Below are 57671 nucleotides of genomic sequence, written 5' to 3' on the forward strand. Positions count from 1 at the left end.
ATCAGGAACCGCATGGCGGACAAGGCAGCGCTGGTGCGGCGTGGCGTCTCTGAGCTCTTGTTCGCGACGCGCACGTTCTTCGCATTGGTGCGGGAACTGGGGCGAGGGGACGTCGTGCTCACGGTCACTGCGCCGTTCATGCTGCCCTATGCGGTGGCAGCGGCAGCCAGATTGAGGGGCGCGCGCTCGGCGCTGATCATGCACGACCTCTTTCCCGACGTGCTGGTAATGGCGGGCTTGCTGAAGCCTGGCTCGTTGGTGACGCGGACGATGCGCGCCGCCAACAGCCTGATGTTCCGCGCGCTCAATGCCGTCATCACCATCGGCCGCGACGCGGAGCGGCCGCTGCTGAGCTATCCCGGAATGACGCGGAGCAAGATCCGCTTCATCCCGAACTGGGCAACGCTCGAGCCCGCTCCGCGGCCGCTCATGCCGGACAACCCATTCCGCAAAGCGCTCTCCGCGCGCTTCATCGTCGGTCTGTCGGGCAATCTCGGCTTCACTCATGATCCGGAGATCGTGTTCGAGGCGGCGCGGCTTCTGGAGAACGAGGCGGACATTCACTTCCTGCTGTCCGGCTGGGGCATCGGCTTCGAACGGCTGAAGCAGTTGCAGGCGGCCGCGAACCTGTCCAATGTCTCCTTCGTGGGGCGTGTTGAGGATGCCGAGCTCGAGGCATTTCTGGCGTCCGCCAATCTCTGGATCATTCCGTACCGGAAGGACGTTGCGGGGGTGTCGGTGCCAAGCCGGTTCTACAATCTGCTTGCGGTCGGCCGTCCCGTGGTGCTGGTCTCCGAGCCGGAGGCCGAGGCCGCATTGACGGTAGTGGAGAACGGACTCGGCTGGGTCGTGACGCCGGGCCGCGCCGATCGGCTGATTGAAGCGATCCGTGCGGCGTCCCGCTCCGATACGTCGGCAATCGCGGAGCGCGCGGTGAACGTGGCATCGCGATTCGACCGGACCATCGCGATGAACGCATATGCCAATCTGATCGACGAACTGTTGTACAATCCGGAGCTGGCGGAATAACGATGAGCGAGCGCAAACCGGTCGTGCTGGTGACGGGAGCGAGCGGCTTCGTCGGCCGTCATGTGGCCCCCGCGCTGGCGAGCGAGGGATGGTCGGTCCGACGGGCGGTCCGCAGCCCGGAGGGCATCGGCAACGAAGTCATCATCGAATCGATCGGTCCGGATACCAATTGGCAGGCTGCGCTCGAAGGAGTAGACGCCGTCGTCCATCTCGCCGCCCGGGTTCATCACAAGCGCGAGGAGCACGCAGCCGAGCTGTATCGCAACGTCAACATCGCCGGCACACTGCGCTTGGCTCGAAGTGCGTCGAAGGCCGGCGCGCGCCAGTTCATCTTCGTCAGCACCGTTCTCGTCCATGGTCGCAGCAACGAAGGACGTGCTCCATTCTGCGAGGACGATATCCTTACGCCGCGCGGCATCTACGGTATGTCCAAGGTCGAGGCCGAGGCGGGGTTGAGGGTGTTGGCGTCCGATGGCGACATGAAGATCTCGGCGATCAGACCGCCGTTGGTCTACGGCGCGGGGGCCAAGGGTAATTTCGCGCTGCTGACTCGTGCGGTGAATCTAGGGCTTCCGCTGCCTTTTGCCGCGATCCGCAATCAGCGTGCCTTTCTTGCCGTGCAGAATCTTACCTCATTCATTCTGCATCGGCTCGCTCATCCCGATCGTGCGAGCAATTTCGAGGTATTTCTCGTGGCTGACAGGGAGCAAGTCTCAACACCCGAATTTATTGAGCGTCTCGCCAGGGCATCCGGCAAACGCCCGCGGCTCTTCCGCATGTCGCCTGCGCTGCTCAGCACGCTTCTCGGCGTGATCGGCGGGCGGGACATGCATGATAGCCTGCTCGGCTCGCTCGAACTCAACGTCTCCAAGGCGATCGCAACAGGTTGGCAGCCGCGGGTCTCCCTCGATGAGGGTCTGCGGCTCGCGCTGTCAGCTCAGGACATCTGAGGGCGGGAGAAGCGCCGCAGGACCAATCCGATCGCGATCGCGCCAGTGACAAGCGCAAATGACGTGATCGCCATTGATTCGGCGCGAACGGTGGCAATGGCGAGCAATGATAGCAGGAAATTGAGCGCGAATGCCTCGCCGACCACCCGCTTCACCGTGAACCCATTGTCGATTGCACGCTGATAAAAATGCGTGCGGTGCGCCGACCAGAACGGCTCGCGCCGCGCGATCCGTCGAAACAGCGTGATGGTGGAATCGGCGAGATAGTAGGCGGGCAACAGCAGCGCCGCGGCCGGCTGCCCGCGAAAGGCGAGCTCCAGCAAGCACCAGCCGAGCAATAGACCGATCGGCAGACTGCCGACATCGCCCAGGAAGACTTTTGCGACCGGGCGGTTGAACGGCGCGAAGCCGAGCATGGCGCCGCACAGCGCCGTCGCGATCAGCGCGGCCGGCCACGGCAGCTCGCCGAGCCATCCCAGCAGCAGCAGCGCCGCGGTCACCGGCACCACTTCCGCTGCCGTCATCAGGTCGAGCCCGTCCATGAAGTTGACGAGGTTCACGAACCAGACTCCTGCGAGCAGGATGAGACCGCGCTCCAGCGCAAGCGGCAGCACCGGAACGATGCGCGCAGTCTCGGGCGCAGTGAATACCACGGCGCCGACGGCTGCCGCTTGCAGCACCAGCCGCAACAGCACCGGCAGCGACACGATGTCGTCGGCGAATCCGACCAGCGCGATCAAGACCGTCGCACCAACCAGCGCCGGCGGGATCGCGACGTTTACGACAATCGCAAAGAGCGAGGCGACGATCAGCGTCGCGGCGATCACGGCGATGCCCGCACCCTGCGGGGTCGGGATGCGATGCGAGGACCGCGCGTTCGGCCGCGCCAGTGCGTAGCGCTGGAGCAGGGGACGGCTGGTCCAGGTTATGAGCGCCGACATCAGCGCGGCGATTGCGACGGCAAGCAGCGATGGCATGGCGGCGAGGGCGTCGGCGGACGGGCTCACTCGGGCACCCCGATCGGCGCCGATCCTTGCGCGGCCTTCTCCGCGCTTAGGATCCAGACCAGGCCGCCGATCGCCCCGACGATGAAGAACACCGCGCCGAACAGCAGCGAGACGTTGACGCCCTCGTTTGCGGCGAGTCCGGCGAAGCCGAACGCGAGGCCCATCGTGGCTTCACGCACGCCCCAGCCTGCGATCGAGATCGGCATCATGGTGATCAGCATCACCGGCGGGACGAGCAGGAAGATCTGGCCGAAGCTGATCGGTGCCGCGATCGACTGTACCACGCACCAGGCGATGACGACGGCGAGCACGTGAACGAGGATCGACAGGATCGCGACGATCGGTCCGCGGCTGCGGTTGAAGATCACGCGATTGGCGACCACGGCACAGGCGTGAATGTGATGCGTGGCCCACCAGGTCTTCAGCCAGCGCCATTTCAACGCGCCGAAGACCAGAAAGCCGAGGCCGCCCGCCAGCGCCGCGAAGTCGACGAGCAGCAGCGCCGAGCGCCCGTTCGGATCGGTGATGAGGGTGTAGCTCCAGGGCAGGCTCGCGACGATGAGAACCGCGAGCGCGATCAAGCCGATCGCGCGATCGACGAAGATCGAGTAGGTCGCCGCGCGCCAGCCGGCGCCGGCGCGCGCGACCAGCCACAGCCGGACCGCATCGCCGCCGATCGCCGACGGCAGGGTCTGGTTGAAGAAGGCGCCGATCACGTTGTAGCGCATGGCCCGGCCGAGCTCGAGCGGCGCGCCGCATTCGGCACTGATCTCGCGCCAGCGCAGCACGCCGACGAAGATTTGCAGGAACGTGACCGCGATCGCCACGCCGATCCAGACCAGGCTGGTCACCGTGAAGCGCGAGAACAGTTCGGATAGGTCCACCTTGCGCAGCGCCAGATAGAGCAGCGCCGCGGAAATCAAGATCTTGGACGCAGAAAGCAGGATTCGGCGCATCTCGCCCGCTTGAACAGGGTTTGCGAAGATTAGAGGCAACCCGACGCGAGGCGCCGAATTCAGCCGCTTTGGTATGGTTTTGGCGTCAATCTTGCAATAGCCCTGTGTAGTCAGCCGTGTGTAAGCCGTGGTGCAGCGGCGTCTTGAGGGGTCCTCATGAGGAGCGGCAGGCCTATTGCGACCTCCACGATGCGGCGGCTAAACAGGTTCTGCGGGCAAGGGATCTCTGGGGAACAGAATGACGGATCAGGCGATTTTGGTCACGGGCACTGCCGGCTTCATCGGCTTTCATGTCGCCCGGCAGCTCCTGGCCGAGGGCCGGTCTGTCGTCGGGCTCGACAATCTCAACAGCTATTACGATCCCGCGCTGAAGCGAGCACGCCTTGCATGGCTCAAGAAGGAGTCCGGCTTCTCCTTCGTCGAGGCCGACCTCGCCGACCGCGGGACGATCGCGGCGCTGTTTGCGCGACATCAATTTGCCAAGGTCGTGCATCTCGCGGCCCAGGCCGGCGTGCGCTACTCGATCGAGCAGCCGCACGCCTACGCCGATTCCAATCTCCAGGGCTTTCTCAACGTGCTCGAAGGCTGCCGCAACAATGGCTGCCGCCATCTCGTCTATGCATCCTCCGTTTATGGCGCCAACACAAAAATGCCATTTGCCGTGCAGGATCGCACCGACCATCCCGTGAGCTTCTACGCCGCGACCAAGAAGGCGAATGAATTGATGGCGTAGTCCTACAGCCATCTCTACCGGCTGCCGGTCACGGGCCTGCGCTTCTTTACCATTTACGGCCCGTAGGGACGGCCTGATATAGCCATGTTTCTCTTTGTAGATGCCATCATGGCGGGCAGGCCGATCCGGCTCTTTAACCATGGCAGGATGCGGCGTGACTTCACCTATATTGATGACGTGACGCGTGTAGTATCCAAGCTCATCGATCTTGTACCTGCGGACGATCCGGCTGTCGCAAATGCGCCGTCAAAGCTCTACAATGTCGGCAACCACCATCCGGAGGAACTGATGCACGTCGTCGGTCTTCTGGAGCGGGAGCTGGTCCGGACGGCGATCAAAGAATTGCTGCCGATGCAGCCGGGAGATGTGCTGGAAACGTTCGCGGATGTCGAGGATCTGATGCGCGACACCGGCTTTGCACCGTCAACGCCGATCGAGCATGGGGTCCGCAACTTTGTCACCTGGTATCGGGACTACTTCAAGGTTTGAGATGGCGATGGACAAACGCATAATCCCCCTGATCATGTGCGGCGGTGCCGGCACGCGGCTGTGGCCAGCTTCGCGTGAGGTGCGCCCCAAGCAGTTCCTGCCGCTGTTCGGCACGCGCTCGACCTTCCAGGACACGCTGCTGCGCGTCTGCGATCCCTCGCTGTTCGACCGGCCGATCGTCATCACCAATGCGGCCTATCGCTTCATGGTGTTGGAGCAGCTCGCCGAGATCGGGATAGAGGCCGATGTGATCCTCGAGCCGATGCGGCGCGATTCAGGACCTGCGATCGCCGCTGGCGCGGTGTTCGCGCAGAACCGCGCCAATGAGGCGATTGTGCTCGCGCTCGCTGCCGACCACGTGGTGCGGGACAATGCCGCTTTCGTCGCCGCGTGCCGCGAAGGCCTTGCGGCCGCGAATGCCGGGCGCATCGTCACCTTCGGCGTCAAGCCGGAGCGGCCAGCGACCGAATACGGCTATATCAACCCGGGCGAGGTGATCACCGGCGAGGTGCACGCGGTCGAGCGCTTCGTCGAGAAGCCGGATGCGGTGAAGGCATCGGACTACGTCAATTCCGGCTATCTCTGGAACAGCGGCAACTTCATGTTCCCGGCCGCCGTGCTGCTCGATGAATATCGCAAGGTGGATGCGGCAAGCATCGAGGCGGTCACGAGCGCCGTCACCAATGCCGGCCGCGATCTCGGCTTCGTCACGCTGGAGCCCCAGGCCTTCGGCTCGGCGAAGGCGATCTCGATCGACTATGCGGTGATGGAAAAGACTGCGCGCGCAGCCGTCGTGCCGGTGTCGTGCGGCTGGTCCGACGTCGGCTCCTGGCTCGCGGTGTGGGAGTTGTCGGAGAAGGACGCGCAAGGCAACGCCGCGCACGGCACCGCGGTGTTCGAAGACTCCCGCAACTGCAACGTCACCACCGATTCCGCGCTGGTTGCGCTCGAAGGTGTCGACGATCTCGTGGTGGTCGCGACCGCGGATGCGGTGCTGGTCTCGCGCCAGAAGGATGCCAACGGCTTGAAGCGTCTCGTGACCAAGCTCAAGGCGGTGGCGCCGAAGGTCACCGAGGAACACCTCAAGGTGCACCGGCCCTGGGGCAGCTATCAGTCCGTCGACAATGGCGAGCGGCACCAGGTCAAGCGCATCGTGGTGAAGCCGGGTGGGCGGCTGTCGCTGCAGAAGCATCACCATCGTGCCGAGCACTGGATCGTGGTGCGGGGCACGGCACAGGTGACTGTCAACGACACCGTGAAGGCGGTGCATGAGAACGAGTCCATCTACATCCCGATGGGCGCCGTTCACCGGATGGAGAACCCCGGTAAAATCATGCTGGAGCTGATCGAGGTCCAGACTGGAAGCTATCTCGGGGAAGACGACATCATCCGGATTGAAGACGACTATCAAAGGTCGTAACCAGCGAACTCCGAATCACGCGCCCCGGGCCGAAAGCGCGGTATCTTTTCCGGCTTAAGGCCTGGGGAACGTGTAACTTTTTGAATCAAATCGTGTCCGGCCCGCTAGCGCGTCATTCGCCACAAATGTGGCGCCCGTGCTAGAAGCGGCGCCGGGGATTTGGGTGAATCGGGGTTCCATCAGATGAGTTCCAAAGGATCTGCACCGGCAAAGGCCGGCCTGCGCCTCGGCGTCATTGGCGCGGGTGTGATGGGCAGCAACCACGCGCGCGTGCTCGCAGGTCTTCCCGGCGTCAGTCTGGTCGGCATCGTCGATCCTTCGCCGACGCACCGGACGCGCACCACCGAGCTTGCGAGCTGCCAGGGTTTTGAGACGCTCAACCAGCTCTTCGCCGAGGGTGTCGATGCCGTCACCATCGCAGCGCCTACCCATCTTCATCACGAGGTCGCGCTCGCCTGCATCGCCAAGAACATCCACGTCCTGGTCGAGAAGCCGATCGCGTCCTCGGTCGAAGAGGGCCGCGAGATCGTCGCCGCCGCGCAAAAGGCCGGCGTCACGCTGATGGTCGGTCATGTCGAGCGCTTCAATCCGGCGGTCGCCGCGGTCAAGCAGGCGATCGCGGGCGAGGACATCTTGTCGATCGCGATCACCCGCGTCGGCCCGTTCCCGCCGCGCATGTCCAATGTCGGCGTCGTCATTGACCTCGCCGTGCACGATATCGATTTGATCCGCTGGTTCACCGAATCCGACATCGTCGAAGTGCAGCCGCAATTGTCGAGCGCGGTTGCTGAGCGCGAGGACATCGCGCTGTTGCAGTTCCGCACCGCGAATGGCGTACTCGCCCACATCAACACCAACTGGCTGACGCCATTCAAGGCACGCAGCGTCACGGTCGCGACGCGCGACAAATACGTGATGGGCGATCTGTTGACGCGCCAGGTCACCGAATGTTTCGGCTTCAAGCCTGATGGCAGCTATTCGATGCGGCATCTGCCTGTCGGCCACGATGAGCCGCTGCGCGCCGAGCTGATTGCGTTCCTGAAAGCAGTGCGCAACGGCGAGACGCCGGCGGTGACCGGTGACGAAGGCGTCGCCAGCCTCGAGATCGCGACGCAGTGCCTGGAAGCGCCGTCGCGGCCCGCCGCCACGGCGCCCGCCCGCAAGGGCCCGCGCCGCGTCGCCGGCTGATTCCTCATGTCGGCTTCTCAAACTTCGCGAAAAAATCAGCAAGGCGCCATGAACCAGCATCTGCGTTCCGATCCCATTCCTTTCATCGATGTCGGCGCGCAGCGCCGCCGGCTCGGCGCCTCGCTCGATGCGGCCGTGAAGCGGGTTCTCGACCATTGCCAGTTCGTCAACGGCCCTGAGGTCTTTGAGCTGGAGAAGCAGCTTGCGGCCTACAGTGGTGCCAAGCACGTCATCGGCTGCGCCAGCGGCACCGACGCGATCCTGATGGTCATGATGGCGAAGAATGTCGGGCCCGGCGATGCCGTGCTGTGTCCGTCCTTCACCTTCATTGCGACCGCCTCGCCAGTGGCGCGGACCGGTGCGACGCCGGTCTATGTCGACGTGGACGAAGCGACCTTCAACATGAGCCCGGAGTCGCTGAAGCGCGGCATCGCGACCGCCCGCAAGGCCGGGCTCAAGCCTGTCGCGGTCATTCCGGTCGACCTGTTCGGCCAGCCCGCCGATCACGACATTATTGCCGAGATCGCCAGGGACGAAGGCCTGTTCGTGCTCGACGACGCCGCGCAAGGCTTTGGCGCGAGCTACAAGGGCCGCAAGCTCGGCACGCTCGGGCACGCCACCGCAACCAGCTTCTTTCCCGCCAAGCCGCTCGGCTGCTTCGGCGACGGCGGCGCGATCTTCACCGACGATGACGAGCTCGCGGCCACGCTGCGCAGCATCCGCGTGCACGGCCAGGGCGTCGACAAATACGACAACGTCCGCCTCGGACTGACCGGCCGGCTCGACACCATGCAGGCCGCAATCCTGCTCGAGAAGCTGAAGATCTTTGACGACGAGATCGCCGCCCGCAACAAGGTTGCGGAACGCTACGCGCGTGGCCTGTCCAACATCGTTACCGTGCCGCGTCTTAGCCCCGGCAACACGTCGGTCTGGGCGCAGTACACCATCCGCCTGCCTGAGGGCACCGACCGCGACGGCTTTGCCGCCGCGCTGAAGGCCCAGGGCGTGCCGACCGCGATCTATTACGGCAAGTCGATGCATCAGCAGACCGCCTACAAGCAATATCCGGTCGCTGAAGGCGGCTTGCCGGGATGTGAAAGCCTGTCGCAGGACGTCATCAGCCTGCCGATGCACGCTTATCTGACCGAAGCCGACCAGGAACGGGTCATCGCCGCCGTCCGCGGCGCGCTTCCAGCCTGATTGCGCGGTGCTGGCTTGAGGTTAACCTCTCCCGCTTGCGGAGAGGTCGCGCCGAAGGCGCGGGTGAGAGCTCTCTCCTCTTGGGGAGCTTTTTTGTGGAAGCAGCCCTCTCCCCAACCCTCCCCCGCAAGCGGGGAAGGGGCGCACCTTCGTCGCGGCGTGCACCTAGACCTAATCGCGCGATGCTCTACAAGTGACGCATGCTCGGACGCATCTTCACGGTTGGCGGATATACGCTGCTCTCGCGGGTGACGGGATTTGCCCGCGACATCATGCTCGCGGCGATTCTCGGCGCCGGCCCGGTGGCCGACGCCTTCTTCGTGGCGCTGCGGCTGCCCAATCATTTCCGCGCGATCTTCGCCGAGGGCGCTTTCAACGCGGCCTGGGTGCCGGCCTATGCGCATGTCCATGGCGAGAAGGGGGGGGGAGCGGCAAGCCTGTTCGCCGATCGCATCTTCACGCTGCTGCTGGCCTCGCAAGTCGTGCTGCTGATCGTCGCCTGGCTGTTCATGCCGCAGGCCATGAGCATTTTGGCGCCAGGCTTTTCCGAGGACGCCGAGCAACGCAAGCTCGCGATCGAGCTCACGCGAATCACCTTTCCTTATCTGCTGCTGATCACGCTGGTGACGCTCTATGGCGGCATGCTCAACGTGATGCAGCGCTTCGCCAGCGCCGCGGCCGCCTCGATCTTCCTCAACGTCGCGATGATGATGACGCTGGCGCTGGCCGTCTGGTTTCCAACCGCCGGCCACGCCGCGGCCTGGGGCGTGCTGATCTCCGGCTTCCTGCAATATTTCCTGCTCGCCGGCGATCTGGGGCGTCATGGCGGCCTGCCGCGCTTTGCGCCCTTGAGGCTCGATGAAGACGTCCGCGGCTTCTTCAAGGCGTTAGGGCCTGCGACGCTGGGCTCAATGGGGACACAGGTCGCGCTGTTCGCTGATACCATCATTGCGACGTTCCTGCCTGCCGGTGCGCTGTCGGCGCTCTATTACGCCGACCGCCTCAACCAGCTCCCGATCGGCGTGATCGGCATCGCCATCGGCACCGTGCTGTTGCCGGAAATGTCGCGGCGGATCACCGCCAACGACCACGACGGTGCGATGAAGGCGCAACGCCGTGCCTTCGATTTCACGCTGCTGTTCTCGGTGCCGTTCGTCGCAGCCTTCATCACCGTGCCCGAGGCGATCATGCGCGCGCTGTTCGCCCGCGGCGCGTTCTCGAAGGCCGATGCGGCCGCGGCAGGTGCAACGCTCGCCGCCTATGCCATCGGCCTGATCCCCTTCGTGCTGATCCGCAGCGCGGTCGCGACTTTCTATGCGCGCAAGGATACGGCAACGCCGGTCCGGGCATCGTTGACCGGCATCGCAGTCAACGTCGCCCTGAAAGTCGCGTTAATGGGATCGCTCGCCCAGATCGGCCTCGCGCTCGCAACAGCCGTCGGTGTCTGGACCAACCTCTTGCTGGTGCTCTTCTTCGCCGTGCGGCGAGGCTTTCTCGTGCTGGACCGCAGCTGGCTGATGTCGCTGGCCAAATTCCTGCTGACCGGATTGATCCTGTCTGCCGCCTTCTGGCTGATTGCGCACTTCAGCGCGGCCATTTTGGCCTCCATGCAGGCCTTCCGGGACGAAGTGACGCTGGCCCTCTTGGCCATCGGGGGCACGATCGTCTATGCGCTCGCGATCCTCATCCTGTTCGGCCGCAACTGGCTGATCTCGCTGGTGCGAGGCTAGGCGTTACCCGGCCGTCACCGCGTCGTGCGATGCCCCCGCCGGGGCCTTTCATGCGGTTCGCCGATCATGATACGATCTTTGCATATTCGGGTGCCGTCCTCAGGCAACAAAGCGATGAGGCAGTGACCATGACATTATTCCGCTCTCCCTGGCCCACATCTCAAATTGACAAGTTCGCCACCAGCAATGCCGACCTGCTGATCCTGATCGGCCGCGTCCTGCTTGCATGGGTCTTCGTTGGAAGCGCGTACGGGGCACTTACGAACTTCAGCGGCTCAGTGGGCTATTTTCGGTCGCTGAACCTTCCAATGCCCCAGCTGTTCACGGCAATAACCGTCCTGCTGGAAATACTGATATCGGTTGGTTTGATACTCGGCATTGGAACGCGCTACTGCGCAATTTTGGTTTTGCTATTTGTAGTCGCGGCTACCGCAATCGCACATCGTTACTGGGAATATCCCGCCGGTCCGCAACAGATTGGACAGTACAATAATTTCTTGAAAAACATCTCCATATTGGGAGGCGCTCTGTTGATCTTGGTTACCGGAGGGGGACGGTTCTCGCTCGATCGGAGGCTGGCAGGCTAGCAGCGTTGTTCGTTTCTCAGCGTCAATAGCCAATAATTTTCCTGAACTGCCTGGAGGCGCAAAGCATCGTCGCTCCCTCGCAGAGCTGGGAGAGTGCGGCCGCACGATGTGCGCGCTTTGGTTCGTTCGCCCTTGCGTCATCAAGGCGACGCGCAGCCCTGCCAGTTTGGCAGCTGCCAAGCCGCGCCTTAAGGCCACTGCCTTAAGCCCACTATTGCGTCACTTCGCCCTCAGCCTGAACGTAACCTCGAGCAGATGGCTGAGGAGTTTTGAGAGAGGCTTCAAGCGCTCTGCGGTGATTCCGAAGAAAAGCATCAGCCACGTCGCCAGTGCGGCACACCACAATAGACTTTCCAATGTTTCGGGCATGAGGACACCCCTTCAAAACAAGTACTTGAAATGCGAGCAGTGTTGCCGAACGAAACCCGCGTGGCAAGTCCTCCAATAAGTGGCAAGACGCCGAAATACTCGGAAGAGCGTTAGCTCACCATGACATTCGCCAAAGCACTGCACCTCGGTGTGCGCTGGGGAAGCAAAACCAATCTGCTGCTGGTGCTCTTCTTCGCGGTGCGGCCAGGCGAATTTCCAGAGACGAATGCGCCCGAGCGAAGGGCTCGCTTCTAGGATGCAACCGACATTCGCACATCCCTTGATTTTACACGATCGTTGTGGTACGAGCGCCTCATGATCAAATCCGTGCGCACCGTCAACTTCATGCACATGATGACCCGCTTCGGCTGGGCCATGGGAGGAGTCGCGCGCTAGGAATTCGACGACGACATCTTTTCCATCAGGTCCCGCCGGCATCGGACGGGGCCTTTTCTTTGGCCACGCTCCCTGCCGGCTCAACAGCAGGAGCATCCGATGCCACCCCATCAGACGATCATTACATCCGAGACCGAGCGCGATGCCGCGGCGCTCCGTCTCGACCTCCCCATTGCACTGGAAAAGGATATTGCTGGACCAGCGGCCACTTCGGCGCAAAGCGTCTTAGGCCTGCTCAAGCAGTGTTGGCGAGCGTTTCAGCGGCGGCGCCAGCGCCAGGGCTTACGGGTCACTTTGCAGGAGCTCAGTGACAGGGAGCTGATGGACATCGGCTTGACGCGTAGCGAGATCGACTACATCACATCTCAACGAGCCATCGAGACGCTTAGAGACAGGGCGACGCATCTATGGAGCCGTGGTGTGATGTGACTGATAGGCATCAGACGCGGACATGCGCTTTGCGAGCAAGCGGCGGTCAGCGCGGCCGCTTGTTCATGGGAGTGTGCGGGTTAGTTCGGCAACTATCATGCCAATAGCCGGACCGATCTTCACGGGGAAATGACCGAGCTGCGACCTTTCGCGCCCATCCGCTCTAACAGGCGAGGGCAGCGAACAACTTTCGCGGACTCCGGGTGCCTAAACCCGTTTGCCTTGCAAGTTTTTCCACGGCAATATGCCGCCAAAACAACCATGAGAACGGAAGACAAAATGGCGGCTCCCATCAAATTCGGCGTTGGCCAAAGCGTGCTGCGCAAGGAGGATGACGCACTCATCCGCGGCAAGGGTCGCTATACCGACGATTACACGCCGCAGGCCGCGCTCCGCTGCTTGATGCTGCGCTCGCCGCATGCGCATGCCAAATATACCATCGATGTGAGCCGCGCCCGCGGCTTGCCCGGCGTCGCGCTGATCCTGACTGCCGAGGACGTCAAGGATCTCGGCAATCTGCCGTGCCTGTTCAACCTCGAGACCGATCCGTTCACCGGACCGCCATACCCAATCCTCGCCAAGGATGAGGTGCGCCATGTCGGCGACGCCGTCGCCTTCGTGGTCGCCGAGACCATCGATCAGGCCCGTGACGCGATCGAGGCAATCGACGTCAAATGGAGCCCGCTGCCGGCGGTGACCGGCGTCGTCAACGCAGTCAAGAAAGACGCGCCGCAGGTCTGGCCGGACAAGCCGGGTAACGTGCTGTTCGACGTCTCGATCGGCGACAAGGCCGCGACCGAAGCCGCCTTCGCCAAGGCGCATGCGGTCGCCGAAATCTCCATCGTCAATCCGCGCGTGGTCGCGAGCTTCATGGAGACGCGCGCGGCGGTCTGCGAATACGACGCCAAGCGCGACCATCTGACGCTGACCGTCGGCAGCCAGGGCAGCCATCGCCTGCGCGACATCCTCTGCCAGAACGTGCTCAACATCCCCACCGACAAGATGCGGGTGATCTGCCCAGACGTCGGCGGCGGTTTCGGCACAAAGCTGTTTCCGTACCGGGAATACGCCCTGATGGCGGTCGCGGCGCGACAGCTGAAGAAGGCGGTAAAGTGGGCGGCCGATCGCTCCGAGCATTTCATGGGCGACGCGCAGGGCCGCGACAACGTCACCACCGCCAAGATGGCGCTGGCCGAGGACGGCAAGTTCCTCGCGATGGATTGCGACCTGATGGGCGACATGGGCGCGTATCTGTCGACCTTCGGGCCCTATATCCCGCACGGCGGCGCCGGCATGCTGCCGGGCCTCTACGACATCCAAGCCTTCCACTGCCGGGTGCGCACCATCTTCACCCACAGCGTGCCGGTCGATGCCTATCGCGGTGCCGGACGGCCGGAGGCGGCCTACGTCATCGAACGCCTCGTCGACGCCTGCGCGCGCAAACTCGAGATGACGCCGGATGCCATCCGTCGCAAGAATTTCATCCCGCTGAAGGCGCTGCCTTATAAGACCGCGACCGGCAAGGTCTACGATTCCGGCGACTTCGCCGCGCATCTGAAGCGCGCGATGGAGATCGCGGAATGGAAGGAGTTTGGAAAGCGCGCCAAGGCAGCCAAGAAGCAGGGGCTGATCCGCGGCATCGGCCTTGCGAGCTACGTCGAGATTTGCGGCGTGATGGGTGAGGAGACGGCCAACGTCCGCCTCGATCCCAATGGCGACGTCACCGTCCTGATCGGCACGCAATCGAGCGGACAGGGTCATCAGACCGCCTATGCGCAGATCGTCGCCGAACAGTTCGGCCTGCCGCCGGAGCGTGTGCATATCCACCAGGGCGACACCGACGAGATTGCGACGGGTCTCGGCACCGGCGGTTCGGCCTCGATTCCCACCGGCGGCGTCTGCGTGGAGCGTGCTGCGGGCGATCTCGGCAAGAAGCTGAAGGAGTTCGCAGCGCAGGCGCTAGAAGCGAGTGCGGGCGACCTCGAGATCACCGACGGCGTGATCCGGATCGCCGGCACCGACCGCTCGATCTCCTTTGCCGACCTCGCCAAGCGGCCCGGCGCCGATCCGTCGAAACTCAACGGCAGCGCCACCTTCGCCAGCGCCGACGGCACCTATCCCAACGGCACGCATCTGGCGGAGGTCGAGCTCGATCCGGCCACCGGCATCATCAAGATCGTCAACTATGTGATCGTCGACGATTTCGGCAAGACGCTCAATCCGCTGCTGCTGGCGGGGCAGGTGCATGGCGGCGCCATGCAGGGCATCGGCCAGGCCTTGATGGAGCAGGTGGTCTATGGCGCGAGCGACGGCCAGCTCATCACCGCGACCTACATGGACTACGCGCTGCCGCGCGCGGCGGACGGGCCGGCCTTCGTGTTCGAGACCAACAACGTTCCCTGCAAGACCAATCCGCTGGGGGTGAAGGGGGCGGGTGAGGCCGGCGCGATCGGCTCCTGTCCGGCCGTCGTCAACGCCATCGTCGATGCGCTCTGGCGCGAATACAAGATCGACCACATCGACATGCCGGCAACGCCCGAGCGGGTGTGGATCGCGATCAACGAGCATCACCGCCGTCACAGTCTCTAGGCCCAGAACCTCCGCGCGGGAATAAACGCCCTGCGCGGGGTTCTATTCATGATGGCCGAATTCCCCCAACCGCCTCGGAGACACATGCCGATGAGACGAACGATGATTGTCGCGGGTACCCTGCTGCTGGGTGTGGGCGCCGTGATGGCGCAGCAGGAGATCGCCGTTCAGCAGGACAATCTGATGCGCTCGATCGCCAAGAACCAGTATGGCATCATCCAGAAGATGACCAAGGGCGACATCCCCTACGACCAGAAAGCGGTCGATCAGGCCATCGCCAGCATGGAGGCGGATGTCGCCAAGATCGCCAAGACCTTCCAGGTCAATCCCAAGCAGGACGTGGTGAACGCGACGTACGGCGCCTCGCAAAAGGTCTGGCAGAACAAGGCCGATTTCGATTCCAAGATCCCGCCGGTGCAGAAGGCGATCGCCGACGTCAAAGGCAAGATCACCAATGTCGCGAGCCTGAAAGCGGCCTATACCGCGATCAACGATCGCTGCACCGATTGCCACGAGACGTATCGGGTGAAGCTGAAATAACAGGGCCAAGTCCGTAGCCCGGATGGAGTGAAGCGAAATCCGGGAGGTCTATCCAAGAATGATAGTCCGTCCCGGATTGCGCTGCGCTCCATCCGGGCCACTAGGACTCACGAAAGGGCGGTTGCGAAAGCAGCCGCCCTTTTTGCGCGACCATGGGCCGCGAGTCGCGGCGCAGCACGGTAGGAAATTCCTCCGCGAGGCCTGACGGATCGCCGTGAGAGCGGTTATGTTTGCTTCAGCCGCCGCGGCATTGATGTGAGCTGTTGGATGCCGGCGCATCTCGCGCCTGACTGCCTCATGACAGCAGGAGTTCCAACGCCCGGCGAGGAACTGAATCAACAGCGAGATAGGCCATGGCAAAACCGTTCCCGTCGAAGACCCACATCGGCAACCATATGCTGCATCCGGAAACGCTGATGCTGACCTATGGCTATGACCCGCAACTGTCGGAAGGCGCCATCAAGCCGCCGGTGTTCCTGACCTCGACCTTCGTGTTCAAGACGGCCGACGACGGCCAGGATTTCTTCGACTACGTCGCCGGGCGGCGCGAGCCGCCGGAAGGGATGGGCGCGGGCCTAGTCTATTCGCGCTTCAATCATCCCAACAGCGAGATCGTCGAGGATCGGCTCTCGATCTACGAGCGCACCGAGAGCTGCGCCCTGTTCTCGTCCGGCATGGCAGCCATCGCAACCACGATCCTGGCTTTCGTTCGCCCCGGCGACGTCATTCTGCACTCCCAGCCGCTCTATGGCGGGACGGAAACCCTGCTGACGAATACGCTTGCGCGTCTGTCGATCGGCGCCGTCGGCTTCGCCGACGGCATCGACGAGGCCGCAGTCAAGCAGGCTGCGGAGGAGGCCATGGGCAAGGGCCGGGTGTCGATGATCCTGATCGAAACTCCCGCCAACCCGACCAACGGGCTGGTCGACATCGCGATGATGCGCCGTGTCGCCGAAGTCATCGGAAAGGCTCAGGGACACACACCGATCATCGCCTGCGACAATACGCTGCTCGGACCGGTGTTTCAGCGACCGATCGAGCACGGCGCAGATATTTCCTTGTACTCGCTCACGAAGTATGTCGGCGGTCATTCCGACCTGATCGCGGGCGCCGCGCTCGGCTCGAAGGCGCTCATGAAGGGGATCAAGGCGCTGCGCGGCGCCATCGGCACCCAGCTCGATCCGCATTCCTGCTGGATGATCAACCGGTCGCTCGAGACGCTGAGCCTGCGCATGGAAAAGGCCGATGTGAATGCGCGCCTCGTCGCAGACTATTTGCGCGATCACCCCAAGGTGGCGAAAGTCCACTATCTCGGTCATCACGAGGACGCATCGCCAGCCGGACGGGTGTTCGCGGAGCAATGCTCAGGCGCCGGCTCCACCTTCTCGTTCGATATCGTCGGCGGCAAGGAAGCGGCCGTCAAATTCCTCAACGCGCTCCAGATCTTCAAGCTCGCCGTGAGTCTCGGCGGAACGGAATCGCTGGCCAGCCTGCCGGCGACGATGACCCATTCCGGCGTTCCCGCCGACATCCGCCGGAAAATCGGTGTCCTCGATTCCACGATCCGACTGTCGATCGGAATCGAAAATCCGTCGGACCTGATCGCCGACCTAGCGCAGGCGCTGAACGCGGCTTGAGCGTGGCGAGAATCGAAAAGGCCGGACGCTCCCTCCCAGCATCCGGCCCTTCCGCGACGAAGCAGCGTTTGCGCTTACTTCGTCACCTGGCCGCGGATCTCGCCGCCCGGGTTCGCCGCCGTGTGGATGTTGATGTAGTACTTGCCGCCGAGCAGATCGGCCGCCTGCGCGTCGGTGAGCGTCGCTTCGCCCTTGACCGGGCTTGAGGCCGCGTTCGGGATCGCGACCGCAACGCCGGCGTTCTTGCCCGCCTCGGCCGGGCCATGGAAATGAGCCGCGGTGGCAGGGCCAGAGAGCCCGGAATAGTTGACAGTCCAGGACAATTTCTTGCTGGCTGCATCGTAGTTCAGGTCGGCCGTTCCGCTGCCGCTGCTGGTCGTTGCGGGCACCTCGGACTTGGGGTCGAGCGTTGCTTTCAGCTTTTCGGCGCAGGCCGGGCCTGCAAAAGCGACGGCACCGAGCGCGCACATGGCGATGACGGTCTTGTTCATGACATTCTCCCTGCAAAACCCGTTCGGGCTGGCTAACTTTCAACAGTCGGCATTTCAGTTTATTCCCGTTTCCGGCCAGGGCGGGCTAAATTCTTTGTGGTTGGAGCCACACGGAGATCGGTCATAGGTTCGCCGCAACAAATGAATGGATCAGCATGTTGCAACGAACAATTTTCGTGGCGTTGCTCGTCGCGATCGCCGCTACGGGCATCTATTGGTGGCTCAGCGCGCCGGTGGTGGCGGCTGCGAGCACCACGCCGCCGCCCCATGCGCCTGATCTTGCCAATGGCGAGGTGATGTTCAACGTCGGCGGCTGCGCGTCCTGCCATGCCGTTCCCAATCAGCCCGATCGTCTCAGGCTCGGTGGCGGCGTCGCGATCAAGTCGCCGTTCGGAACGTTCTACGCGCCGAACATCTCGCCCGATCCGGCCGACGGCATCGGCAAATGGACGGATGCCGATTTCGTCAATGCGGTGATGCACGGGGTCTCGCCGTCCGGGCAGCATTACTTTCCGGCGTTTCCCTACACCTCCTATCAGCACGCCAGGCGTGAGGACGTGCTCGATCTCTTTGCGTATCTGAAAACGCTGCCGGCCGTTGCAGGCAAAGTGCGTGACCACGACGTCGGCTTTCCCTTCGACATCCGGCGCAACATCGGTATCTGGAAGTTCTTATTTCTGGACGACAAGCCCTTCGTCGCCGACGCCGCGAAGTCGCCGGAATTCAATCGCGGCGCCTATCTCGTGAACAGCTTCGGCCATTGCGTCGAATGCCACAGCCCGCGCAACGCGCTTGGCGGCATCATCTCCGGTGAGCGGTTTGCCGGCGGGCCCAATCCGGAAGGCGAGGGGTGGGTCCCCAACATCACCCAGAAGCGCCTCGGTGACTGGAGCGCGAAGGATATCGCCTATTTCCTCAAGACCGGCGAATTGCCCGACGGCGACAGCGCCGGCGGTGCGATGACGCGCGTCATCAAGAACACCTCGCAATTGCCGGATGCCGCTCTCGCGGCGATGGCGGACTACGTCAAATCGCTGCCGCCGGTGGACGGGCCGACGCCGCCCAAGCGCAAGCAGGGCAGCTAGTGCAGCTCGATCGGATGTCCGTGGTTCACCTCTCCCCAACGGGGAGAGGTCGGATTGCGCCTGGCGATGCGAAGCATCGTTTAACCAAACTCATCCCGCACTACTGACGCGGCGCTAGCCCGTGCCGAACGCCTTGAACGTGATGATGGTGAGGGTGTCCTGGATGCCCGGCAGCACCTGCACCTTCTCGTTCACGAAGTGGCCGATGTCGGTGTCCTTGTCGACGTAGAACTTCACCAAGAGGTCGTATTGACCGGCGGTGGAGTAGATCTCGGAGGCGATTTCGGCTTCGGCGAGCGCATTGGCGACCACATAGGACTGGCCGAGCTTGCATTTGATCTGGACGAAAAAGGGAACCATCGCGGTCACTCCGAAAGCACATCTGGCCGGCTAATAGGCCAAAACGGGCCGAATTTAGCAAGCGAGCTTGCCGGCCGCCAGATGCCGGCCCAGCGCTCAGGAGGCGACGGCCGCCGCGGCGAACGCATCCCTGAGCCGCTGCGCGAGCTCGACCTTGCGATAGGGCTTGGTCAGCACGATCGCCTGCGCATGCGCGCGGCCCTGCTCCACCAGGGTCTCCAGCGCGTAGCCCGAGGTGAACAGGACCGGCAGGCCCGGGCGAATCCGCCGCGCCTGATCGGCGAGCTCCCAACCGCTCATGCCGCCGGGCATCACGATGTCGGTGAACAGCATGTCGATGCTGGGGTCGGTGCGCAGCTGCTGCAGGGCCTCCTTGCCGTTGAACGCGGCGACGACGCGGTATCCGAGAGCTTCCACCCTGCGAATCGCGGAGGAGCGGACGAACGGATCGTCCTCGGCGATCAGAATGGTCTCGTAGCCTCTGGGTGCTGTGTCCTCGCCGTCCACGAGGTCGGCCTGTGTTTGCCCTGCATCAGCGCGCGGCAGGTAGATCCGGACCGTGGTCCCAAGGCCTGCCTCGCTGTAGATCGAGACATGGCCATTGGATTGCTTGGCAAAGCCATAGACCATGCTGAGGCCGAGGCCGGAGCCCTTGCCGACCTCCTTGGTGGTGAAGAACGGCTCGAAGGCGCGCGCGGTGACATCAGGCGTCATGCCTTCGCCGTCGTCGGTGACCGAGATCAACGCGTAAGTGCCGGATGCGACTTCCGGGTGAAGGACACGATAGTCGTCGTCGATCGCAACCAGCTCCGTGCTCAGCGCCAGATGTCCTCCTGATGGCATGGCATCCTGTGCGTTGAGCGCAAGGTTCAGCACCGCGGATTCGAGCTGGGTGCGGTCTGCAAAGGCCATGATCGTGCCGGGCCCGGAGCTCGTCCTGATCTCGACATTTTCGCGCAAGGTGCGCTTGAGCAGCTTGAACATGGAATCGAGCAGGCCGCGGCAATCGATCATCTGAGGCTGGAGCAACTGGCGGCGGCTGAACGCGAGCAGGCGCTGCGTCAGCTCGGCGCCCCGTTCGCCCGATTGGCAGATGTCGTCGGCAAACCGCTTGAGGTCGGGCCTCGCCTTGAGCTGCTCGCTGAGGTGCTCGGCGTTGCCGATGATGACGGTCAAGAGATTGTTGAAATCGTGCGCGATGCCGCCGGAGAGCTGGCCGACCGTCTCCATCTTCTGCGCCTGCTGGAGCTGCTGCTCGGTCAACTTGCGCGTGGTGAGGTCATGGATGATGCCGACGAAGATCAATTCGCCGTCCTGCCGCGCCTGGCCCACCGACAGGTCCATCGGAAAGCTCGATTCATCCTTGCGCAGGCCGATGGCCTCGCCGCCGGTCGCGAAATGCCCCCTGCGGCTGTCGGACGCAGCAGCTGCCTCGGGCATCAGCATGCCGATGTGCCGGCCCATCACCTCGTCAGCCCGGTAGCCGAACAAGCGCTCGCAGGCCGGATTGAACAACAGGATTCGATCCTGCGCATCGAACAGGATGACCCCGTCGACCGCGGTCTCGACGATTGCGGTGAGGCGCGCCATGCTGTCGCGCATCGCGCGCTGGGCTTCCCCGACCTGCTGGAGCAGGAGCGTCGCGTCCCGGCTCTTGATTTCCTCCTCCTCGAGCGCGGCCTGGACCTGCCGCAGCTCGAACGGAGAGGGAATCGTCAGGATCTTCGGCAGCAGCGGCCAGAGCGCAGCGGCGGTCACCACGGACGCGACCGCTGTGGTCGCCTTCACGAGGCCTTCGATGCCATAGATCGGGACCCAAAGCGTGTAGATCGACAGCACATGGGTCAGGCCGCACGCCATGATGAAGATCGCGAACAACCGAATTTGAGGTCGCGCCGCTTGGTGACGAGGATCGCGAGCGCGAACGGGATCGAAAAATAAGCGGCGGCGATGCAGGCGTCGGAAACGACATGGAGCCAGATCAGTTCGGGTTCCCACAACAGGCAAATGCCGTGCGGCGACAGCATCGAGGAGTCGAGGAGACGTTCAAAATAGGCCCACATAATTCCACCCCGGGAAGACGTGCGAGCCGGGGGCGGCTCGCGCGAATGGTGTCGCTGGACGATTCTACCACCTAACGTCTCACTCATCGGTGTGCACGCCAAGGGGCAGGTTATCAAGGCTATGGCGAGGCTCGATTTTTCAGGCCGGCACGATTGCGGGGGCATGCCGCGCCGGTTGCGGGCGCGACGGGCCGCCACGAATCATGGCAGCGGGCCGCCGCGCTTGCTGCTGTTCCACGGTCGCGCTAGGACAGGCCATGGCGGTGTCCTCCAGCACATGCATCCCGCGATGACGACCCCGGTCGCACTCACCATCGCCGGCTCCGATTCGAGCGGCGGCGCCGGCATCCAGGCGGACCTGAAGACTTTTGCCGCGCTCGGCGTCTATGGCGCCTCCGCCATCACGGCGCTGACGGCGCAGAACACGCGCGGCGTCACCGGCATTCACGCGGTGCCGGCGGAGTTCGTCACCGCACAGATCGATGCGGTGTTTTCCGATCTCGATGTCGGCGCGGTGAAGATCGGCATGGTGGCCCAGGCCGCCAGCATCGAGGCGATCGCGGCCGCGCTGTCGCGCTGGGCGCCGCGCCACGTGGTGCTCGATCCCGTGATGGTGGCAACATCGGGCGACCGCCTGCTGGCCTCCGAGGCCGTCGCAGCGTTGCGCACGAGACTGATACCGCTGGCCTCGGTGATCACGCCGAACCTGCCCGAGGCGGCCGCGCTGCTCGAGGAGCCCGTGGCGGAAAGCAAGGCCGAGATCGAAAGCCAGGGGCGCCGCCTGCTGGCGCTCGGCTGCCGCGCAGTCCTGGTCAAGGGCGGGCACGGCGAGGGCGCCGAGAGCATCGACTATCTGGTCGATGCCGACAGCACCATCGCGCTCGCTGCGCCGCGCCTCGCCACCAATAACACCCATGGCACCGGCTGCTCGCTGTCCTCGGCCGTCGCGGCGGGGCTTGCCAGGGGCGAGGATCTCGAGCAAGCAGTGCGCAATGCCAAATCCTGGATCAGCGCCGCGATCGGAGCCGCCGACCGCTTCAGCGTCGGGCATGGCCACGGGCCGATCCATCATTTCCACAAGTTTTACTGACGCGGGCTCGCGCGACCTCTCCCGCTTGCGGGAGAGGTCGCGCCGAAAGGCGCGGGTGAGGGCTCTCTCCACTCGGGGTCATCGCTTGAGGAGGCACCCTCATCCCAACCCTCTCCCGCAAGCGGGAGAGGGAGCGCACTTGCCTCGTGGGTTCCAGCGGCAATCTGGTCTTGCGGGGGGTCGCTGCGGCGCCATGTCGCCTGATTGTCGCATGCGACTGATATTCGCGGGGAGGGCGAGGCAAGGCGTGATTCGTATTTGAAGGTGCCTCGAAGGTTCAATCGGTCATCCCCCTGTCACGGGACATTGTTACAGGCTGGCGCATGGGAAGCTACGATGTGAGTGATGAAAGCCCGGAGCGGCGCTTTCGCACGTTGTTCATCTCCGACGTCCATCTCGGAGCCCGCGGTTCTCAAGCCGACCTTCTGCTCGACTTTCTGCGCTACCACGATGCCGACACCATCTATCTCGTCGGCGACATCGTCGACGGCTGGGCGCTGAAATCGAGCTGGCACTGGCCGCAATCGCACAACGACCTGGTCCAGAAGCTGCTGCGCAAGGCGCGCAAGGGCGCCAAAATCATCTACATTCCCGGCAATCACGACGAGTTCCTGCGCAATTATTACGGCACGCATTTCGGCGGCATCGATGTGGTCGAGAACACCGTCCATACCGGCGTGGACGGCAAGCGCTATCTCGTCATCCACGGCGACATCTTCGACCTCGTGGTGCAGAACGCGCGCTGGCTCGCCCATCTCGGCGACAAGGCCTACGACTTCGCGATCCAGATGAATCGCTTGGTCAATTTCTTCCGCCGCCTTTTCGGCGTGCCCTATTGGTCGCTGTCGCAATGGGCCAAGCAGAAGGTCAAGAATGCCGTCAACTATATCGGCGCGTTCGAGCAGGCGCTCGCCGCCGAGGCGCGGCGCCATGAGGCCGACGGCGTGATCTGCGGCCACATACACTATGCCGTGATCCGCGACGAGGCCGGCATCCGTTACATGAATTGCGGCGACTGGGTCGAGAGCTGCACGGCCCTCGTCGAGCACGACGACGGCCATTTCGAGATCATCACCTGGGCGGATCATTTGCAGAAGCCCGCACAAGTCCCGCAGGTCGCGGCAAGAGCTGCCTGATGAGAGCTGCCTGATGCGCATCCTGGTCGCGACCGACGCCTGGCACCCGCAAGTCAACGGTGTGGTTCGGACGCTGACCAAGCTTGCTGACGCCGCCGAGGGGCTCGGCGTCGCGTTCACGTTCCTGACGCCGCAATCGTTCCGCACCTTCGCGATGCCGAGCTATCGCGACGTGCGCCTCGCGATGCCGCGTCCGGCGCGAATTGCAAAGCTGATCGAGGAGGCGCGCCCGGACAGCATCCACATTGCGACGGAGGGGCCGATCGGCCTGATGGTCCGCCGCTATTGCCGCCAGCGCAAGCTGCCGTTCACGACCAGCTTCCACACCCGCTTTCCCGAATATGTCCGTGCCCGCGTGCCGGTGCCGGGCTCGCTGATCTGGCGCGCGCTGCGCCGCTTCCATGCGCCCAGCCGTGCCGTGATGGCGGCAACGCCTGCGCTCGCCCGCGAGCTCGGCGATCGCGGCTTCGACAATGTCGTGCTGTGGCCGCGCGGCGTCGACACCGATTTGTTCCACCCGCGCGCGATCGACCTCTGTCTGCCGGCGCCGGTGTTCCTGTCGGTCGGCCGGATTGCGGTGGAGAAGAATCTCAAGGCCTTTCTCGATCTCGATCTGCCCGGTACCAAGGTGATCGTCGGTCACGGTCCGGCGCGCGCCTCGCTCGAAGAGGCCTATCCCGATGCGATCTTCCTTGGCGAGAAGCACGGCGAGGCGCTGGCGGAAATCTATGCTGCGGCCGACGTCTTCGTGTTCCCGAGCAAGACCGACACGTTCGGTCTGGTCCTACTGGAAGCGCTCGCGAGCGGCCTGCCGGTGGCGGCCTTCCCGGTGAAGGGTCCCCGCGACGTGATCGGCAATGCGCCGGTCGGCGTTCTCGATCACGATCTGCGCAGCGCCTGTTTCGCCGCGCTCGACATCTCCCGGCAGGACTGCGTCGCGTTCGCCGCCAATTACACCTGGGAGGCTTCGGCCAGGGCTTTCGTGGCTAGCATCGAGGCGGTCGGCGCGGTACTGCCCGGCCGGAACAGGGCGGAACAGCCACGCTTCGTCGCCTGACGGGGAAAATCCTCGCGGGGAGGTGTCTTGCCCGCAGCTCGTCGGCCGCGATAAAGTCGGCCATGACCGAACAGCTCCTCCCGGTCGGCCCCGCCGACATCGACGCCGCAGCGCGCGTGATCGCGCCTTACGCCATCCGCACCCCGCTGTTGTCTTTTCCCGTGCTCAACGAGCGCGTCGGCGCAAAGGTCTTCCTGAAGCCGGAAATGTTCCAGCGCACCGGCTCCTTCAAGTTCCGCGGCGCTTTCAACAAGGTGTTCTCGATTCCGCAGGACAAGCGCGCCGGCGGCGTCGTCGCGTTCTCCTCGGGCAACCACGCCCAGGGCGTGGCGGCCGCGGCGAAAATCCTCGACATGCAGGCGACGATCGTGATGCCGGCGGATGCGCCGCTGTCCAAGCGCGACCGCACCAAATCCTACGGCGCAGAGGTCGTGCTGTACGATCGCGATCGCGACGACCGCGAGGCGATCTCGCGCGGCATCGCCGAGAAGCGCGGTGCGACGCTGGTCAAGCCATATGACGATCCCTTCGTGATTGCGGGGCAGGGCACTGCCGGCCGCGAGATTGCGGAGGACATGGCGGGCCTCGGCCTTGCCCCCGACATCGTGGTGGCGCCGGCCTCCGGCGGCGGCCTGATCGCGGGCGTCGCGACCGCCGTGAAGGCGCGCTATCCGCTAGCCGAAATCGTGGTCGCCGAGCCCGAGGCGTTCGACGATCACGGCATTTCGCTGACCGCCGGCCATCGCGAGCCGCATCCGCCCGCGGCCCGCACCATCTGCGATGCGCTGATGGCCCTGATGCCCGGCGAGATGACCTTTGCGATCAACAGCAAGCTGCTCGCGCGCGGCGTCACGGCCTCGGATGCCGAGGTCGGCGCCGCCGTCGCGTTCGCCTATCGCGAGCTGAAGCTCGTGGTGGAGCCGGGCGGCGCCGTGGGCCTTGCCGCGCTGCTGGCGGGACGTCTCGACGTCGCTGGCAAGAACGTCGTCATCGTGCTCTCCGGCGGCAATGTCGATGCGGAGTTGTTCGCAGAGCTGGTGGCTTAGGCGTCATTCCGGGCGCGCGCGAGCGCGAACCCGGAATCCATTTCCTCACCGACCTGCTGCACAATGGATTCCGGGCCTGCGCCTCTCGGCGCATCTCGGAATGACAATGTTCAGAGCTGACATGAAGAAAGGGGCAGAGCGTTGCCGCTCTGCCCCCCTGTCGTGTGCGCTTCTTGCGCGATCAGTGCATGAAGCTCCGGCGATTGTTGCCGCCGCCCGTGCTCGGCGCCTGGTTCATCGACTGCCGGAAGTTGTTGCTGCTGTTGACCATGCGGTTCGGCATCGTGTTGAGCTGCGGACGATTGGTCTGCACGTTATTCTGCACCTGCACCTTGTTCACCGGATTGTTGTTGAGCTTCACGATACCGGTGTTGCCGTTGTTGATGCGGATCGGGTGGTTCTGGGTCTGAACGGGCTTCACATCGATAGTCGAGTCACCCATACCGACATTCACCGGCATGCTCACGATCTTGCCCGGCTTGCCGTTGGCGTTGCTGGCATTCGGCTTGGTGTTGGTCACCGGCAGCGTCACGATCTTGCCGGTGCCGCCAGTGTTGTTGCTCGTGTTGGTCGGCGCGGGCAGGGTGACGATCTTGCCCGGGGTCTGCGACGGCGTGCCGTTCGGCTGGTTGTTGCCTGAGGGCAGGTTGATGATCTGGCCACCATTGCCGAGCTTGCCGATGACGTTACCGTCGATCGGCTTCTGCACGACCGGCAGATTGCCGTTCACTTGCGCGCCGCCATTGCCCTGCTGCATCAGCGGCATGTATTTGGGCTGGCCGAGATTGCCGATCTTCAGCGTCGGGGCGATGTTCTGTGGCGCCAGGAACTTGGTCGCTTGCATCAACGGGATCTGCTTCGGCTGCGCCTGCAGTTTCAGCGCGACTTGCGCATAGGGGCTGTTGCTGTAGCTGTCATAGAAGCTCTTGTAGCCGAGCGGCGAGTTCGCGAGCACGGCCTTGTGCCAGGCCTGCGAGACCAGGAGATTGTTGAGCAGCCAGCGGATGTGGTCGCACAGCGGATCGTGCGGGTACATCTGGATGAACTCCTGATAATATTCCGGCCGGCCCTCGGACACGACGTAATCATAGGCCTGGCGGGTCGAGCGGCTCGGCAGGTTGGAGGCCATCTGCACCACCGGCGCTTTCACCGGCGCGCGGTTGGCGGCAACGGCGGTGTCGCCGAAGAAGGTGAAGTCGCTCGTCAACGACGAGCTCTCCCACGGAATCTGCGCGCCGCTGGTGGTCTGGTTCACCTGCAGGCGCACGCGCTTGAACAGCTGCTCGATTGGCACATTGGGCTCGCGTGCGACGTTGAGGAAGGCTTGCGTGTAGGGGCTGTGGCCGCTGGTGCCGTCGAGCGCTTCGGCGCCCGGCGCGGTCGAGTAGCCGACGATCGAGCCGTTCGGCGCATCGACGATGGCTAGGCCGCGGCCGGCGTCGTTGACTTGGGGGAACGGGTTGTTGCGGCAGGCATCGAGGATGACGATGCGCATGCGGCTCGGGATCGTCTCCAGCGTCGACATCACGTCGACCAGACGCACCGAATTGTTGACGAGCTCGGTCGGGCTCGACACCTTGGCGTCGACGGGAACGAGATAGTTCTCGCCGGCGAGCTGCACGCCGTGACCGGCGTAATAGACCATCGCCACCGTGTTGGGGCCGCGCGAAGCGACCTTGGCGGAAAAGTCCTGCACCACGCGCAGCATGTCGTTCTGGGTCAGGTCAGTCGCGGCGACCACCTCGAAGCCTGCCGAGTTCAGGAATTGCGCCATCGATTGCGCGTCATCGTCGGGGTTCGCAAGTTGCGGCGCGTTCTGGTAGTTCGCATTGCCGATCACCAGCGCCACCCGCTGCTCCGGGCCTTGCAGCGCGGTGGGAGCCGGCTGGGCCGGGGCGACTTGCGCGGAAACGGGCCCGCAGGTGAAGCCGAACAGGCTTCCCAAGAGGCTAGCCGTCATCAGGAAAGGCTTTAGGCGGAACATGGCGTGCTCCTTTGCCACTCATCTCGATGCGAGATTGGTTGCGAGCAAGCCTGGGCGCGTTCAAGTCCGGCGTCCGTGATCCCTATCACGATGGTAAGTTGCGTGATCTGAATCACGCTTAGAACCCGCTATGGTTGGGGATCGATTGGGAGGATGGCCTCCGCGCAGTCGATCGACTATTGTCGATTCATGTCGCGCCTTATGTGTCTATTCGTTGCGGTCATCCTGTCTCTGCTGCCCGCAGTCGCACCCGCCGAGCCCGTTCAGAAGCGTCCCAAGCCGGTCTGGCGCGGCTACGGCTTCCTGCCAGGCTATCGCCAGCCGCTAAGCAACAGCATTCCGCTCTACAAGCAGAAGGACGCGATGCGTCGCCTGTCGCGCGCCGACCGGCGCCACTGGTACATCGATCCGGTCCCTCAGTATTATCGTTGGGATGGCGAGTGGCACTATTTCGGCCGCCCCGGCTTCGGCGGCGGCCGCTACAATGGCGGCAGTTTCGGTCCATGCTGGACGCGGACGCCGATCGGGCCGGTCTGGAATTGCGGGTGACGAGGGGGCGCGGCTAGCCCGTCATTGCGAGCGCAGCGAAGCAATCCAGAATCTTGCCGCGGAGGGATTCCGGATTGATTCGCTTCGCTCGCAATGACGATGTGGCGAGAGCGCGCGCTCTCTCACGAGAAGAACGCGATCTTCTCGGCCTGGGTCATGCGGCGGATCGGCGCGAGCGGGTCGTTGGCGGCGGCGCGGGGCTTTTGCAGGATGCCGCTGGCGAGGATGGTGGCGCCGAGCGAGGGCTCGGGCAAGGACGTGGATAAGGGCGAGGGCATCGGCAGCGTCGCGCTCGGTGCCGCGGCGAATGTTGCCGTGGTCGCCATGGCCGGGGCCGGCGGCTCCATCACTTCGGCAGCGGCTTCCGCAATGGCGTCGGTGAGGCGCGCGAGCGAGTCCATCGCGATCGGCGCGTCCGCGGCGGGCTCGTCCGCGACCGCTGCGACGACCGGCTCTGGCGCGATCGGCTCCGCTGCAACGGGAGCTGCGACCTCCGCAGCCGTCGGCTCCGGAGCGACCGCTTCCATCTCCACCGGCTCGATGATCTCGTCGAACTCCGGATCGGGCGCGGCCATCTCTAGCGCGATGGCCTCGAGGATGGCTTCATCCTCGGCTTCCGCGGCGGCGTCGAGCGAGAACTCGTCGGTGACCTCCGGGATCGCAGTGGGCTCTGCGGCGGGCTCTTCAAAAGCGACGTCTTCATGCGCCGCTTCTTCACGTGCGGCTTCTTCAGGTGCTGCCTGGCTTTTGGCGACGATCTCGGGCGCGATTGCCTGCTTGGCAACGGCGGAAGTATCAGTGATGCCAGCTGCTTCGACCTCGGGAGCGGCGGCGATGTCCTGCGACGTCTCCGTAAAAGCCACGGGGGCTTCGCTCGCCGTCGCGCCAAGCGCGACCTCCGAATGCGGCGCTTCTGCCGCGGATGACGGTGCCTCCTGCCTGGGAGCCGGCGCGGCCTGCGGCGTTGCGTCGCCGTCAAGCTGCTCGACCCGATCCTTCAGTAGATCGAAGGCGGCCTTGAGCTCGACGCGGGGATCGATGGTCGAGATCTGCCCGCAGGCGGCCTCGATCGAGGCGAGCTGCGAATCAATGAGGTCGCAGATTCGCCCGTCGGCGCCGATCTCGCGCCAGCGCCAGGAGATCTCCTTGATGATGCGCACCCCGCGCGGAATCGGCGCGAGGCTCGCCTCGATCGCCGCGGGATCGAACGCTGCGATCGCGATCGTCTCGGCCTCGCGGATGGCGCGGCGAATCTCGATCAGCGCCTCAGGCAGGCGGTCCTCGACGACGGGTTGTCGCTGTGCCGCAAGGGTTTCTTCGATCTTCGCGACCGCATCGAGCACCATGCGCGTATCTGCGTTGCGGTTGCGCTTGGCATATTCGCCGAGGAACCAGCGGCCGCGCGCGGTTTCCATGAAGGCTTCGCGGATCGCGTCGTAATCCTGCTCGTTCGGCTCGGCCGCGCGGGCAGACATGGGCGAGAGGGCGAATGCTTCGTTGGCCATGACAATCTCGTCGCGCAAATCACCGCGCGTTACTGTAACGATCACCACGATATCGACCGAATCGCAATTGGTTTGATGCAGTCCGAATCACAAATCCCCATCGCGGCAGCGAAGAAGCGGCGATTTGGCGTGAGTCTTGCCCTGTTCTATTCGGCTGTCTTCGCGGTCGCGGGCACGCATCTGCCGTTCTTCCCGGTTTGGCTGAAGGCGATCGGCATCGACGCGGCCTGGATCGGGCTCATCAACGCGCTGCCGGCGATCACGCGCTTCACCACGCTGCCGCAAGTGACCGCCTTTGCCGAAAAGCGACAGGCCATTCGCACTGCCATGATGGTGTCGGTGCTGGCGACGGCGATCGGTTTTACCGCGGTCGGCTTGCAGCAGCAGCCGCTGGCGCTGCTCCTGATCTATGCGCTTACCTGCGTGATGTGGACGCCGACGACCCCACTGACCGACGCCTATGCACTGCGCGGTGTCGCGCGTTACGGGCTCGATTACGGACCGTTGCGGCTGTGGGGCTCGGCGGCGTTTGCCGCCGGCTCGCTCGCCTGCGGCTATCTCGTCGACAGCATCGCGCCGCGCGACCTGATCTGGGTCATCGTCGCATGGGCCGTCGTTGCGGTTCTCGCCAGTCTGCTGCTTCAGCCGCTCGACGATGTCAGGCGCAAGACCACCGAGACGCATGCCGGCAAGGCGCTGCTGCGCGATGCCGGCTTCTGGGCCATCATCGCCTCGGCGGCGCTGATCCAGGGCAGCCACGTCGCCTATTACACCTTCTCGGCCATCAACTGGCAGCTCCATGGGATCAGCGGGCTGACGATCGCGGGGCTGTGGACGTTGGGCGTGATCGCCGAGATCGTCGTGTTCGCGCTGTCGCCGCGCTTCTCGCTGCATCCGTCCACGATGATGGCGATCGGGGGGCTAAGCGCCGTGGTGCGCTGGATCGTCACCGCCAACGAGCCGCCGCTGGCGCTGCTCGCGATCGTGCAGCTCGGCCATGGTCTCAGCTTCGGCATGACCATCGTCGGCACCATGAATCTCCTGGTGCAGCGCGTACCGCCGCATCAGATCGCGCGGGGGCAGGGCTACTACGCCGCGTGCAACGGTCTATTGGGCGCAACGACCTCGATCGCGTCAGGCGCGATCTACGCCCTCATCGGCGACGGCCTGTACTACGTCATGGCGGCGATGGCCGCTGCCGGTGCGCTCGTGATCTGGTCAGCGCGGCATCAGCTCCAGGCTCATCCCCACAGCGAGGCGTCCGGCGGATAGACCAGGCTTTCGTCGTAACGCAGGCCGTGATCGCGATCGCGCGCCAGCAGCAGCGGGCCGTCGAGATCGACGAAGCGCGCCTGCGGCGTCACCAGCATCGCAGGCGCCATCGACAGCGAGGTCGCGACCATGCAGCCGATCATGATCTCGAAGCCGAGCGCTTGCGCGGCATCGGCCATTGCCAGCGCCTCGGTGAGGCCGCCGGTTTTGTCGAGCTTGATGTTCACGGCGTCGTAGCGTGCGCGCAGCGGCGCGAGCGACGAGCGGTCATGCACGCTCTCGTCGGCGCAGACCGCGAGCGGGCGCTTGATTCGTGCCAGCGCCTCGTCCTTGCCTGATGGCAGCGGCTGCTCCACGAGGGTGACGCCGGCGGCGGCACAGGCGGCAAGATTGTGCTCCAGATTGGCCTCGCTCCAGGCCTCGTTGGCATCGACGATCAGCTCGGACGTGGGAGCGGCCTTGCGCACGGCCGCGATCCGCATCCCATCGCCTTCGCCGCCGAGCTTGACCTTGAGCAGCGGACGGTGTGCGGCCTTGGCGGTTGCCGCGGCCATGGCCTCGGGTGTGCCCAGCGAGATGGTGTAGGCGGTGGTGCGTTCGCGGGGCGTCGGGCGGCTCAGCAGGTTCCAGGCCCGCAGGCCGCCAGCCTTGGCCTCGAGGTCGATCAGGGCGCAATCCAGCGCGTTACGGGCCGCACCGGGCGGCATGGCGGCCTGGAGGGCCTGTCGGGTCAGCCCAGCGGCCACCGCGTCCTGCATGGCCTCGATGGCGGCCAGCGTCGCCTCGGGCGTCTCGCCATAGCGAGGATAGGGCACGCACTCGCCGCGGCCGGTCAGGCCGGCCTGGCTGATCTCCGCCACGACCGTCACGGCCTCGGTCTTGGCCCCCCGGCTGATGTTAAAGCTGCCGGCGATGGGGAAGCGCTCGATTCGCGCCGCCAGGGAGGCAAATTTCATGGAAGTCATTTTGAACTCTGGCGAAATCTGAACCTGCTAGTTACCTGTAGCAACTAACAATGGGCAGTTGGGGATACCTTCTCTAGGTAAGGGCGCGTGCGCAACCATCCGATTCTATCCGTTTCCTGCGCCTCGGCACGGGAGCGGACATCTTGAGTGGCGATCCGAAGCTGGAGCGGATTGCCAAGGGCAATGCGCTGGCACTCTGCGCCACCGGAACCTGGACCGCGAGCTTCGCGCCGGTCCTGGAGCGGATGGTGGCGGACGCCGAGAAGCTCGCCGGCGGCTCCCAAAGCATCTTCATCGACGTCTCCGAGGTCGCCAAGCTCGACACCTTCGGCGCCTGGCTGATCGAGCGGCTGCGCCGCAGCCTGACGCAAGGCGCCGTCGAGGCGCAGATCGCCGGGCTCTCCGCCAATTATTCCAGCCTCGTCGACGAGGTGCGGCGGGTGCGGGCGACCCCCGTGATCGACAGCAGCCCGATCACCATCACCGGCATGCTGGAGCAGATCGGCCGTACCGCGGCCGGCGTTGCCGGCACCGTGGCGGGCCTCGTCGACATGCTCGGCGCGGTGCTCGCGGCAGGCTTTCGCGTCTTGCTCCATCCGCGCTCGCTCCGCCTGACCTCGACCGTGCACCACATGGAGCAGGTCTGCTGGCGCGCAGTGCCGATCATCGTGCTGATCACCTTCCTGATCGGCTGCATCATCGCGCAGCAGGGCATCTTTCATTTTCGCAGGTTCGGCGCCGATATCTTCGTTGTCGACATGCTCGGCGTGCTCGTGCTGCGCGAGATCGGTGTGCTTTTGGTCGCGATCATGGTGGCGGGCCGTTCGGGCAGCGCCTACACCGCCGAGCTCGGCTCGATGAAGATGCGCGAGGAGATCGACGCGCTGCGCACCATGGGGTTCGACCCGATCGAGGTCCTGGTGCTTCCGCGCATGATGGCGCTCGTGATTGCGCTGCCGATCCTCGCTTTCCTCGGCGCGATGGCCGCGCTCTATGGCGGCGGTCTCGTCGCCTGGCTTTATGGCGGCGTCGAGCCGGAGGCCTTCCTGTTGCGGCTGCGCGACGCCATCTCGATCGATCATTTCATCGTCGGCATTGTCAAGGCGCCGGTGATGGCCGCCGTGATCGGCATCGTCGCCTGCGTCGAAGGACTCGCCGTGCAGGGGAGCGCGGAATCGCTGGGACAGCACACCACGGCGTCGGTGGTGAAGGGCATTTTCTTCGTCATCGTGATGGACGGCGTGTTCGCCATCTTCTTCGCCTCGATCGGGATGTGACGATGGCAGGCGAGATCCAAAATCCCATCATCCGCGTCCGCGACATCACCGTGCAGTTCGGCGCGACGCGCGTGCTCGATGGGCTCAACCTCGACGTCAAGCGCGGCGAGATCCTCGGCTTTGTCGGCCCATCCGGCGCCGGCAAATCGGTGCTGACGCGCACCATCATCGGCCTCGTGCCGAAGGTCGCAGGCTCCATCGAAGTGTTCGGCGTCGACCTCGATTCCTCCAGCACGTCGCAGCGGCGAAATGTGGAGCGGCGCTGGGGCGTGCTGTTTCAGCAGGGCGCGTTGTTCTCCTCGCTGACCGTGAGGCAGAACATCCAGTTTCCGATGCGCGAATATCTTCGCGTCTCGCAGCGACTGATGGACGAGATCACCATGGCCAAGCTGACCATGGTCGGTCTCAAGCCGGAAGTTGCCGAGCGCTTCCCGTCCGAGCTCTCCGGCGGCATGATCAAGCGCGTGGCGCTCGCACGCGCACTGTCGCTCGATCCGGATCTCGTCTTCCTGGACGAGCCGACCTCGGGTCTCGACCCGATCGGCGCCGGCGATTTCGACGAGCTGGTCCGGACGCTCCAGCGCACTTTGGGGCTGACCGTTTTCATGGTAACCCACGACCTCGACAGCCTTTACACAGCATGTGACCGCATCGCCGTTTTAGGGAACGGTAAGATCATTGCGGCAGGGTCGATCGCCGACATGCAGGCCTCCCAGCATCCCTGGCTGAGGCAGTATTTCCATGGCAAGCGCGCCCGCGCGGTCATGGGTTAAGAGCTGGGTTGATTAGCCGGAGCACCTGATGGAAACGCGGGCGAATTACGTATTGATCGGGTCGTTCACACTGGCGGTGATCGCCGCCGCGATCGGCTTCGTGCTGTGGTTTCAATCGCTGCACACCACCAAGCAGCGCACCCCCCTACGCGTCGTGTTCGAGGGCCCGGCGGCGGGCCTGCGCAACGGCGGCAGCGTCAACTTCAACGGTATCAGGGTGGGTGAGGTGGTCTCGGTGAAGCTGGACAACCCGCGGCGGGTTGTCGCACTCGCCATGATCGAGAACAACGCCCCGATCCGCAAGGACACGCTAGTCGGCCTCGAATTCCAGGGCCTCACGGGGGTCGCCGCAATCTCGCTCAAGGGCGGCGACGAGGCCGCGGCCGCACCGCCGCTCGACCAGGATGGCATCCCGACGCTGACGGCGGACCCCAACAAGCTCCAGGACGTCACCGAGGCGATCCGCGGCACGCTGCAGAACATCAACAAGATCGTCGCCGACAATCAGGAATCGGTGAAGAACTCGCTGAAGAATCTGGAGACCTTCACCAACTCGCTCGCCCGCAACTCCGAGAAGATCGACGGCATGATGGCCAAGGTCGACGGTGTCATGCTCAAGGCCGACAGTCTCATGCTCGGCCTCAACACGCTCGCCGGCGGCAAGGACGGCGGCGAGCTGTTCCAGGCGGTCAAGTCGATCCGCGAACTGGCCGAGGACTTCGACAAGCGCTCCGGCGCGCTGATGAGCGACGGCCGCCGCACCCTCGGCGACATCAGCCGCGCCGTGAACAATTTCGACCGCAACCCGACCCGCGTCCTGTTCGGCGCCAGCAACTCATCGCAAGCAGCCCCGCCGCCCGAGCCGCCGAAGCCGGCGGCGTCGAACGAGCGCCGCAGGCAGTAGGTTCCGACCTCCTAGTTTCCGTTGGCCCCCTGCATCGGTATCCATCGGAAGTCGATATCATCGGCTTCGATCACCCATACGAACGCTTTGCATTGGGCGCGGTAGGCCCACTCAATCTCGTGAATCAAGTGACCGCGATCCGAGATACGAAACTCGTCGTAGCGCCAATCACCGTGCGATGGCGCATCTGGCGAGAGCTCCTGGAGTGAGTAGGCGTACACCGTCGGATACGTAATCTCGATGTGCCCATCTTTGTAGGCGCCGAGTAGGCGAAGCGCGATCGAACAGGATTGTTGACGAGGGTGGGAGCCGGGTCTTTCCAATACTTGCAACGACTCTAGCCAGGCATCGTGCGGACAGCGGCTAGCGCGCCTCGCGATTGCGCAGCGGATTGACGAATTTAAATCCTGCGAAGTCCTTTTCGTTGTCCGTCGCAACAACGCAGTCATTGGCCTCGGCCACGGCGGCGATAATCATATCGAGCGCACTCCGCGGCCTGCCGGTGGCGGTGCCACGCGCCATGAGGCGCGCCCAGATCAGGCTTGCTTGCTCGTCGAAAGCCAGCACGCGACCTGCGAAAAGCAATGGTGGTCCTTCAGGTCCGGCGAACCAGGTTTCAAGTGCATTTCGCTTTCGTCCCGCCGGCTTTTCCAGGATGCCTCGCAGGATTTCTCCGATCGTCAGGGAAGAGACGAACAGATCGTCATCGTTCTGGTCTGCCAGCCACGCCAGGAGTACCGGCGACGGACTCGGTTTCGTGACATGGCTGATGATGTTGGTGTCGAGGAGGTACCGTGTCACAGGTCAACCTTGCGACCCGTTACGCGCGCGCGCGTGACATCGAGGTCTGTCCCGACGAGCGGTGAGCGTCGCAGCGCGGCAAGGATGCCGCCCTTCTTGGCGGGTTCCGCTGTCATCGTTTGACGCAATGTAGATCGGATTCGTTCGGCCTCGGTCCCATCCTCGGCAAGCTGCTTGGCGATTGAGCGGATCAATTCGCGGTCGGTATCGAGCCCGAGCACCTCGAACCGCGCCATGCCGCGCTTGGTCAGCCTGGCCCGGTAATTTCGCAGTGCTCTCTTTTGCGCTGTGTCGGCCACTGGAATTCTCGCGCTCTTATCTCTGGAAATATATCCTGAAATAGGTCGGAACGCAAGCGATCCGAAGTCGCCGCCGATACGAAAGTATGGGGGTCTGGCCGAGCCAACGTAGGGGGAGGGGCTGGCCGTCATTGTCAGTTATATCGCGCTCAAGTCGCGTCCACGAAAAGGCGCGTCGACTTCACTCATAGGGGAGGAGAGCGTGATACGTCTGTTGCTGTTGTTGCCGTTCATCGGCCTGATGATCGTGCCGTTCTACAATATCCGGGAGCCGCATCTGTTCGGCTTTCCGTTCTTCTACTGGTACCAGCTCGCCTGGGTGCCGCTGACCTCGCTCCTCACCTATATCGTCTACAGGAGGTTGCGTCGTGCTGGCTAATGTCGATAGCGCGGCGTTCGCCGTATTCCTTGCGCTCTTCATCCTCGTCACCGGCATGGGCTTCGTCGCCTCGCGATGGCGCAAGCCGGAGACGCTCGCCCATCTCGACGAGTGGGGCCTCGGCGGCCGCAAGTTCGGCACCTGGATCACCTGGTTTCTGGTCGGCGGCGACTTCTACACCGCCTACACCGTGATCGCCGTGCCTGCATTGGTCTATGCGGTCGGCGCCTACGGCTTCTTCGCGCTTCCCTACACCATCATCGTCTATCCCTTCGTGTTCGCGGTGATGCCGGTGTTGTGGAAGGTCGCCAAGGAGCGCGGCTATGTCACGGCGGGCGACGTGGTGCGCGGGGCCTACGGATCGCGCGGGCTCGAGCTCGCGGTCGCGGCCACCGGCGTGCTGGCGACGATGCCCTACATCGCGCTCCAGCTCATCGGCATGGAGGTGGCCATCAAGGCGCTCGGCCTGCACGGCGAGATACCGCTCGTTCTCGCCTTCCTGGTGCTGGCGCTCTACACCTATTCGTCGGGGCTGCGCGCACCGGCGCTGATCGCCTTCGTCAAGGACATCATGATCTACATCGTGGTGATCGCCGCGATCGCGATCGTGCCGTCCAAGCTTGGCGGTTACGGCGCGATCTTCACCGCGGCGGATGCGGCATTCGCTGCCAAGGGTTCGGGCGGGATCCTGCTGTCGCCGGCACAGATCGTGCCTTATGCCTCGCTGGCGCTGGGCTCCGCGCTCGCGGCCTTCATGTATCCGCACACGCTGACCGGCATTTTCGCGTCCTCGGGTGGCAACACCATTCGTAAGAATGCGATGCTGCTGCCGGCCTACACGCTGCTGCTCGGCCTGCTCGCGCTGCTGGGCTACATGGGCCATGCGGCGGGGCTGAAGCTCGCGAGCAACAACGACGTCGTGCCTGAGCTGTTCAAGTCCCTGTTCCCGAGCTGGTTCGCGGGCTTCGCCTTCGCCGCGATCGCGATCGGCGCGCTGGTGCCGGCCGCGGTCATGAGCATTGGCGCCGCCAATCTGTTCACCCGCAACTTCTGGAAAGTGTGGGTCGATCCGAAGGTGACGCCGGCGGGTGAGGCGAAGGTCGCCAAGATCACCTCCATGCTGGTGAAGGTCGGCGCGCTGCTCGCCATCCTCTTGATGCCGACGCAGTTCGCGCTCGACCTCCAGCTGCTCGGGGGCCTCTGGATCCTGCAGACCCTGCCGGCGCTGGTGTTCGGCCTCTATCTGAACTGGTTCTCGAGCACGGCGCTCCTGGCTGGCTGGGCCGTCGGCCTTGCGGGCGGATCGTGGCTCGCCTGGTCGGACGGGCTGAAGCCGCTCCACACCATCGATTTCGGCATGGGCCCGGTTGCTCTCTACACCGGCCTCCTGGCGCTCGCGCTCAACATCGTGGTTGCCGTCGTGGTCAACCTCGTGCTCAAGCGCGCGCCGCAGGAGCGGCTGTCCCGCGAGGCGGCCTGATTTGATCCGCCAGCGGCGGCCGGGGATGCTCCGGCCGCCGGCCTTTTCCGGAATGAATAGCCTTCCATGCGATTGAAAACGCTATAGTATCCGCCCGCGATCTGGCCCCGCTCGTCGCCGGCGGATCAGACGGTCTCGGGTGAGGATGTCTTGCAGGCGTGGTTCGTTCTTGCGGTCGCTGCCGGCTATGTGACCACGCTGTTCCTGGTGGCCTGGTGGGGCGACCGACGGAGCGCCGGTGGGCCGCTGGTGTCGCCAAACTCCTGGGCGGCCGCGATCAGCTATTGCCTCACGCTTGCGGTCTACAACACCTCCTGGAGCTTCTACGGATCGGTCGGGCGGGCCGCGACCAGCGGGCTGGACTTTGCCACGATCTATATCGGCCCGACCCTGGTGCTGCTGTTCGGCCAGAGAGTCCTGTCAAAGGTGATTGCGATCGCGAAGGCGCAAAACGTCACCTCGATTTCGGACTTCATCGCCGCGCGCTACGGCAAGAGCCAGGTGCTCGCGGCCTTCGTGACGCTCGCATCGCTGCTTGGGGTGCTTCCCTATATCGCGCTCCAACTCAAGGCCGTCGGCAAGAGTTTTGACTACCTGATCCTCCAGCCCGAGCGTGCCGGCGGCGAAGCGCTGCGGTTCTGGCAGGATTCCGCATTCGGCGTCGCCGCGTCGATGGCGCTGTTCGCGATCGTGTTCGGCGTCCGGCACGTCCATGCCAGCGAGCATCATCGCGGCCTGATGCTCGCGATCGCCTTCGAGAGCGTCGTCAAGCTGCTCGCATTCCTGATCGTCGCCCTGTTCGTGCTGTTCGGACTATCCGGCGGGCCGGCCGCTCTGCTGTCGCAATTTCAATCGGAGCCGCAACTGGCGGGCATCCTGAGCTTCGATCCGACGCAACCGGTGTGGCCTGCGACGATCATCATCTCGGCGATCGCCTTCCTGTGCCTGCCGCAGGCATTCCATGTCGCCGTCGTCGAGAACGAGGCACCTAGCCATACGCGCACTGCGGCATGGCTCTATCCGAGCTATCTTGCGCTGTTCAGCCTGCTGATCCTGCCGATCGCCGCGGCCGGGCTTGCCAGGTTCGGCGCGATGATGGACCCCGACACCTACGTCATCTCGCTGCCGATCGCGGCGGACGCGAGCACCGTCAGCCTGATCGCCTTCCTGGGCGGGCTGTCGGCCGCCACCGGCATGGTGATCATGACGTCCGTCGCCCTCAGCACCATGCTCTGCAACGACGTCATCATGCCGCTGCTGCTGCGCTCGCGCGTCTTTGGCCTGCGTGCGCAGAGCCGGCCGATGACCTCGGTGCTGGTGACGGTGCGCCGGCTCTCGATCCTCGGTATCCTGCTGCTCGCCTATCTGATGCACCGCCTGGTCAACCAGTCCTATCCGCTCACCGTGATCGGACTCCTGTCGTTCGTCGCGGTCGCGCAATTCGGTCCGGCGTTCGTCGGAGGGCTGTTCTGGCCGCGTGCCAACAAAGCCGGCGCCTCGATCGGGATCGCCATCGGCTTCTTGATCTGGGCCTATGCGCTGCTGCTCCCTTCGGCCGCGCCGCTCTGGCCCGCGATCGAGGAGATCGTCCGCCACGGCCCGTGGCAGCTCGCCTGGCTCAAGCCGAACGCGCTGCTGGGTCTCGAAGGGATCGATCCGATCTCGCATGCCACACTCTGGAGCCTCGGCGCCAACCTCGTGTGCTTTCTGATGGTCTCGGCGCTGGGCCGGCAGTCGACCGTCGAGCGCAACCAGGCCGCGGCGTTTGCCGATGGCGTCGTCCGCGAAAATACCCCAAGGCTGTCTTCGCGCGTGGTGGTCCGCCTCGATGATCTCCGGGCGCTGGCCTTGCGCTTTGTCGGGCCCGTGCGGGGCGCCGCGGCCTTCGACAGCTATCTCGCTGCGCGCATCGCCGGCAGCGGGCCGCGCCTCGATCCGTCAGGCTTCGTCGATCTCGACTCGATCCGATTCACCGAGAATCTGCTTGCCGGCGCGATTGGTGCGGCATCGGCGCGCGTGGTCATCGCCGCGTCGCTGGAAGGGCACTCGCTGTCGCGGCGCGCGGCGATGGCGATGCTCGATGAAGCCTCCGAGGCGTTGCGGTTCAACCGCAGCCTTTTGCAGAGCACGCTGGAGAGCGTGCCGCAGGGCATTTGTGCGTTCGATGCGGATTTCAACATCACGGCCTGGAACGGCCGTTTCATCGCGCTCCTGGACCTGCCGCCGGATTTCGTTCGCGTCGGTCTTCCACTGGCGGATCTCATTGCCTTCAACGTCGAGCGCGGCGAATATGCCGCGTCCGAATTTGCCGCGCTCCTGGTCAATCGTGACGTCGCCACGCAGAGCTGGCCCTATCTGTATGAGCGCAAGCGGCCGGACGGCACGGTGCTCGAGATCGTCTATGATCGCGTTGCCGAGGGTGGTTACGTTTCGACCTATACCGACGTTACCGAACGTCATCGCGCCGCGGAAGCCTTACGACGCGCCAATGAGGGGCTCGAGCTGCGTGTCCGTGAGCGGACCGAGGCGCTCGAGCTGGCGAAGGCGGACGCAGAGCAGGCCAATCTCGGCAAGACCCGCTTCCTGGCGGCGGCCAGCCACGATCTGCTGCAACCATTGAATGCGGCCCGTCTGTTCCTGTCCGCGCTCGACGAGAGCCTGCATGCTTCGTCGCGAGCTGGTGATGCCGACAAGGAGCGTACCTTGGCGAGCAGCGCGATTACCGCGCTGCGCTCGACCGAGCACGTGCTCGACAGGCTGCTCGACATCTCCTCCTATGATGCCCGCGCCGTTCGCGCCGAGGTTTTCGATTTTCCGATCGCGGATCTCTTCGTGCAGTTGAACCTCGAGTTCTCGGCGATGGCGCGCGAGCGTGGGCTCGACCTCGACGTCGTGGATTGCCGCCTCGCAGTGCGCAGCGATCCGCATCTGCTGCGTCGCATCTTGCAGAACCTGCTGTCGAACGCACTCCGCTACACGCCCAAGGGACGCATCCTGCTTGGTTGCCGGCGGCGCGGTGACGCGCTGCGCATCGAGGTCTGGGATACCGGCGTCGGAATCGCAGCTTCTGACCAGAAGCGCATCTTCGAGGAGTTCCAGCGCCTCGCGCCCGGGTCGGAGAAGGGATTGGGGCTGGGGCTCGCCATCGTCGATCGTGTATCGCGGCTGCTGGACCATGCCATCGACGTCCATTCGCGCCCGGGACATGGTTCGTGCTTCGCCGTCACGGTGCCGCTTGCGCGCGGAACGGGCAGGCCCCTTCAGCGCAATCCTGCGAGTTCAGCGCCCGTGGCGGCGGAACGGCCGCTGACGATCCTGTGCCTCGACAATGATGCGACGATCCTTCAGGGTCTGACGGCGCTGCTCGGCGCCTGGGGACATCGCGTGCTGGTCGCGGCGAATGCCGCCGAGGCGATGGCTGCGGCCACAGCCAGCCCACCCGACATCGTGCTGCTCGATTACCATCTCGATGGCGGCCGCAGCGGCTTGGACTTTCTCGACGATCTCAGGCAGAAGTCGAGCGGCGAGGTCCGCGCGCTGGTCGTCACCGGCGATCGCAGCGAGGCGGTGCGCAAGGAGGCGAGGGCGCGCGGTTGCGAGATCCTGTCGAAGCCGGTCAAGCCGGCGGCTCTGCGGCGCTTCCTCGGCGGCGAAGCCCTCAGCCGGCAGTTCGGGACGAAACAGGAGATCCCCTGACAATGCGCATCCTGATCGGCGACGATCATCCGCTGGTACAGGCCGCGTTGCGCAGCGCGCTGTCGAGCGTGCTGCCGGATCTCGACATCATCGCCTGCCAGTCGCTTGACGAGGCGACCGGCGTGCTGACGGCCCAGTCCGACGAGATCGACCTGATCCTCTGGGATCTGACCATGCCGGGTATCCAGGGATTTGCCGCGCTGTTCATCCTGTCGGCGCAATTCCCGACGGTGCCGGTGGCGATCATCTCCGCGCGTCAGGATGCCGCCACGATCCGCCGCGCTATCGCCTACGGCGCGTCCGGCTACATCCCGAAATCGCTCAGCCTGCCCGAGATGGCGGATGCGATCACGAAGATCCTCGCCGGCGAGATCTGGATGCCGCCCAATGTCGGTGGGCGCGGCTCGATCCAGAGCGCCGATGTCGAGCTTGCTGCGCGAATGGCCTCGTTGTCGGCGCAGCAGCTGCGCATTCTCGCGATGATCGTCGAAGGCAAGCTCAACAAGCAGATCGCGGGTGAGCTCGACATCGCCGAGCAGACGGTGAAGGGCCACGTCTCGACGATCCTGCGCAAGCTCGGCGTCGGCTCGCGCACCCAGGCTGCGGTCCTGGCCGAGCGACTGTCATTCGGCCAGTCCGGCGCGACCTGACCCTGAGGCAAAACAAAACGGAGGCCGCGAGGCCTCCGTTTTCATCGTGCTGTCTTGCGAGACCTGCTGCTTATCCCAGCCGTCCCGCGGCGTGGGCCAGCAGCGTGTAGACCAATCCCGTCTCCGAGATCAGGTGGCTGCGCAGCTCCTGCGGGCCGCGGCCGTCGCGGGCGACTTCGTCGAGCAGGCGTTCGAACTCCGCGACATAGCGGTCGACCGTACCCTTGAAGTTGCGGTCGGCGCGATACTTGCGGGCGACCTCGTCGAAGGCCTTCTGGCCGGCGGGCGTGTAGAGGCGCTTGGTGAAGGCCTTGTTCTCGCCGCGCTGGTAGCGGTCCCACATCTCGGCAGCGAGGTTACGGTCCATCAGCCGGCCGATGTCGAGCGACAGCGATTCCAGCGGATTGCCACCACCCTGCGGCGCCTGCGGCTGCGGCGCGGGTGCCGCGCGGCCGCGCGGAGCCTCACGGCCGTTCGGAGCGGCAGGACCGGTGTCGGCGCGGTTGAGCAGGTCCGACAGCCAGCCGTCGCGGCCCTGGTCGTTGCCGGCAGGCGCGACCGGCGGCGCTTCGGTGCGGCGCGCAGCCGGCATGCCGAGGTCCGGCGGCGGCAGCGTCGAGGCGCTGCCGGTGTCCCGCATGCGGGTCTCGGTGGCGCGGCCGCCGACGGCTGCCAGCACCGACGGCTCTTCCTGGCGCTGCACGCTGGCGCGGTTCGTCGTCGTGACGTCGAGACCGCGGCCATGCTGGGCCACGATGCGGTTGAGTTCGGCGAGAGCCTCGATCTGGTCGACGATCACCTTGCGCATCTGCGCAGTGCTCTCGGCGGCCTCCTGCGGCATCTCGAGCACGCCGCGGCGCAGCTCGTTGCGGGTGGCCTCGAGCTCGTTGTGCATCTCGAGTGCCATCTGCTTCATGCTGGCGACGAGGTTCGAGAACTTCTCGGTCGACTGCTTGAACATCACATCCGCCTCGTCGGTGGTCTGGCGGTAGATGTCATGCATGGCATCGATGGTCTGCCGGTGCTCCTCTTCGGACGCCGCGCGCACCGCCTCGAACTGGCGGGTGATCGCGGCCGAGCCTGCGCCGGCGGTCTCGGCGACGACGCGGGCGATGTCGCGGGCACGCTCTTCGGCTGCGGCCAGCGATTCATCGAGCAGGCCGGTGAAGCGCGACAGGCGCTGGTCGAGATCGGCCGTGCGCAGGTCGATCGTGGTGACGAGCGATTCCAGCGCCTGCTTGCGCTCGGCGAGCGAGGCGGTGGTGTTCTTGTTGCTCTGCTCGACGACCTGCGCGGCCTCGACGAGCGCCTTGCCGTGCTTGTCGAACTGGGTCGACAGCTCGCCGAGATCCTGGAGCGCCTTCGTGGTCTTGCTGTTGAAGACGTTGAGCTGGTCTTCCAGGTTCTGCGTCGCAGCGCCGTTGCGCGAGGTGACGTCGTTCATCGCGGAGACGAAGTCGGCGACGCGCGTTACCAGCGCCCGCTCGAGCGAGTTGAGGTTGTCGTGCGCACCGGTCAGCACCTCCTGGAGCAGGATGTTGCCTTCGCGCAGCCGCTCGAACAGCGCCACCGTGTCGGTGCGCAGGATCTTGCTGGTCTCCTGCATCTCAGTGACGGCCGCGATCGAGACCTGGCGCGACTGGTCGATCGCCGAGCGCGAGGCCTGCTCGAGGTCCTTGAGCGACTTGCCGACCGCGCCGGTGGCGATCTCGCTCGCCGTATTGATGGCGCGGGCGACTTCCGAGCCGTTGCCCATCATGGTCTGCGAGAAGGCCTGGCCGCGCGTCTCGATCGACTTCAGCGCGTCGGAGGTGACGCGGTCGATGTCAAGCGTGAGCTGGCTAGTCTTGGAGCCGATCGCGTCGACCAGAGCGCCGCGCTTGGCGTCGATCATGTTCGACAGACGGTCGGCCTGTTGCTGCACATAGGTGACGATCTCGTCGGTCTTGCCGGTCATGGCCTGGCCGAAGCTGCTGCTGGCGGCGAGCACCGAGCGCTCGACATCGGCCGAACTCGACTTGACCCGCGAGCTCGCCTCGTTGGAGGCAGATATCAGCGCGTTCTGGGCGTTGAGCGCGCTGGTCTGGATGTCGTTGGTCGCGTTCGCGGTAGCTGCGCTCAGCGTACGCTCGATCTCGGTCGAGATCGTGCGGATCTGGCTCGCGGCGTCCGCCGAGGTCGAGGTCAGCGAGGTCTGCGCCTCACGTGCGCTGTTGAGGATCGTCGAGGCGGTATCGGCGCCGACCGCGGTCAGCGTGCGCTCGATGTCCGTGGTCAGCGACTTGATCTGGCTCGCCGCGTCCGTCGAGGCGGAGATCAGCGTGCCCTGGGCCTCGCGGATGCCGCCGGTGAGCGCCTCGATGGTGGCGCCGCCGGCGGTCGCCAGCGCGCGCTGCATCTCGGCCGCGAGCGAACGGACCTGGCTGGTCTGCTCGGCCGAGACCGCGAGCAGGGTGCTCTGGGCGTCGCGGGCGCTGGTGGTGATCGTCTCGGCGGTCGACACGCCGACCTGCGAGAGCGAACGATGCACTTCGGCCGCAAGCGACTTGACCTGGCTCGCCGCATCCGAGGATGCCGTGACCAGCGTGCTCTGGGCCTCGCGGGCGCCGCTCATGATGGTCTCGGCGGTCGAGGTGCCCGCCATCGAAAGCGAGCGCTGCACGTCGGAAGACAGCGCCTTGATCTGGTTGGCGGTCTCGGTCGAAGCTGCGATCAGCGCGCCCTGTGCATCGCGGGCGCCGGCGACGATCGACTCCGCCGTGCTGGTGCCGGCCAGCGATAGCGAGCGCTGCACGTCGGCGGTGAGCGTCTTGACGTGGTTGGTCGCATCCGACGAGGCGGTGACGAGTGTGGTCTGCACTTCGCGGGCGCCGGCCAGGATCGAGGCCGCGGTGGCCGAGCCCGCCGCGGACAGCGTGCGTTCGACGTCGGCAGCGAGTCCCTTGAGCTGGTTCGACGCCTCGCCCGACGCGGCGACCAGGGTCGACTGCGCCTCGCGGGCGCTGGTCAGGATCGAATTCGCAGCACCGGTGCCGACCGCGGTCAGCGCACGCTCGACCTCGGTGGAGGTCATCTTGAGCTGGGCATTGACGTCGGAGGAGACCGTCAGCAGCGACTGCTGAGCGGTGCGCGCGCCGGTCTGGATGGTCTCGCTGGTGTTGACGACGAGGTTGGTGAGCGAGCGCTCGGCATCTTCGACATGCGAGCGGATCGCGGTCGAGATCATCTCGGCGCGGGACATCATGTCCTCGCTGGCCTGGCGTCCGCTGCTCTCGATGCGGCCGGCGACGGCCTCGACGCGCGAGCCGAGCAGGTCCTCGAACTGCGCCACGCGCACGTCGATGTCGTTAGCGACCGAACCGACCTTGCTCTCGATGGCCTGGTGGATCTCCTGGAAGCGCGCCGTGACCGTGTCGGCCAGATGCGTGCTGCGGCCGTCCATGATCTCGGTGACGCCGGTGATGCGGCGGTCGACCGCCTCGATCGCCTGCGCTGTGCCATCGGTGAGGGTCGAGGTCAGCAGTGTGAGGCGCGTGTCGATCGACTGTACGGCCTGCGAGGCGCCGTTCGTCACCGCCGTGGTCAGGTAGGTGAGGCGGGAGTCGATGGACTCGAGCGCCTGCGATGCGCCGCCGGTCAGCGTCGTCGTGAGATGCGTCAGCCTCGTGTCGATCGACTGGAGGGTCTGCGATGCGCCGTCGGTCAGTGAGGTGGTGAGGTGGTTGAGGCGCGTGTCGATCGTTTCGATGGCCCGCGATGCGCCGTCGGTCAGCGAGGTGGTGAGGTGGTTGAGCCGCGTATCGATCTTTTCGATGGCCTGCGATGCGCCGCCGGTCAGCGACGTCGTGAGATGGGTCAGGCGGCCATCGATCGACTGGATCGCCTGCGCGGCACCGTCGCTCAGCGACATCGCCAATGTATTGATGCGTCCGTCGATGGTTTCGGTCATGGACCTGGCGCGGCTGTCGAACGACTGTTCGAGCTCGGCGACGCGGCCGATGAGCTGTTCGTCGAAGGTCCTGATGTGGCCTTCGATCGTACCGTCCAGGCTGGCGAACTTGCCGTTCAAGGAGGCGTCGAAGTTGCTGACGCGTTCGCCGATCGTGGTCTCGAATTGCACGAGGCGCTGGTCGAGCAAGGCCGTGATCGCGCCGCCATTGGACGTGAAGCGGGTGTCGAAATTGTCGACATAGGTCTTCAGCGTCTCGGCGATGTCCTGCGTGCGCTGGCCCATGCGCTCAACGATCTCGCCGCCGAAGGTCTTCACGGTGCGGTCGAACTCGGAGATGTGGCGCGTAATCAGCGCGCCCAGCGTGCCGGAGTCGCGGGCGAACTTCTCGACCAGCTCGGTGCCCTGGTTCCTCACGAGCTCGTCGAAGGCGCTCATCTGGAGCGACAGCGAATCGTGCGCGGTCTCGGTCTGGCTGACGACCTTGGCGACCAGGGTGTTGACAGTGGCGTCGAGCGCCTCGCTCGCCTTGTCGCCGCTCGTCATGATCTGGCCGGCGAGCCGGTTGCCGGCGTCGTCGATCTTGGCGGAGATGTCGTTGGAACGCAGCTCGAGCTCGAGCAGCAGCGAATCCGACGAATTCTTCAGGGAATCGTGCACCTGCTCGGTGCGCTCCGAGATGCCGTCGACGATCGCGGCGGAGCGCTGCTCGAACTCGCCGGTGATGCGGTCGATGCGCTCGTTCAACATCTCATGGACGCGGTCGGCGAGGTCGACGAACTCGTCGTGGACGTGGCCGGTCTTGAAGTTGAGGCTGGTGGTCAGCCGCTCGCTGGCGTCGAGCACGGCGCGCGTAGTCTCGTTGCTGGCCTCCTCGAGGCGGTCGAGCAGGTCACCGCCGCGCTCGCCGAGCGCCAGGATCATGTTGTCGCCGGCGTTACTCAAGGCGCTGGTGATGTGCGCGCCGCGCTCTTCCAGCGCGCCGGTGATGGACTTGGCCACCTCGTCGACGCGCGAGGCAATCGCGTCCGAGATCAGCGCGATGTCGTGGCGCAGGTCGATCTGCACCCCGGAGATGGCGCTGCGGACCTGCTCGGCCTGGCCGACCAGATTGTCGCGCTGATGCGCGATGTCCTGGAGCAGGGCGCGGATGCGCACCTCGTTGTCGGAATAGGCGCGCTCGAGCGCCGCGACCTCGTTGGCGACCAGCGTCTCGAGCTCGCCGGCGCGCGCAATCGCGCGCTCGATGCCGTCGCCCATCGCCGCGACCTCGCGGCGGATGGCCTGGCCGACGGTGACCATGGAATCGGAGGCCGAGCCTTCCGGCTCGGAGAAGCGGATCGCGACCTGCGCCATCGCCTGCGCGATCATGCGCATTTCCTGGCTGCGCCAGACGAGGCTCGCCAGGAAGTAGAACAGCATGATGGGCGCGAAGAACATCGCGATCAGGCCGGCAATGACGAGCACGCCGCCGCTCTGGCCCACGGCGGCCTGGATCGAGGGCAGGAAACCGAACGTCAGCGCGGCGCAGGCGGCGAGCCAGACGCCGGCAAAGATGGTGGCGAAGGTGTAGACGCTGCGGGCAGGGCGACCCTTCTGAAGCGCCTGGAGCAGCTGGCCGATTGTCTCGCGGTCGTCATTGGCGGCGCGGCGCGAGGTGCGCGGCTCTTCGATCGGGTCGAACGCGGATGCTCGTTCGTTGGCGGCGGCGCGCGGCTCGAAGCTCGGCTCGTCGAAGATCGGTGGCTCGGGCGGCGCCACCGGAGGCGGCGTTTCGTTGCGCATCGCGGCGTTGCGGCTCGTATCCGCAGCGGTGTCACTGATGTTGAGGGCTTCCTGGATCGCAGAAAGCGCAACTTCTGTGGGGTCTTTGACCTTTTTCGGAGTGTTCGCCATGTCAGTCCGAGCCCTCGTTACTTGTACGCGTCCCCCCGCGAGCCCTGCGCGTTACGCAAGCCCACAGACCGGATCATGCCGCTTGCGCGGATCTCCGAGCCGTCCCCACCCGGACGGCTTGTCCGCCAATTTCTGCAACATCCTATTGGCAGAGCGTCTCGAATGAAATGCCCGCGATTAAGACAATCTTAATCATCGTTAACAGGATCGGGCCGTAACGCCTTAGCAATAAATGCAATTCTCCACCGAACTTGGCAGATTACGGCAACTTTTAGTCAACAAACCGGCGGATCTGCGTCAAACGACCCAAACATTTCGTTAACCATTTTCATGCTTGGGTGGGAGGAACCTGACCGCCGGACCGGCGGGACCATCGCACGATGCCGGGGCCTGGGTCATGACGCCTGAACTGCAACGGATGGACTGGATGCCCTCGCCCCCGCTTGCACCCATCGACAGCCCGCTCGACCTCGATCACCTGTCGCGCATGACGCTCGGCGATGCCCAGCTGGAACGGGAAGTGCTGGCGTTGTTCGCGGAGCAGGCGGCCCGCCTGATTGCGGCGATGACGGCGCTGCCGGCAGAGGCCGGCGCACTTGCCCACAAGCTCAAGGGTTCGGCTCGCGGGATCGGCGCCTTTGCGGTGGCCGATGCCGCAGCCAGCCTGGAGACCGCGATCCGGACCGGCCATGGCCGGCCCCACGCCCTTGCTGCCTTAAAAGAGGCGGTAACCGAGGCCCGCACCGCCATCGAGGCGATGCTGAAGCCTTAAGCGCGGACTGTCAGAACCAGGTTCTACTCTTTTGTTTTGACGCGTTTTCTTGCCACGAAGCGGGATTCAGGTCGCGCGAAAACGCTATGGCGCCGGGCGGACCGACCCGTTATAGGACAGCCGGGACCCCTCCTTCATTCCAAGCACCGCGGCAGCACGAGCACACATGGCCAAGATTCACTTTGTCGACCACAAGGGCGAAACCCGCACGGTGGAAATCGAGAACGGCGCAACCGTGATGGAAGCCGCCATCCGCAACAGCATTCCCGGCATCGAGGCCGAATGCGGCGGCGCCTGTGCCTGCGCGACCTGCCATGTCTATGTCGACGAAGCCTGGCGCGAGAAGGTCGGCAGCCCGACGCCGATGGAAGAGGACATGCTCGACTTCGGCTTCGACGTGCGCCCGAACTCGCGCCTGTCCTGCCAGATCAAGGTCTCCGACGACCTCGACGGGCTCGTCGTTGGGACGCCGGAACGCCAGGCCTGATCTTCCCTTCAATAGGGCATGATCTTTTCTGGAAAACCGCCGCACGCTTTGCAGCTAGCGCGCCCTTCGGGTCTCGATCATCGATTAGGCGCGCGGCGGCGCGACCTCGATGCCGCGCTTGTGCCAGGGGCGTAGCTTCGCGACCACTTCCGCAGTGAGCGGCGTCGGTCGCCGCGACGCTTCGTCGATCATCACGCCGACCGAATTCGCCGACGCGATGCACTTTCCTTGCGAGAATACGACCTGCTCGAAGGTCACCGAGGTTCGTCCGAGCTTCACCACGCCGAGGCCGAGCTCGATCGTGTTCGGCCAGTGCAGCTCGGCGCGGAAATGGATGTCGAGCCGCACCATGATCCAGGCAAGACCCGGCGGCGTCAGCCCATATTCCGGCAGCTTCATCAGCGTGACACGGCCGGTCTCGAAATAGGTGGCGTAGACGGCGTTGTTGACGTGCTGGTTGGGATCGAGATCGCCGAAGCGAACGTTGTCGCTGAGGCGATAGGGGTAGTCTTCCAGGCGCGGCGTCGTATCGAGGCGGCTTGGTGCGTTCACCGATTGATCTCCGTCATATGCTTCCTCGTTACAACCCAGTTATTTTGACCCGGCAAGTGGGTGCGGCGGCCGGGTGCTCCGCTTTTATGCCTTCCCTGTTCCATCCCCGTTGGCTAGACAGGCAGGGTCACCTCGGCCCAAAGGGCGCCGTCCAACCGATAACGACCGATAAAGAGACGACATGAGCGACGTGATCAAAACCGATGTGCTGATTATTGGCGCCGGCCCCTGCGGTCTGTTCGCCGCCTTCGAGCTCGGCCTTCTCGACATGAAGGCGCATTTCGTCGACATCCTCGACAAGGTCGGCGGCCAGTGCGCCGAGCTCTATCCGGAAAAGCCGATTTACGACATTCCCGGCATTCCGCAGGTCTCGGGCCAGGGGCTGACCGACGCGCTGATGGAGCAGATCAAGCCGTTTCATCCGACCTTCCATCTCGGCGAGATGATCGAGACCGTGGAGAAGATCGGCGATCCCGCCTTTCGCTGCACCACCGACGCCGGCAAGGTGTTCGAATGCAAGGTGGTGGTGATCGCGGCCGGCGGCGGCTCGTTCCAGCCCAAGCGCCCGCCGGTGCCGGGGATCGAGGCCTACGAAGGCACTTCGGTGCACTACGCCGTGCGCAAGATGGAGACGTTCCGCGACAAGAACGTGCTGATCGTCGGCGGCGGCGATTCCGCGCTGGACTGGACGCTCAATCTGCATCCGATTGCCAAGCGCATCACGCTGCTGCATCGGCGCGACGAGTTTCGCGCCGCGCCCCACAGCGTCGAGCAGATGCGCGCGCTGGTCGCGGGCGGCAAGATGGATCTGAGGCTCGGGCAGGTCACGGCGCTCTCGGGCGCTGATGGCAAGCTCTCCGGCGCCACCATCAAGGGCAACGACAACGCCATGACCGAAATTGCCTGCGACACCATGCTGCCGTTCTTCGGACTGACCATGAAGCTCGGCCCGGTCGCGAACTGGGGCATTGCGCTGGAGAACAATCTGGTGCCAGTCGAGACGTCGGCGTTCGAGACCAACGTATCAGGCATCTTCGCCATCGGTGACATCAACACCTATCCCGGCAAGATCAAGCTGATCCTGTGCGGCTTCCACGAGGGCGCGCTGATGTCGCAAAAAGCCCATCGTTACGTCTATCCGGAGAAGCGGCTGGTGTTCCAGTACACGACCTCATCCTCCAGCCTGCAAAAGAAGCTCGGTGTCAACTGACGGTGCTGAGCAGGAGGCGACCCCATGTTTCTGGTGCTGGAACCATTCGCGAAATCGCCGTAGTCTGCGGCCATTCCAGTCGTGGAATAGCAAGGTGATCTAATGCGGAATTTCCTGTCCAGCTCTCGGCTGCTTCCCTTCCTCGCGCTCGCGTTGTCGCTTCTTGCGGTGACACGGTCTGCGGCGCAGACCGCCGAGCCTACAGCGGCGGGCCTCTGGCAGAAGGTCGAAGACGGCAAAACAGTCGGATGGTTCCTCTTCGTCGACCACAACGGCATCTTTGAAGGCGTGATCGCAAAAACCTTCCCGCGGCCAACCGACGATCCGAACGAGGTTTGCTCCAAGTGCACCGACGATCGCAAGAACGCGCCGGTGCTCGGCATCTCCTTCGTCCGCAACATGAAGCGCGAAGGCTTGAAATACGAAGGCGGCAACGTGCTCAATCCGCGCGACGGTCAGATCTGGAAGGCCAACATGAAGGTCAGTCCTGATGGCCAGACACTGACGCTGCGCGGCTATCTCGGCATCGCGTTGCTCGGCAAGGACGAGACCTGGACGCGCCTGCCGGATGCCTACATGGCCCAGGTCGATCCTGCCATCGTGGCAAAATATCTCCCTGCGCAGGCCGCTGCCACGAAGCCGGCGGCACCCGCGACGAAAAAGGGCGGCGCGATGATGGCGCCGGCGCCCAAGCAGTAAGGGCGTACCTCGCGCACTGTGCCGCCTGGTCGGCAGTACCTCCACACATCATCATTCCTCGTACTGGCGGGGAAGACGGAAAGTCGGCGGCGGCCATATCCGCCGAAAGACGAACGCGCCGCGGGCCCGCTCCAGTAGTTGCCCGGAATGCAAGCTGGCGCCGGATTTGCATAGCTATCCGCAAAGCTGCTGGGGGAACGAGTCGCTGCCTTCACGCCTTTCGCCGAGCCGCGGAAGGCGGTCGGCGCGCGTTGTCCCCCCGCGGCGATCATGTCGACCCGCGGAGACGATATGCGACTTGTAAGATTGTGTGCGCCGCCATTGCTGGCCCTGACAGCGCTCTTGGCGACATCGGCGCTGGCGCGCGACGACGAGCGCTATGCCAACTCGCCGTTAAAGCCTTGGTTCGAAAGCCTGCACAGCGAATTCGGACAGTGCTGCTCCGACGCCGACGGCTACGTCATTGCCGACGTCGACTGGGAGTCCGATCGCGGCCGTTACCGCGTCCGCATCGACGACGAATGGGTCGTGGTGCCCGACGGTGCGGTGATCACTGTGCCTAACAAGATCGGCCGCACCATGGTGTGGAAGCACTATATCGATGGCCATCCGCGCGTGCGCTGCTTCATGCCGGGCAGCATGACGTAGACCCGCGTGTCATTCCGGTCGGCGCTGGGCGCCGAACCCGGAATGACAAAGCGAAGCTTAGTGCGCCTGTTTTTCCGAACCCGCGCTCGCGAGCCGCTTGACGCGCGGGGTCAGCACTGAAACCTGCGCGGGCGAGGCAGGCATGCCGGCGACGATCATCGCAGGGCTTGCCGACTGCTCCTCGACGCCGGCGCCGCCGAGCACCTGCACTTGCGTCGCTGAGATCGGAAACGAGGTCACTTCGTAAGAGGGAAGCTCGCTGGCAAAGGCACCGGCCGAGCTTGCAATCATGGCGCCGGCAAAGGCAATCATCGAGAGAACACGCATTGGAAAATCTCCGTGGAAGATGTCAATCGGAGGTTTGGTCGCGTCGATGCCGGGCCAGGTTCGCTCGTGTGCGAACATTCGCATTGCCTTCGGGGCAGATATTGATTGCTTGACGCGAAGGGACGAAACGCGGACGAAGTTTTTCCGCGCCAATGTTTCCGGACGGTTTCGCGGAACCGCCGATGCACCCTGCCTAACGCTCTTGCAGATCAAGCTGGGGAGATTTGACCGGGGCGGCGGCCGCGGGAAAGCGCAGGCTCATCGTCGTGCCGCGGCCGGGCGCGGAAGAGACGAACGGTTGCGCGCGGCGATTGCGGACCTGATCACGCGCAGCCTGCCTGTCACGCTGGGCGACATGCACCTGATCGACAGTCAGTGAGGCCGGCTCGCCAGCCTCAGGTCACCGGCGCCGGATTGAACAGCGTGAGGTCGTTGTGGATGCCCCAGCGGTCCGACCACGGTTTTGTGCGGCCGCTGGCGACGTCAAGGATCAGGCGGAACAGGTCCCAACCGGTTTCCTCGATGGTCTTCTCGCCGGTGGCGATGCGGCCGGCGTCGAAGTCGATCAGGTCCTTCCAGCGGCGGGCGAGCTCGCTGCGGGTGGCGACCTTGATCACGGGTGCGGCCGCAAGGCCGTAGGGCGTGCCGCGGCCGGTGGTGAAGACTTGCAGCGTCATGCCGGAGGCGAGCTGGAGCGTGCCGCAGATGAAGTCGGACGCGGGCGTTGCCGCGAACAGCATGCCCTTCTGCGTCGCTTTCTCGCCGGGCGAGAGCACGCCGGTGATGGCAGACGATCCGGACTTGACGATCGAGCCCAGCGACTTCTCGACGATGTTGGCAAGGCCGCCCTTCTTGTTGCCGGGCGTGGTGTTGGCGCTGCGATCGGCGCCGCCGCGGGCGAGATAGGAATCGTACCAGGCCATCTCGCGCACCAGCGCGCGGCCGACGTCCTCGCTGATCGCGCGACGGGTGAGGAGCTGGATGGCGTCGCGCACCTCGGTGACTTCCGAGAACATCACGGTGGCACCGGCGCGCACCAGGAGGTCCGCGGCGAAGCCGACGGCGGGGTTCGCGGTGACGCCGGAGAAGGCGTCGCTGCCGCCGCATTGCAGGCCGATGACGAGATCGGAGGCCGGGCAGGTCTCGCGCTTGCGGGTGTTGAGCACCTTCAGCCGTGCCTCGGCCTGAGTCATGATGGCATCGACGATGGCACCAAAGCCGTCGAAGGCTTCGTCCTGCATGCGCACGATGGCATCGCTGACGCCTTCCGGTACCAGCCGCTCAGGCGCGAGCTTCTCGCAGCCGAGGCCGACGACCAAAATCTCGCCGCCAAAATTCGGGTTGAGCGCGATGTTCTGCAGCGTGCGGATCGGCACCACAGCGTCGGGCGCGGTGATGGCGACGCCGCAGCCATAGGCGTGCGTCAGCGGCACGACGTCGTCGACGTTCGGGTACTTCGGCAAGAGCTCGGCGCGGATGCGTTTGACCGCATATTCCATCGTGCCCTTGACGCATTGCACGGAGGAGGAGATGCCGAGGATGTTCTTGGTGCCGACCGAGCCGTCGGGATTGCGATAGCCCTCGAAGGTGAAACCTTCGAGCGGCGGCAGCGGCGCCGGGACGGCGGTCGAGATTTCGAGCTTGTCGAGGGCAGGGGGCTCCGGCATGCGAATGCGGGCTTCGTCCACCCATTCGCCGGCCAGGATCGGCGACAGCGCGTAGCCGATCACCTCGCCATAGCGGACGATCGGGGCGTCTTGTGCGATGTCGACCAGCGCCGTCTTGTGCCCCTGCGGCACGAAGGCGCGCAGCGTCAGCCCGCAGGCGAAGCGGGAGCCGGCGGGAAGCCCGAAATCATTGACGACGATCGCGACATTGTCGCGCTCGTTGAGCTTGATGTAGCGGGGCTGCTCTTTCGCTGCGACTGACTGGTCCATCTGCTCTTGCCTCAGAGACTGAATCGTAGGGTGGGCAAAGGCGCAACGCGCCGTGCCCACCATGCTTCACACCGAAGATAAGCGGTGGGCACGCTTCGCTTTGCCCACCCTACGATATCTACGATATCGGCCTATCAACCCGGATTGGTATAGGCCGTCTTCACCGCAGTGTAGAATTCGCGGGCATAGGAGCCCTGCTCGCGGGCGCCGTAGCTCGAACCCTTCCGGCCGCCGAACGGCACGTGATAATCGACACCGGCGGTCGGCAGATTGACCATCACCATGCCGGACTCGCTGTTGCGCTTATAGTGCGAGGCGTATTTCAGGCTGGTGGTGCAAATGCCGGAGGCGAGACCGAACTCGGTGTCGTTGGAGATCGCCAGCGCCTCTTCGTAGTTCTTGGCGCGGATCACGGCAGCGACGGGGCCGAAGATTTCCTCACGCGCGATGCGCATGTTGTTGTTGACTTCGGTGAACAGCGCCGGCTGGAGGTAGTGGCCGGGCGTTTCGCGCTTGAGCAGCTCGCCGCCCCACGCAAGCTTGGCACCCTCGTCCTGGCCGATCTTGATGTAGCGCAGGTCCTGGTCGAGCTGGCTCTGGTCGACCACCGGGCCGATATGCACGCCGGCCTTGAGTGCGTCGTCCACCGACAGGCCCTTCAGGCGTTCGGCCATCGCCGCGACGAAGCGGTCATGGATGCCTTCGGTAACGATCAGGCGCGACGAGGCGGTGCAGCGCTGGCCGGTGGAGAAATAGGCGCCGTTGACGGCGACCTCGACGGCGGTCTTGAGGTCGGCGTCGTCGAGCACGACCAGCGGATTCTTGCCGCCCATCTCGAGCTGGAATTTCTTCATCGGGTTCGACAGCACGCAGGCCTGCGCGATCTTGCGGCCGGTCTGCACCGAACCGGTGAAGGAGATCGCCGCCACATCCGGGTGGTCGAGCAGGGTCTGGCCGACCACGGAGCCGGAGCCGACCACGAGGTTGAACACGCCGGCGGGAATACCGGAGCGGGTGATGATCTCGGCGAGCGCATGGCCAGAGCCGGGCACCAGCTCAGCCGGCTTGAACACCACGGTGTTGCCGTAGCAAAGCGCGGGCGCGATCTTCCAAGCGGGGATTGCGATCGGGAAATTCCAGGGCGTGATCATGCCGACAACGCCCACCGGCTCACGGGTGAGCTCGACGTCGAGGCCGGGACGCACCGAGGCGCCCTTCTCGCCGATCAGGCGCAGCGCTTCACCGGCGAAGAACGCGAAGATCTGGCCGGCGCGGGCGACCTCGCCGATGCCTTCCGGCAACGTCTTGCCTTCCTCGCGGGCGAGCAGGCGGCCGAGCTCTTCCTTGCGGGCGAGGATTTCGAGAGAAACCTTGTTCAGCGCGTCATAGCGCTCCTGCGGCGTCGAGCGCGCCCAGGTGGGGAAGGCGGCCTTGGCGGCGGCGATCGCCTTCTCGGTCTGCGCCTTGTCGGCCTTGGCATATTCACCGACGAGGTCGTTGGTGTTGGAGGGGTTGATGTTCCTGGTGACGCCGGAGCCGTCGACCCATTCGCCGCCGATGAAGTTCTTCAGGATTGCCGTCATGTATTCCTCCTTGTTCAAGGGGCATGATCCTATCGGAAAACCGGTGTCCACTTTTCCGGGATCATGCCTGAAGTTTCTTAGCGCACGAGGCAGGGACGCTTGTCGTCGAAGGTCCAGCCGGGGATCAGGTCCTGCATGGCAATAGCGTCATCACGGGCGCCAAGTCCATGCTGCTTGTAGAGGTCATGCGCGGCGTCGACGGCCGCCCTGTCGATTTCGATACCCAGGCCCGGCCTATCGGGAACGGCAATCTTGCCGCCCTTGATCTGAAGCGGCTCCTTGGTGAGCGCCTGGCCGTCCTGCCAGATCCAGTGGGTGTCGATCGCGGTCACCTTGCCGGGTGCAGCGGCGCCGACATGGGTGAACATGGCCAGCGAAATGTCGAAATGGTTGTTGGAGTGCGAGCCCCAGGTCAGGCCGTTGTCGCGGCAGGTCTGGGCGACGCGGACCGAGCCTTGCATGGTCCAGAAATGGGGATCGGCCAGCGGAATATCCACCGCACCGAGACGCAGCGCATGGGAAAGCTGCCGCCAGTCGGTGGCGATCATGTTGGTCGCGGTCGGCAAGCCCGTGGCCCGGCGGAACTCGGCCATGATCTCGCGGCCGGAGAAGCCGGCCTCGGCGCCGCAGGGGTCCTCGGCGTAGGCGAGGATGCCGTGCATGTCCTCGCAAAGCCTGACAGCCTCATCGAGCGACCAGGCGCCGTTCGGGTCGAGCGTCACGCGCGCGTTGGGGAAGCGCTTGGCAATCGCGGTGACGGCCTCGATCTCCTGCTCGCCGCGGAGCACGCCGCCCTTGAGCTTGAAATCGGCGAAGCCGTAATGGTCGTGGGTGGCTTCCGCGAGCCGCACCACGGTCTCGGGCGTCATCGCCTCCTGATGGCGGAGGTTGAACCACTCGGCCTTGCCGGTCTCGCCGTTGACATAGTCGAGCTTGGATTTACGGCGGTCTCCAACGAAGAAGAGATAGCCGAGCGTCTCGACGCTCTTGCGCTGCTGGCCTTCGCCGAGCAGCGCCGCGACCGGCAGGTTGAGATGTTGGCCGAGCAAATCGAGCAGCGCGGATTCGATCGCCGTGACCGCGTGGATCATGACGCGCAGGTCAAACGTCTGCTTGCCGCGGCCGTCGGCATCGCGGTCGGCGAAGGCGGTCCGGATATCGGCGAGGATGTTGTTCATCGCGCCGACGGTCTTGCCGATCACGAGATCGCGGGCGTCCTGCAGCGTCTGCCAGATCTTTTGTCCGCCCGGCACCTCACCGACGCCGGTGTGACCGGAATTGTCGGTGAGGATGACGATGTTGCGGGTGAAGAACGGCGCATGCGCGCCGCTCAAATTGAGGAGCATGCTGTCGCGGCCCGCGACCGGGATCACCTGCATCGCCGTGACGACCGGTGCGCCAGAGATCTCCATCTGGGCCATCGCACGCTCCTCCTGTTGTCGTCCGTTATTCTGCCGCCTGTTGTGTCGAACGGATGGCGGGCAGATTCTTCACCAGCGC

48 protein-coding genes and 2 pseudogenes (2 of these 50 cut by a window edge) are annotated in these 57671 nt (G+C 64.7%); 33 read left to right on the plus strand and 17 right to left on the minus strand.

Annotated elements, in window-relative coordinates:
* On the plus strand, positions 1–1029 hold the 3' portion of the coding sequence (locus XH85_RS17220; RefSeq protein ID WP_128932748.1) for a glycosyltransferase family 4 protein. It extends 186 nt beyond the left edge of the window; the window shows 1029 of its 1215 coding nt (coding positions 187–1215); its start codon lies off the left edge, out of view; it ends in the stop codon at positions 1027–1029.
* Positions 1030–1031: 2 nt separating this feature from the next.
* The gene (locus tag XH85_RS17225) at positions 1032–1979 is read left to right on the plus strand and encodes an NAD-dependent epimerase/dehydratase family protein (RefSeq protein ID WP_128932749.1); all 948 of its coding nucleotides are present in this window, start codon (positions 1032–1034) and stop codon (positions 1977–1979) included.
* Here XH85_RS17225 and XH85_RS17230 read toward each other — a convergent pair.
* On the minus strand, positions 1967–2986 hold the full coding sequence (locus tag XH85_RS17230; protein WP_128932750.1) for an MraY family glycosyltransferase: 1020 nt from the start codon (positions 2984–2986) through the stop codon (positions 1967–1969). The two genes, XH85_RS17225 and XH85_RS17230, sit on opposite strands and share 13 nt — an antisense overlap.
* Entirely contained in the window at positions 2983–3942 is a 960-nt protein-coding gene (locus tag XH85_RS17235) for a lysylphosphatidylglycerol synthase transmembrane domain-containing protein (RefSeq protein WP_128932751.1), read from the minus strand. The genes XH85_RS17230 and XH85_RS17235 overlap by 4 nt, the downstream gene beginning before the upstream one ends.
* 238 nt (positions 3943–4180) lie before the next feature.
* Between XH85_RS17235 and XH85_RS17240 the strand changes: the two are divergent.
* From XH85_RS17240 to XH85_RS17285, 11 genes and pseudogenes are all read left to right on the plus strand, one after another.
* Positions 4181–5164 (plus strand): annotated as a pseudogene (locus XH85_RS17240) (SDR family NAD(P)-dependent oxidoreductase).
* A gap of 7 nt (positions 5165–5171) precedes the next feature.
* The gene (locus tag XH85_RS17245; RefSeq protein ID WP_164940236.1) at positions 5172–6584 is read left to right on the plus strand and encodes a mannose-1-phosphate guanylyltransferase/mannose-6-phosphate isomerase; all 1413 of its coding nucleotides are present in this window, start codon (positions 5172–5174) and stop codon (positions 6582–6584) included.
* Positions 6585–6767: 183 nt separating this feature from the next.
* Positions 6768–7772: a Gfo/Idh/MocA family protein gene (locus XH85_RS17250; RefSeq protein ID WP_128932753.1), complete on the plus strand. Its 1005-nt coding sequence runs from the start codon at positions 6768–6770 to the stop codon at positions 7770–7772.
* A gap of 48 nt (positions 7773–7820) precedes the next feature.
* Positions 7821–8972, plus strand: a complete 1152-nt coding sequence (locus XH85_RS17255) for a DegT/DnrJ/EryC1/StrS family aminotransferase (RefSeq protein WP_164940235.1) — start codon at positions 7821–7823, stop codon at positions 8970–8972.
* A 200-nt stretch (positions 8973–9172) separates the two neighbouring features.
* On the plus strand, positions 9173–10702 hold the full coding sequence (murJ, locus tag XH85_RS17260; protein WP_128932755.1) for a murein biosynthesis integral membrane protein MurJ: 1530 nt from the start codon (positions 9173–9175) through the stop codon (positions 10700–10702).
* Between the two features lie 50 nt (positions 10703–10752).
* The gene (locus XH85_RS17265; RefSeq protein ID WP_245473473.1) at positions 10753–11289 is read left to right on the plus strand and encodes a DoxX family protein; all 537 of its coding nucleotides are present in this window, start codon (positions 10753–10755) and stop codon (positions 11287–11289) included.
* A gap of 489 nt (positions 11290–11778) precedes the next feature.
* Entirely contained in the window at positions 11779–11913 is a 135-nt protein-coding gene (locus XH85_RS47370; RefSeq protein ID WP_276486169.1) for a hypothetical protein, read from the plus strand.
* A 240-nt stretch (positions 11914–12153) separates the two neighbouring features.
* Positions 12154–12483: a DUF1127 domain-containing protein gene (locus XH85_RS17270; RefSeq protein ID WP_128932757.1), complete on the plus strand. Its 330-nt coding sequence runs from the start codon at positions 12154–12156 to the stop codon at positions 12481–12483.
* Between the two features lie 279 nt (positions 12484–12762).
* Positions 12763–15072 carry a xanthine dehydrogenase family protein molybdopterin-binding subunit gene (locus XH85_RS17275; RefSeq protein ID WP_128932758.1) on the plus strand — a complete coding sequence of 770 codons (2310 nt, stop codon included), beginning with the start codon at positions 12763–12765 and terminating at the stop codon, positions 15070–15072.
* Between the two features lie 90 nt (positions 15073–15162).
* The gene (locus tag XH85_RS17280; protein ID WP_128932759.1) at positions 15163–15612 is read left to right on the plus strand and encodes a cytochrome c; all 450 of its coding nucleotides are present in this window, start codon (positions 15163–15165) and stop codon (positions 15610–15612) included.
* Between the two features lie 353 nt (positions 15613–15965).
* On the plus strand, positions 15966–17249 hold the full coding sequence (locus XH85_RS17285) for a cystathionine gamma-synthase family protein (protein ID WP_128932760.1): 1284 nt from the start codon (positions 15966–15968) through the stop codon (positions 17247–17249).
* 74 nt (positions 17250–17323) lie between these two features.
* On the opposite strand, the gene XH85_RS17290 is transcribed toward XH85_RS17285, so the two are convergent.
* Positions 17324–17740 (minus strand): CHRD domain-containing protein, encoded by a 417-nt coding sequence (locus tag XH85_RS17290; protein ID WP_128932761.1) that lies wholly within the window; start codon positions 17738–17740, stop codon positions 17324–17326.
* A gap of 155 nt (positions 17741–17895) precedes the next feature.
* On the opposite strand from XH85_RS17290, the gene XH85_RS17295 reads away from it, so the two are divergent.
* On the plus strand, positions 17896–18825 hold the full coding sequence (locus XH85_RS17295; RefSeq protein ID WP_128932762.1) for a cytochrome c: 930 nt from the start codon (positions 17896–17898) through the stop codon (positions 18823–18825).
* Positions 18826–18939: 114 nt separating this feature from the next.
* Here XH85_RS17295 and XH85_RS17300 read toward each other — a convergent pair whose 3' ends face one another.
* Together XH85_RS17300 and XH85_RS17305 are read right to left on the minus strand one after the other, a co-directional pair.
* The gene (locus tag XH85_RS17300) at positions 18940–19185 is read right to left on the minus strand and encodes an Lrp/AsnC ligand binding domain-containing protein (RefSeq protein WP_061878884.1); all 246 of its coding nucleotides are present in this window, start codon (positions 19183–19185) and stop codon (positions 18940–18942) included.
* 96 nt (positions 19186–19281) lie between these two features.
* Positions 19282–21248 (minus strand): annotated as a pseudogene (locus XH85_RS17305) (PAS domain S-box protein).
* Positions 21249–21537: 289 nt separating this feature from the next.
* Between XH85_RS17305 and thiD the strand changes: the two are divergent.
* From thiD to XH85_RS17325, 4 genes are all read left to right on the plus strand, one after another.
* Entirely contained in the window at positions 21538–22338 is an 801-nt protein-coding gene (thiD, locus tag XH85_RS17310) for a bifunctional hydroxymethylpyrimidine kinase/phosphomethylpyrimidine kinase (protein WP_128937314.1), read from the plus strand.
* A 323-nt stretch (positions 22339–22661) separates the two neighbouring features.
* Positions 22662–23474 (plus strand): UDP-2,3-diacylglucosamine diphosphatase, encoded by an 813-nt coding sequence (locus tag XH85_RS17315; RefSeq protein WP_091891998.1) that lies wholly within the window; start codon positions 22662–22664, stop codon positions 23472–23474.
* A 13-nt stretch (positions 23475–23487) separates the two neighbouring features.
* Positions 23488–24531, plus strand: a complete 1044-nt coding sequence (locus tag XH85_RS17320) for a glycosyltransferase family 4 protein (RefSeq protein ID WP_128932763.1) — start codon at positions 23488–23490, stop codon at positions 24529–24531.
* A 62-nt stretch (positions 24532–24593) separates the two neighbouring features.
* Positions 24594–25577 (plus strand): threonine/serine dehydratase family protein, encoded by a 984-nt coding sequence (locus tag XH85_RS17325; protein WP_128932764.1) that lies wholly within the window; start codon positions 24594–24596, stop codon positions 25575–25577.
* 181 nt (positions 25578–25758) lie between these two features.
* On the opposite strand, the gene XH85_RS17330 is transcribed toward XH85_RS17325, so the two are convergent.
* A complete protein-coding gene (locus tag XH85_RS17330) occupies positions 25759–27561 on the minus strand; it encodes a caspase family protein (protein WP_164940234.1) in 1803 nt (600 codons plus the stop codon).
* Positions 27562–27750: 189 nt separating this feature from the next.
* Here XH85_RS17330 and XH85_RS17335 point away from each other — a divergent pair, with 189 nt between their 5' ends.
* A complete protein-coding gene (locus XH85_RS17335; protein WP_128937315.1) occupies positions 27751–28110 on the plus strand; it encodes a hypothetical protein in 360 nt (119 codons plus the stop codon).
* Positions 28111–28232: 122 nt separating this feature from the next.
* On the opposite strand, the gene XH85_RS17340 is transcribed toward XH85_RS17335, so the two are convergent.
* Positions 28233–29615, minus strand: coding sequence for a hypothetical protein (locus XH85_RS17340; protein WP_164940233.1), 1383 nt, complete (start codon positions 29613–29615; stop codon positions 28233–28235).
* 75 nt (positions 29616–29690) lie between these two features.
* On the opposite strand from XH85_RS17340, the gene XH85_RS17345 reads away from it, so the two are divergent.
* Positions 29691–30887: an MFS transporter gene (locus XH85_RS17345; RefSeq protein WP_128932767.1), complete on the plus strand. Its 1197-nt coding sequence runs from the start codon at positions 29691–29693 to the stop codon at positions 30885–30887.
* On the opposite strand, the gene dgcA is transcribed toward XH85_RS17345, so the two are convergent.
* Positions 30857–31852 (minus strand): N-acetyl-D-Glu racemase DgcA, encoded by a 996-nt coding sequence (gene dgcA / locus XH85_RS17350; RefSeq protein ID WP_128932768.1) that lies wholly within the window; start codon positions 31850–31852, stop codon positions 30857–30859. The genes XH85_RS17345 and dgcA overlap by 31 nt on opposite strands.
* Positions 31853–31995: 143 nt before the next feature.
* On the opposite strand from dgcA, the gene XH85_RS17355 reads away from it, so the two are divergent.
* Genes XH85_RS17355 through XH85_RS17365 form a run of 3 tightly spaced genes read left to right on the plus strand, consistent with a single transcriptional unit; the run spans position 31996 to position 34806 of the window.
* Positions 31996–33129, plus strand: a complete 1134-nt coding sequence (locus tag XH85_RS17355; RefSeq protein WP_128932769.1) for an MlaE family ABC transporter permease — start codon at positions 31996–31998, stop codon at positions 33127–33129.
* A gap of 2 nt (positions 33130–33131) precedes the next feature.
* A complete protein-coding gene (locus XH85_RS17360; protein WP_162500203.1) occupies positions 33132–33902 on the plus strand; it encodes an ABC transporter ATP-binding protein in 771 nt (256 codons plus the stop codon).
* Positions 33903–33930: 28 nt separating this feature from the next.
* Positions 33931–34806: an MlaD family protein gene (locus tag XH85_RS17365; RefSeq protein ID WP_128932770.1), complete on the plus strand. Its 876-nt coding sequence runs from the start codon at positions 33931–33933 to the stop codon at positions 34804–34806.
* A gap of 363 nt (positions 34807–35169) precedes the next feature.
* Here XH85_RS17365 and XH85_RS17370 read toward each other — a convergent pair whose 3' ends face one another.
* Positions 35170–35607 carry a type II toxin-antitoxin system VapC family toxin gene (locus XH85_RS17370; protein ID WP_128932771.1) on the minus strand — a complete coding sequence of 146 codons (438 nt, stop codon included), beginning with the start codon at positions 35605–35607 and terminating at the stop codon, positions 35170–35172.
* On the minus strand, positions 35604–35906 hold the full coding sequence (locus tag XH85_RS17375) for a hypothetical protein (RefSeq protein ID WP_245471370.1): 303 nt from the start codon (positions 35904–35906) through the stop codon (positions 35604–35606). Before XH85_RS17375 ends, XH85_RS17370 begins: the two co-directional genes overlap by 4 nt.
* Before the next feature lie 202 nt (positions 35907–36108).
* On the opposite strand from XH85_RS17375, the gene XH85_RS17380 reads away from it, so the two are divergent.
* The 4 genes from XH85_RS17380 to XH85_RS17395 all read left to right on the plus strand — a co-directional run bounded on the left by XH85_RS17380 (position 36109) and on the right by XH85_RS17395 (position 42111).
* The gene (locus XH85_RS17380) at positions 36109–36285 is read left to right on the plus strand and encodes a DUF3311 domain-containing protein (RefSeq protein ID WP_128932772.1); all 177 of its coding nucleotides are present in this window, start codon (positions 36109–36111) and stop codon (positions 36283–36285) included.
* On the plus strand, positions 36275–37765 hold the full coding sequence (gene mctP / locus XH85_RS17385) for a monocarboxylate uptake permease MctP (protein ID WP_128932773.1): 1491 nt from the start codon (positions 36275–36277) through the stop codon (positions 37763–37765). Before XH85_RS17380 ends, mctP begins: the two co-directional genes overlap by 11 nt.
* Before the next feature lie 150 nt (positions 37766–37915).
* Positions 37916–41461 carry a hybrid sensor histidine kinase/response regulator gene (locus tag XH85_RS17390; protein WP_164940232.1) on the plus strand — a complete coding sequence of 1182 codons (3546 nt, stop codon included), beginning with the start codon at positions 37916–37918 and terminating at the stop codon, positions 41459–41461.
* On the plus strand, positions 41458–42111 hold the full coding sequence (locus XH85_RS17395) for a response regulator (protein ID WP_128937317.1): 654 nt from the start codon (positions 41458–41460) through the stop codon (positions 42109–42111). The genes XH85_RS17390 and XH85_RS17395 overlap by 4 nt, the downstream gene beginning before the upstream one ends.
* A gap of 70 nt (positions 42112–42181) precedes the next feature.
* Here XH85_RS17395 and XH85_RS17400 read toward each other — a convergent pair whose 3' ends face one another.
* Complete coding sequence (locus XH85_RS17400) at positions 42182–47956, minus strand: apolipoprotein A-IV repeat region-like domain-containing protein (RefSeq protein WP_128932775.1); 5775 nt, start codon at positions 47954–47956, stop codon at positions 42182–42184.
* Between the two features lie 397 nt (positions 47957–48353).
* Here XH85_RS17400 and XH85_RS17405 point away from each other — a divergent pair, with 397 nt between their 5' ends.
* The gene (locus tag XH85_RS17405; protein WP_128932776.1) at positions 48354–48728 is read left to right on the plus strand and encodes an Hpt domain-containing protein; all 375 of its coding nucleotides are present in this window, start codon (positions 48354–48356) and stop codon (positions 48726–48728) included.
* Between the two features lie 166 nt (positions 48729–48894).
* Entirely contained in the window at positions 48895–49215 is a 321-nt protein-coding gene (locus XH85_RS17410) for a 2Fe-2S iron-sulfur cluster-binding protein (RefSeq protein ID WP_091898497.1), read from the plus strand.
* A gap of 84 nt (positions 49216–49299) precedes the next feature.
* On the opposite strand, the gene XH85_RS17415 is transcribed toward XH85_RS17410, so the two are convergent.
* Complete coding sequence (locus XH85_RS17415; protein ID WP_091898499.1) at positions 49300–49767, minus strand: acyl-CoA thioesterase; 468 nt, start codon at positions 49765–49767, stop codon at positions 49300–49302.
* A 181-nt stretch (positions 49768–49948) separates the two neighbouring features.
* On the opposite strand from XH85_RS17415, the gene XH85_RS17420 reads away from it, so the two are divergent.
* From XH85_RS17420 to XH85_RS17430, 3 genes are all read left to right on the plus strand, one after another.
* Positions 49949–50977, plus strand: coding sequence for an NAD(P)/FAD-dependent oxidoreductase (locus tag XH85_RS17420; protein ID WP_091898501.1), 1029 nt, complete (start codon positions 49949–49951; stop codon positions 50975–50977).
* A 102-nt stretch (positions 50978–51079) separates the two neighbouring features.
* On the plus strand, positions 51080–51676 hold the full coding sequence (locus XH85_RS17425) for a DUF2147 domain-containing protein (RefSeq protein ID WP_128932777.1): 597 nt from the start codon (positions 51080–51082) through the stop codon (positions 51674–51676).
* Between the two features lie 291 nt (positions 51677–51967).
* Positions 51968–52324, plus strand: coding sequence for a hypothetical protein (locus tag XH85_RS17430; protein WP_128932778.1), 357 nt, complete (start codon positions 51968–51970; stop codon positions 52322–52324).
* A 57-nt stretch (positions 52325–52381) separates the two neighbouring features.
* Here the strand turns inward: XH85_RS17430 and XH85_RS17435 are convergent, their stop codons facing one another.
* A complete protein-coding gene (locus XH85_RS17435; protein WP_164940519.1) occupies positions 52382–52651 on the minus strand; it encodes a hypothetical protein in 270 nt (89 codons plus the stop codon).
* 46 nt (positions 52652–52697) lie between these two features.
* Here XH85_RS17435 and XH85_RS45145 point away from each other — a divergent pair, with 46 nt between their 5' ends.
* Positions 52698–53030 (plus strand): hypothetical protein, encoded by a 333-nt coding sequence (locus XH85_RS45145; RefSeq protein ID WP_164940518.1) that lies wholly within the window; start codon positions 52698–52700, stop codon positions 53028–53030.
* Between the two features lie 16 nt (positions 53031–53046).
* On the opposite strand, the gene garD is transcribed toward XH85_RS45145, so the two are convergent.
* The 4 genes from garD to kdgD all read right to left on the minus strand — a co-directional run.
* A complete protein-coding gene (gene garD, locus XH85_RS17440; RefSeq protein WP_128932780.1) occupies positions 53047–54588 on the minus strand; it encodes a galactarate dehydratase in 1542 nt (513 codons plus the stop codon).
* A 134-nt stretch (positions 54589–54722) separates the two neighbouring features.
* Positions 54723–56171 (minus strand): aldehyde dehydrogenase family protein, encoded by a 1449-nt coding sequence (locus XH85_RS17445; RefSeq protein WP_128932781.1) that lies wholly within the window; start codon positions 56169–56171, stop codon positions 54723–54725.
* 77 nt (positions 56172–56248) lie between these two features.
* Positions 56249–57592 (minus strand): glucarate dehydratase, encoded by a 1344-nt coding sequence (gudD, locus tag XH85_RS17450; RefSeq protein ID WP_128932782.1) that lies wholly within the window; start codon positions 57590–57592, stop codon positions 56249–56251.
* A gap of 25 nt (positions 57593–57617) precedes the next feature.
* On the minus strand, positions 57618–57671 hold the 3' portion of the coding sequence (gene kdgD / locus XH85_RS17455) for a 5-dehydro-4-deoxyglucarate dehydratase (RefSeq protein ID WP_128932783.1). It continues 891 nt past the right edge of the window; only the last 54 of its 945 coding nucleotides appear in the window; its start codon lies beyond the right edge, outside the window — the gene reads right to left on this strand; it ends in the stop codon at positions 57618–57620.

Origin of the sequence: Bradyrhizobium zhanjiangense (assembly GCF_004114935.1) — a bacterium.
Classification (GTDB): Bacteria; Pseudomonadota; Alphaproteobacteria; order Rhizobiales; family Xanthobacteraceae; genus Bradyrhizobium; species Bradyrhizobium zhanjiangense.

Bases quoted from the DNA above. Each gene is read 5' to 3' on its own strand.
- XH85_RS17225 (WP_128932749.1), top strand. From the start codon at position 1,032: ATGAGCGAGCGCAAACCGGTCGTGCTGGTGACGGGAGCGAGCGGCTTC.
- XH85_RS17235 (WP_128932751.1), bottom strand. From the start codon at position 3,942: ATGCGCCGAATCCTGCTTTCTGCGTCCAAGATCTTGATTTCCGCGGCG.
- XH85_RS17245 (WP_164940236.1), top strand. From the start codon at position 5,172: ATGGACAAACGCATAATCCCCCTGATCATGTGCGGCGGTGCCGGCACG.
- XH85_RS17250 (WP_128932753.1), top strand. From the start codon at position 6,768: ATGAGTTCCAAAGGATCTGCACCGGCAAAGGCCGGCCTGCGCCTCGGC.
- XH85_RS17255 (WP_164940235.1), top strand. From the start codon at position 7,821: ATGAACCAGCATCTGCGTTCCGATCCCATTCCTTTCATCGATGTCGGC.
- murJ (WP_128932755.1), top strand. From the start codon at position 9,173: ATGCTCGGACGCATCTTCACGGTTGGCGGATATACGCTGCTCTCGCGG.
- XH85_RS17265 (WP_245473473.1), top strand. From the start codon at position 10,753: ATGCGGTTCGCCGATCATGATACGATCTTTGCATATTCGGGTGCCGTC.
- XH85_RS47370 (WP_276486169.1), top strand. From the start codon at position 11,779: ATGACATTCGCCAAAGCACTGCACCTCGGTGTGCGCTGGGGAAGCAAA.
- XH85_RS17270 (WP_128932757.1), top strand. From the start codon at position 12,154: ATGCCACCCCATCAGACGATCATTACATCCGAGACCGAGCGCGATGCC.
- XH85_RS17275 (WP_128932758.1), top strand. From the start codon at position 12,763: ATGGCGGCTCCCATCAAATTCGGCGTTGGCCAAAGCGTGCTGCGCAAG.
- XH85_RS17280 (WP_128932759.1), top strand. From the start codon at position 15,163: ATGAGACGAACGATGATTGTCGCGGGTACCCTGCTGCTGGGTGTGGGC.
- XH85_RS17285 (WP_128932760.1), top strand. From the start codon at position 15,966: ATGGCAAAACCGTTCCCGTCGAAGACCCACATCGGCAACCATATGCTG.
- XH85_RS17290 (WP_128932761.1), bottom strand. From the start codon at position 17,740: ATGAACAAGACCGTCATCGCCATGTGCGCGCTCGGTGCCGTCGCTTTT.
- XH85_RS17295 (WP_128932762.1), top strand. From the start codon at position 17,896: ATGTTGCAACGAACAATTTTCGTGGCGTTGCTCGTCGCGATCGCCGCT.
- XH85_RS17300 (WP_061878884.1), bottom strand. From the start codon at position 19,185: ATGGTTCCCTTTTTCGTCCAGATCAAATGCAAGCTCGGCCAGTCCTAT.
- thiD (WP_128937314.1), top strand. From the start codon at position 21,538: ATGACGACCCCGGTCGCACTCACCATCGCCGGCTCCGATTCGAGCGGC.
- XH85_RS17315 (WP_091891998.1), top strand. From the start codon at position 22,662: ATGGGAAGCTACGATGTGAGTGATGAAAGCCCGGAGCGGCGCTTTCGC.
- XH85_RS17320 (WP_128932763.1), top strand. From the start codon at position 23,488: ATGCGCATCCTGGTCGCGACCGACGCCTGGCACCCGCAAGTCAACGGT.
- XH85_RS17325 (WP_128932764.1), top strand. From the start codon at position 24,594: ATGACCGAACAGCTCCTCCCGGTCGGCCCCGCCGACATCGACGCCGCA.
- XH85_RS17330 (WP_164940234.1), bottom strand. From the start codon at position 27,561: ATGTTCCGCCTAAAGCCTTTCCTGATGACGGCTAGCCTCTTGGGAAGC.
- XH85_RS17335 (WP_128937315.1), top strand. From the start codon at position 27,751: ATGTCGCGCCTTATGTGTCTATTCGTTGCGGTCATCCTGTCTCTGCTG.
- XH85_RS17340 (WP_164940233.1), bottom strand. From the start codon at position 29,615: ATGGCCAACGAAGCATTCGCCCTCTCGCCCATGTCTGCCCGCGCGGCC.
- XH85_RS17345 (WP_128932767.1), top strand. From the start codon at position 29,691: ATGCAGTCCGAATCACAAATCCCCATCGCGGCAGCGAAGAAGCGGCGA.
- dgcA (WP_128932768.1), bottom strand. From the start codon at position 31,852: ATGACTTCCATGAAATTTGCCTCCCTGGCGGCGCGAATCGAGCGCTTC.
- XH85_RS17360 (WP_162500203.1), top strand. From the start codon at position 33,132: ATGGCAGGCGAGATCCAAAATCCCATCATCCGCGTCCGCGACATCACC.
- XH85_RS17365 (WP_128932770.1), top strand. From the start codon at position 33,931: ATGGAAACGCGGGCGAATTACGTATTGATCGGGTCGTTCACACTGGCG.
- XH85_RS17400 (WP_128932775.1), bottom strand. From the start codon at position 47,956: ATGGCGAACACTCCGAAAAAGGTCAAAGACCCCACAGAAGTTGCGCTT.
- XH85_RS17405 (WP_128932776.1), top strand. From the start codon at position 48,354: ATGACGCCTGAACTGCAACGGATGGACTGGATGCCCTCGCCCCCGCTT.
- XH85_RS17410 (WP_091898497.1), top strand. From the start codon at position 48,895: ATGGCCAAGATTCACTTTGTCGACCACAAGGGCGAAACCCGCACGGTG.
- XH85_RS17420 (WP_091898501.1), top strand. From the start codon at position 49,949: ATGAGCGACGTGATCAAAACCGATGTGCTGATTATTGGCGCCGGCCCC.
- XH85_RS17425 (WP_128932777.1), top strand. From the start codon at position 51,080: ATGCGGAATTTCCTGTCCAGCTCTCGGCTGCTTCCCTTCCTCGCGCTC.
- XH85_RS17430 (WP_128932778.1), top strand. From the start codon at position 51,968: ATGCGACTTGTAAGATTGTGTGCGCCGCCATTGCTGGCCCTGACAGCG.
- XH85_RS17435 (WP_164940519.1), bottom strand. From the start codon at position 52,651: ATGCGTGTTCTCTCGATGATTGCCTTTGCCGGCGCCATGATTGCAAGC.
- XH85_RS45145 (WP_164940518.1), top strand. From the start codon at position 52,698: ATGCCGGGCCAGGTTCGCTCGTGTGCGAACATTCGCATTGCCTTCGGG.
- garD (WP_128932780.1), bottom strand. From the start codon at position 54,588: ATGGACCAGTCAGTCGCAGCGAAAGAGCAGCCCCGCTACATCAAGCTC.
- XH85_RS17445 (WP_128932781.1), bottom strand. From the start codon at position 56,171: ATGACGGCAATCCTGAAGAACTTCATCGGCGGCGAATGGGTCGACGGC.
- gudD (WP_128932782.1), bottom strand. From the start codon at position 57,592: ATGGCCCAGATGGAGATCTCTGGCGCACCGGTCGTCACGGCGATGCAG.